This window comes from Arthrobacter sp. Y3225209 (assembly GCF_059090685.1).
In genome coordinates this window covers 56925-114595 of sequence record NZ_JBNHFW010000007.1, presented here as the reverse complement: position 1 = coordinate 114595, position 57671 = coordinate 56925, and the positions used below count along the sequence as shown (strand labels likewise).

38 protein-coding genes, 1 tRNA gene and 2 pseudogenes (2 of these 41 cut by a window edge) are annotated in these 57671 nt (G+C 65.7%); 28 read left to right on the top strand and 13 right to left on the bottom strand.

Annotated elements, in window-relative coordinates; genetic code table 11:
* Positions 1-387 carry the start of a dolichyl-phosphate-mannose--protein mannosyltransferase gene (locus AC5RVB_RS06320; RefSeq protein ID WP_227904570.1) on the bottom strand. Its footprint begins 1116 nt before the window's first position, so the window shows 387 of its 1503 coding nt (coding positions 1-387); the start codon lies at positions 385-387; its stop codon lies off the left edge, out of view.
* 271 nt (positions 388-658) lie between these two features.
* Between AC5RVB_RS06320 and rsmI the strand changes: the two genes are divergently transcribed.
* Both rsmI and AC5RVB_RS06310 read left to right on the top strand, forming a co-directional pair.
* The gene (rsmI, locus tag AC5RVB_RS06315) at positions 659-1483 is read left to right on the top strand and encodes a 16S rRNA (cytidine(1402)-2'-O)-methyltransferase (RefSeq protein ID WP_279326976.1); all 825 of its coding nucleotides are present in this window, start codon (positions 659-661) and stop codon (positions 1481-1483) included.
* A gap of 146 nt (positions 1484-1629) precedes the next feature.
* Positions 1630-3111, top strand: coding sequence for an NAD-dependent succinate-semialdehyde dehydrogenase (locus AC5RVB_RS06310; RefSeq protein WP_494142244.1), 1482 nt, complete (start codon positions 1630-1632; stop codon positions 3109-3111).
* A 15-nt stretch (positions 3112-3126) separates the two neighbouring features.
* Here the strand turns inward: AC5RVB_RS06310 and AC5RVB_RS06305 are convergent, their stop codons facing one another.
* Genes AC5RVB_RS06305 through AC5RVB_RS06295 form a run of 3 tightly spaced genes read right to left on the bottom strand, consistent with a single transcriptional unit; the run spans position 3127 to position 8044 of the window.
* Positions 3127-5529: a transglutaminase TgpA family protein gene (locus AC5RVB_RS06305; protein ID WP_494142243.1), complete on the bottom strand. Its 2403-nt coding sequence runs from the start codon at positions 5527-5529 to the stop codon at positions 3127-3129.
* The gene (locus tag AC5RVB_RS06300) at positions 5526-6941 is read right to left on the bottom strand and encodes a DUF58 domain-containing protein (protein ID WP_494142242.1); all 1416 of its coding nucleotides are present in this window, start codon (positions 6939-6941) and stop codon (positions 5526-5528) included. Before AC5RVB_RS06300 ends, AC5RVB_RS06305 begins: the two co-directional genes overlap by 4 nt.
* 38 nt (positions 6942-6979) lie before the next feature.
* A complete protein-coding gene (locus AC5RVB_RS06295) occupies positions 6980-8044 on the bottom strand; it encodes an AAA family ATPase (RefSeq protein ID WP_227904245.1) in 1065 nt (354 codons plus the stop codon).
* A gap of 149 nt (positions 8045-8193) precedes the next feature.
* On the opposite strand from AC5RVB_RS06295, the gene AC5RVB_RS06290 reads away from it, so the two are divergent.
* Complete coding sequence (locus AC5RVB_RS06290; protein ID WP_290245426.1) at positions 8194-9180, top strand: TatD family hydrolase; 987 nt, start codon at positions 8194-8196, stop codon at positions 9178-9180.
* Between the two features lie 355 nt (positions 9181-9535).
* Positions 9536-10675 carry a resuscitation-promoting factor gene (locus AC5RVB_RS06285; protein WP_290245425.1) on the top strand — a complete coding sequence of 380 codons (1140 nt, stop codon included), beginning with the start codon at positions 9536-9538 and terminating at the stop codon, positions 10673-10675.
* A gap of 3 nt (positions 10676-10678) precedes the next feature.
* On the opposite strand, the gene AC5RVB_RS06280 is transcribed toward AC5RVB_RS06285, so the two are convergent.
* Positions 10679-11929 carry a helix-turn-helix domain-containing protein gene (locus AC5RVB_RS06280; protein WP_290245424.1) on the bottom strand — a complete coding sequence of 417 codons (1251 nt, stop codon included), beginning with the start codon at positions 11927-11929 and terminating at the stop codon, positions 10679-10681.
* 248 nt (positions 11930-12177) lie between these two features.
* On the opposite strand from AC5RVB_RS06280, the gene rsmA reads away from it, so the two are divergent.
* Genes rsmA through AC5RVB_RS06265 form a run of 3 tightly spaced genes read left to right on the top strand, consistent with a single transcriptional unit; the run spans position 12178 to position 15913 of the window.
* The gene (gene rsmA / locus AC5RVB_RS06275) at positions 12178-13062 is read left to right on the top strand and encodes a 16S rRNA (adenine(1518)-N(6)/adenine(1519)-N(6))-dimethyltransferase RsmA (protein WP_227904248.1); all 885 of its coding nucleotides are present in this window, start codon (positions 12178-12180) and stop codon (positions 13060-13062) included.
* A gap of 10 nt (positions 13063-13072) precedes the next feature.
* Entirely contained in the window at positions 13073-14035 is a 963-nt protein-coding gene (locus AC5RVB_RS06270; RefSeq protein WP_227904249.1) for a 4-(cytidine 5'-diphospho)-2-C-methyl-D-erythritol kinase, read from the top strand.
* 6 nt (positions 14036-14041) lie between these two features.
* The gene (locus AC5RVB_RS06265) at positions 14042-15913 is read left to right on the top strand and encodes an ABC-F family ATP-binding cassette domain-containing protein (protein WP_494142241.1); all 1872 of its coding nucleotides are present in this window, start codon (positions 14042-14044) and stop codon (positions 15911-15913) included.
* Between the two features lie 3 nt (positions 15914-15916).
* Here the strand turns inward: AC5RVB_RS06265 and AC5RVB_RS06260 are convergent.
* Together AC5RVB_RS06260 and AC5RVB_RS06255 are read right to left on the bottom strand one after the other, a co-directional pair.
* Positions 15917-16288, bottom strand: a pseudogene (locus AC5RVB_RS06260) (NUDIX hydrolase); the annotation flags it as partial.
* 81 nt (positions 16289-16369) lie between these two features.
* A pseudogene (locus AC5RVB_RS06255) lies at positions 16370-16954 on the bottom strand (TetR/AcrR family transcriptional regulator); the annotation flags it as partial.
* A gap of 142 nt (positions 16955-17096) precedes the next feature.
* Between AC5RVB_RS06255 and AC5RVB_RS06250 the strand changes: the two are divergent.
* The 13 genes from AC5RVB_RS06250 to AC5RVB_RS06190 all read left to right on the top strand — a co-directional run bounded on the left by AC5RVB_RS06250 (position 17097) and on the right by AC5RVB_RS06190 (position 39454).
* A tRNA-Gln gene (locus tag AC5RVB_RS06250) sits at positions 17097-17168 on the top strand.
* Between the two features lie 79 nt (positions 17169-17247).
* A complete protein-coding gene (gene glmU / locus AC5RVB_RS06245; RefSeq protein WP_423724616.1) occupies positions 17248-18756 on the top strand; it encodes a bifunctional UDP-N-acetylglucosamine diphosphorylase/glucosamine-1-phosphate N-acetyltransferase GlmU in 1509 nt (502 codons plus the stop codon).
* Positions 18753-19736, top strand: coding sequence for a ribose-phosphate diphosphokinase (locus tag AC5RVB_RS06240; RefSeq protein ID WP_227904251.1), 984 nt, complete (start codon positions 18753-18755; stop codon positions 19734-19736). Before glmU ends, AC5RVB_RS06240 begins: the two co-directional genes overlap by 4 nt.
* A gap of 270 nt (positions 19737-20006) precedes the next feature.
* A complete protein-coding gene (locus tag AC5RVB_RS06235) occupies positions 20007-20615 on the top strand; it encodes a 50S ribosomal protein L25/general stress protein Ctc (RefSeq protein WP_227904252.1) in 609 nt (202 codons plus the stop codon).
* A 6-nt stretch (positions 20616-20621) separates the two neighbouring features.
* Entirely contained in the window at positions 20622-21206 is a 585-nt protein-coding gene (pth, locus tag AC5RVB_RS06230; RefSeq protein WP_227904253.1) for an aminoacyl-tRNA hydrolase, read from the top strand.
* 431 nt (positions 21207-21637) lie between these two features.
* Entirely contained in the window at positions 21638-24250 is a 2613-nt protein-coding gene (locus AC5RVB_RS06225) for a LuxR C-terminal-related transcriptional regulator (RefSeq protein ID WP_494142240.1), read from the top strand.
* A gap of 27 nt (positions 24251-24277) precedes the next feature.
* Positions 24278-26977 carry a LuxR C-terminal-related transcriptional regulator gene (locus AC5RVB_RS06220; protein WP_494142239.1) on the top strand — a complete coding sequence of 900 codons (2700 nt, stop codon included), beginning with the start codon at positions 24278-24280 and terminating at the stop codon, positions 26975-26977.
* Positions 26978-27396: 419 nt separating this feature from the next.
* Complete coding sequence (locus tag AC5RVB_RS06215) at positions 27397-29727, top strand: helix-turn-helix transcriptional regulator (RefSeq protein WP_494142238.1); 2331 nt, start codon at positions 27397-27399, stop codon at positions 29725-29727.
* A 285-nt stretch (positions 29728-30012) separates the two neighbouring features.
* Positions 30013-32823, top strand: coding sequence for a helix-turn-helix transcriptional regulator (locus AC5RVB_RS06210; protein WP_494142237.1), 2811 nt, complete (start codon positions 30013-30015; stop codon positions 32821-32823).
* On the top strand, positions 32820-35552 hold the full coding sequence (locus AC5RVB_RS06205) for a helix-turn-helix transcriptional regulator (RefSeq protein WP_494142236.1): 2733 nt from the start codon (positions 32820-32822) through the stop codon (positions 35550-35552). The genes AC5RVB_RS06210 and AC5RVB_RS06205 overlap by 4 nt, the downstream gene beginning before the upstream one ends.
* Before the next feature lie 192 nt (positions 35553-35744).
* Positions 35745-37445, top strand: coding sequence for a sugar transferase (locus AC5RVB_RS06200; protein WP_494142235.1), 1701 nt, complete (start codon positions 35745-35747; stop codon positions 37443-37445).
* A gap of 51 nt (positions 37446-37496) precedes the next feature.
* Complete coding sequence (locus tag AC5RVB_RS06195) at positions 37497-38804, top strand: glycosyltransferase family 4 protein (protein ID WP_494142234.1); 1308 nt, start codon at positions 37497-37499, stop codon at positions 38802-38804.
* A 164-nt stretch (positions 38805-38968) separates the two neighbouring features.
* Entirely contained in the window at positions 38969-39454 is a 486-nt protein-coding gene (locus tag AC5RVB_RS06190) for an LbetaH domain-containing protein (RefSeq protein ID WP_494142233.1), read from the top strand.
* 23 nt (positions 39455-39477) lie between these two features.
* On the opposite strand, the gene AC5RVB_RS06185 is transcribed toward AC5RVB_RS06190, so the two are convergent.
* Positions 39478-40281 carry an SGNH/GDSL hydrolase family protein gene (locus tag AC5RVB_RS06185; RefSeq protein WP_494142232.1) on the bottom strand — a complete coding sequence of 268 codons (804 nt, stop codon included), beginning with the start codon at positions 40279-40281 and terminating at the stop codon, positions 39478-39480.
* A gap of 548 nt (positions 40282-40829) precedes the next feature.
* On the opposite strand from AC5RVB_RS06185, the gene AC5RVB_RS06180 reads away from it, so the two are divergent.
* The 4 genes from AC5RVB_RS06180 to AC5RVB_RS06165 are packed head-to-tail and all read left to right on the top strand — an operon-like array spanning position 40830 to position 45659.
* Positions 40830-42209 carry a glycosyltransferase gene (locus AC5RVB_RS06180; protein WP_494142231.1) on the top strand — a complete coding sequence of 460 codons (1380 nt, stop codon included), beginning with the start codon at positions 40830-40832 and terminating at the stop codon, positions 42207-42209.
* Positions 42206-43642 carry an O-antigen polymerase gene (locus AC5RVB_RS06175; RefSeq protein WP_494142230.1) on the top strand — a complete coding sequence of 479 codons (1437 nt, stop codon included), beginning with the start codon at positions 42206-42208 and terminating at the stop codon, positions 43640-43642. Before AC5RVB_RS06180 ends, AC5RVB_RS06175 begins: the two co-directional genes overlap by 4 nt.
* Positions 43639-44424, top strand: a complete 786-nt coding sequence (locus AC5RVB_RS06170) for a CDP-alcohol phosphatidyltransferase family protein (RefSeq protein WP_494142229.1) — start codon at positions 43639-43641, stop codon at positions 44422-44424. The genes AC5RVB_RS06175 and AC5RVB_RS06170 overlap by 4 nt, the downstream gene beginning before the upstream one ends.
* Positions 44424-45659, top strand: a complete 1236-nt coding sequence (locus AC5RVB_RS06165; RefSeq protein ID WP_494142228.1) for an MATE family efflux transporter — start codon at positions 44424-44426, stop codon at positions 45657-45659. Before AC5RVB_RS06170 ends, AC5RVB_RS06165 begins: the two co-directional genes overlap by 1 nt.
* Before the next feature lie 45 nt (positions 45660-45704).
* Here AC5RVB_RS06165 and AC5RVB_RS06160 read toward each other — a convergent pair whose 3' ends face one another.
* The 3 genes from AC5RVB_RS06160 to AC5RVB_RS06150 form a co-directional block, all read right to left on the bottom strand.
* Positions 45705-47177 carry a tyrosine-protein kinase domain-containing protein gene (locus AC5RVB_RS06160; RefSeq protein WP_227904267.1) on the bottom strand — a complete coding sequence of 491 codons (1473 nt, stop codon included), beginning with the start codon at positions 47175-47177 and terminating at the stop codon, positions 45705-45707.
* 62 nt (positions 47178-47239) lie between these two features.
* Positions 47240-47650: a hypothetical protein gene (locus AC5RVB_RS06155; protein WP_227904268.1), complete on the bottom strand. Its 411-nt coding sequence runs from the start codon at positions 47648-47650 to the stop codon at positions 47240-47242.
* A gap of 370 nt (positions 47651-48020) precedes the next feature.
* Complete coding sequence (locus AC5RVB_RS06150; RefSeq protein WP_494142227.1) at positions 48021-51095, bottom strand: CBM96 family carbohydrate-binding protein; 3075 nt, start codon at positions 51093-51095, stop codon at positions 48021-48023.
* A gap of 247 nt (positions 51096-51342) precedes the next feature.
* On the opposite strand from AC5RVB_RS06150, the gene AC5RVB_RS06145 reads away from it, so the two are divergent.
* Positions 51343-51792 carry an FAD synthase family protein gene (locus tag AC5RVB_RS06145; protein WP_227904270.1) on the top strand — a complete coding sequence of 150 codons (450 nt, stop codon included), beginning with the start codon at positions 51343-51345 and terminating at the stop codon, positions 51790-51792.
* A gap of 158 nt (positions 51793-51950) precedes the next feature.
* On the top strand, positions 51951-53264 hold the full coding sequence (locus tag AC5RVB_RS06140; RefSeq protein ID WP_227904271.1) for a glycerophosphodiester phosphodiesterase: 1314 nt from the start codon (positions 51951-51953) through the stop codon (positions 53262-53264).
* On the opposite strand, the gene AC5RVB_RS06135 is transcribed toward AC5RVB_RS06140, so the two are convergent.
* Together AC5RVB_RS06135 and AC5RVB_RS06130 are read right to left on the bottom strand one after the other, a co-directional pair.
* Positions 53257-53745 (bottom strand): VanZ family protein, encoded by a 489-nt coding sequence (locus tag AC5RVB_RS06135; RefSeq protein WP_494142226.1) that lies wholly within the window; start codon positions 53743-53745, stop codon positions 53257-53259. The two genes, AC5RVB_RS06140 and AC5RVB_RS06135, sit on opposite strands and share 8 nt — an antisense overlap.
* An 8-nt stretch (positions 53746-53753) precedes the next feature.
* Entirely contained in the window at positions 53754-55997 is a 2244-nt protein-coding gene (locus tag AC5RVB_RS06130) for a LamG domain-containing protein (RefSeq protein WP_494142225.1), read from the bottom strand.
* Between the two features lie 345 nt (positions 55998-56342).
* On the opposite strand from AC5RVB_RS06130, the gene AC5RVB_RS06125 reads away from it, so the two are divergent.
* Together AC5RVB_RS06125 and sufU are read left to right on the top strand one after the other, a co-directional pair.
* On the top strand, positions 56343-57659 hold the full coding sequence (locus AC5RVB_RS06125) for a cysteine desulfurase (protein ID WP_494142224.1): 1317 nt from the start codon (positions 56343-56345) through the stop codon (positions 57657-57659).
* Positions 57660-57671: the beginning of a Fe-S cluster assembly sulfur transfer protein SufU gene (gene sufU / locus AC5RVB_RS06120; protein ID WP_494142223.1), read on the top strand. Its footprint extends 447 nt past the window's final position; 12 of the gene's 459 nt are visible here — the first part of the coding sequence; the start codon lies at positions 57660-57662; the stop codon falls past the right edge of the window.

The following is a 57671-nucleotide window of genomic DNA, read 5'->3' as shown; positions in this document are numbered from 1 at the left end:
GTCAACGGCCAGCAGGAGCCCAGCGACGGCACCGAGCGCGGCGGAGGAAAACAGCCGGGCGGCAATCAGGCCTACGAGCAGGACGGTCAGGGTGCCCGCCAGCGCGGCGCCGAAACGCCAGCCAAAGGCATTGTCCGAGCCGAAGAGCGCCATGCCGAAGGCGATCATCCATTTACCCGCGGGCGGGTGGACTACGTATTCGGGACTGTCCAGGAGGATGCCCGGCTGACCCGCGTTGAAGGAATCGTTGGCGTTCTCCGGCCATTCCCGTTCATACCCGGACTGCAGCAGCGAATAGGCGTCCTTGACGTAGTAGGTCTCGTCGAAGACGAGGGAACCCGGTTCGCCGAGGCGCACAAAGCGCAGCACTCCGCCCAGAACGGCCATCACCAGGGGCAGCAGCCATCCGGCGGTTCCCAGCGGCACCAGGGTGCTGCCCAGCAGGCGGCTCCGCAGGGACTCAAAGCTGAACGCCGACTGGGGAGATTCCAGCAGCGGCGCGGCCTCACGGCGGGCTTTCACGGTTCCGGTGAGACTCACGCGCACCACTCTATAGCCTGTCGCGTAGGGTTGGAGGGTGGACTCGAGCAAGAAAACAGGCAACCAAACCGGTACTACGGCAGGTACTGCCGCATCTGAGCGCGCAGGCTCCGGGCAGATTGTCCTGGCCGCGACCCCCATCGGCAATATGGGTGACGCCACCAACCGGCTGATCGGACTGCTTGAAAGCGCCGACATCATCGCCGCCGAGGATACCCGGCGGCTGCACCGGCTGGTGAGTGCCCTGGGCATCACCACCCGCGGCCGGATCATCAGCTACCACGAGCACAACGAGGCTTCCCGGACCGCTGACCTGCTGGAGATGGTGCGTGGCGGCGCCACCCTTCTGATGGTCACTGACGCGGGCATGCCGGCCGTGTCCGATCCGGGTTTCCGTCTGGTCGAAGCCGCGGCTGCGGAAGGACTGACAGTGACCGCAGCGCCGGGTCCCTCGGCGGTGCTTACGGCGCTGGCGCTGTCCGGACTGCCCACGGACAGGTTCTGCTTTGAGGGGTTCCTGCCCAGGAAGCCGGGGGAGCGCAGCACCCGTCTGGCCCAGCTCGCCGGTGAACAGCGCACGATGGTGTTCTTCGAGGCCCCGCACCGGCTGGAACCGATGCTTCGGGCACTCGATGCTGCGTTTGGCAGCGACCGGCGGGCGGCGATTGCCCGGGAACTGACCAAGCTGCACGAACAGGTACTGCGCGGCCCGCTGCGCGAGCTGCTGGAGTGGGCCGAAGCCGGTGACGTCCGCGGAGAGATTGCCGTGGTGGTTGAAGGCGCACCGGACGCGGCTCCTGAACAGGCAGCCGACCACGTGGGGGCTGTCAACACGCTTATCGAGCAGGGACTCCGGTTGAAGGAAGCCGTGGCAGCCGTGGCCGAAGAGGCCCGGATCAGTAAGCGCGAACTGTATTCAGCGGTGCTTGAAGCGCGGAGTTGAACCCGGTCCCGGCTGGGCACCTGCACAGCGGAGCCGCTTTGGTGCAGTGCACCCTCGCATTTACAGGGTGAGTGCCCGAAGCCTACGGTGAAGGGAAGCGCGGGCACCGTCCGCGCCGCACCCTACGAATTTCTGGAGGCGCCCCCATGGGTATTCCCGCACACCGTGAAGCCGAACTGCTGGCACAGGTCCCCACCGGCCTGCTGATTGACGGCGAGTGGCGGGATGCTGCCGGCGGGGCCAGGTTCGACGTCGAGGATCCCTCCACGGGCAAGGTGCTGCTCAGTATTGCCGATGCCTCCACCGAAGACGGTGGCCTGGCCATGGACGCGGCAGCGGCGGCACAGGAATCCTGGGCACGTACGGCACCGCGCGAGCGCGGGGAAATCCTGCGGCGCGCCTTTGAGCTTGTGACCGAACGCGCCGAGGACTTCGCTTTGCTGATGACTCTCGAAATGGGCAAGCCCCTGGCCGAGTCCCGGGGCGAGGTGACCTATGGTGCAGAGTTCCTCCGCTGGTTCTCCGAGGAAGCGGTTCGAGTCTCCGGCAGGTACAGCACCTCCCCGGACGGCAAATCCCGGCTGCTGGTGACCAAAAAGCCGGTAGGCCCGTGCCTGCTGATTACGCCCTGGAACTTCCCGCTGGCCATGGCAACCCGCAAGATCGCCCCGGCCGTGGCGGCCGGCTGCACCATGGTGCTCAAGCCGGCGAAGCTCACGCCGCTGACGTCCCAGCTGTTCGCGGCCGTGATGATGGAGGCCGGGCTGCCGGCCGGCGTGTTGAACGTTGTGTCCACAACGTCGGCCGGGGACGTGACCGGCCCGATCCTGAAGGACCCCCGGCTGCGCAAGGTGTCCTTCACCGGGTCCACCGCCGTGGGCCAGGGCCTGATCCGGGATGCGGCGCACAACGTGCTGCGCACCTCCATGGAACTTGGCGGGAACGCGCCCTTCCTGGTGTTCGAGGATGCGGACCTGGACAAGGCGGTGGACGGCGCCATGGCCGCGAAACTGCGGAACATGGGTGAAGCCTGCACCGCCGCAAACCGGTTTGTTGTCCAGGACACGGTGGCCGATGAGTTTGCGGAGAGGTTCGCCGCCCGGGTGGGCGCCATGGCCACCGGGCGCGGCACCGAGGACGAAACCAAGGTAGGGCCGCTGATCGATGCAAAATCACGGGACAAGGTGCACTCACTCGTTACGGACGCGCTCGACGGCGGTGCCCGGGCCCTGGTGGGCGGCGCCCCTGAAGAAGGCCCGGGCTATTTCTATCAGCCGACCGTCCTGAAGGACGTTGCACCCGACGCCCGGATCCTCAAGGAGGAAATCTTCGGACCCGTAGCGCCCATCGTGACGTTCTCGACCGAGGACGAGGCGGTGGCACTGGCCAACAACACGGAGTTCGGCCTGGTGTCCTACGTCTTTACCAGCGACCTGAACCGTGGTCTCCGGATCGGCGAGAAACTTGAATCCGGGATGCTGGGGCTCAATGCCGGCGTGGTGTCGAACGCCGCAGCTCCGTTCGGCGGCGTGAAGCAGTCGGGGCTGGGCCGTGAGGGCGGGGCCGAGGGGATTGAAGAGTACCTGTACACGCAATACACCGGTATTGCCGATCCCTACGCCGGGTAGGTGCCGCCGCCGTCGTCAGTCATGGCGGAAGCGCACCGCGAGCGACGGCGGCAGGAATCTGGCCCGCAGCCGGTCCGGCAGCCGGGCTGTCCGGCCAAGGGCAGATTCCACGGTCCTGATATCGGACCAGTCGGCGGCGGGTGACCGCACAGCCGTACCGGATTGGCCGGGTGGGGGCTGCCCGTGCTGTGTCCCCTGCGCCTGCCGGGCAGCTCGTGAATAAAGCTCCTCCTCGTAGGCGCGGCGGATTCGGTCCAGGGCTTCCTGCGCTCCGGCATTGAACCCGGCCTGCCGGGCCAGCCTGTCGGCGTAGCTGCGCGGCGTATCGGAGACCTGCCCCGGGTAGCCGTAGTCCTGTCCCAGATCAGCCAGCTCGTCCCAGACGGGGGCCGAGCGGGCAGCGTTGCTCACGGTGGAGGCGTTGCGGCGGCGGAGCGTCCGGAGCCGGCGCAGGCTCCACGGCGTACAGGCGGCAGCCGCGGCTGCCAGTACCGCAGCGGCTGTCCATAGCCAGGCCGTGCTGCCGGTCTCAGCAGGTTCCAGTACGGCTTCGGGTGCCAGCGGCGTTTCCCTCGGTGTTGGCCGGGGTGCGGGTACTGCTTCGCCGATCCTCGGATCTTCATCAGCGCGCGGATTGGTGCTGGGCTGTGTCTGCGCCTGCTGCTGGGCATAGTCGGGCACGGACCCGCGCGAGGGGGTGGGCTCAAAGCGCACCCAGCCGGCGTCCTCGAAGTAGAGTTCCGGCCAGGCGTGGGCATCCGTGGAATCCACTTCGAACAGGCGCATGGACTCTCCGCCGGGTCCGGGCACCTCGGAGTCCTTGCCGGTGGAACGCCCCGGTGCGTAGCCCAGCGCCATGCGGCTGGGGATCCCCTCCTGCCGTGCCATAACCGCCATCGCCGCTGCGAAATGCACGCAGTACCCGGCCTTGCGGTCCATGAATTTGGACAGGACGTCCAGCCCGTTTCCGTCATAGCCGCCGTCAACCGGTGCATCAAGGGAGTAGCTGAACTCAGCGCTGCGCAGGTAGTCCTGGATCGCCATGGCTTTGGCATAGGGTGTGCCCGCGGACCCGACGGCTTCCCGGGTGGCTTCGGCAATGTTGCCGGGCAGGCTTTCAGGCAGTTCGGTGAAGACCGGATCCACCGTCCCCTCCGGCACCGGAGGGGCCACGGCAAGCTGCTGCGGGGTCGGTGCCGCTAACACGCTGACCACTTGGTAAGCCTGCGGCGCGGGCCCGTCATCGTCGTCGTTCAGCACGGTCATGGTCTTCGGATCCCAGGACCATGAGCCCTCCGCGCCGGTGACGCCCACCGGATAGTAGGGGGCCAGCAGCCAGGGACTGGAATAAGTATCCGAACTGATCCGGGTTACCACCCGTTTGTCGGAGAGACTGGAACCGCCGTCGCTGCCCATCCCCGAGACACCGTTACGGCGTTCCCCGGTGCGCAGATCAGGTGCCCAACGGCTCCCGGAGAAATCCTCCAACGTGGTGGAGCGAAGGTAGACCGGTTCATCGGAGGATGTCGCATAGGTTATCCGCCCGGCCGACTGCGGCTGGCGCAGGTCATTTCCCAGTGTGACAACAGGGTTCAGCCCCGTGGTTCCTGACCAGAAATTGAAGCGGGTCCCCTGCGGGAAGGCACCCGCGGTGAACCCCGGCAGTACCAGTGGCAGCATCAGGGCCAGAATAAGAGCGGCTCCCGAAACGGCGGCGCACCGGCCCAGCCAGCCACGGGGAGGGCCGGCACCCGGAACGGCCGGCTGGTGTTCCCGCCGGGCCCCGGCGCCCAGCACAAGCAGGTAGCCAACAGCAGCAAGTGTGAAGTACCCGGCGCCGAGGCTTTCCGGCAGCAGCACCGCCGGGATCATCACCACCGCGACCAGGCCCAGTCCCGCAGTTGCAGGCATGCGCAGCGTCGCTGCCAGGGTGTCCGAAAGGACCGCCACGAGTCCTATCCCGGCGCAGCAAAGGAAAACGATGCCGGGGAGCGCCTGGACCGGGGTGACTTCGGTGATGATGATGGTCCTTGCCTCGAGCAGCAGGGCATCGGCCCGCGCCAGGGTACCGGGCCCGGGAAGGAAGCCGAGCGGTGATACGGATGAGGCAAACAGTCCGGTCAGCGTCATGATGAGGGCGGCGACGCCGGCAACCGGGATTAGCGGAAGCGGGAGGCCCAGCCGCCGCGCTCCCGCCGTGGCCGCCAGGGGCAGCAGGACCGCCAGGACCAGCGGCGCCAGCCAGGACCAGCCCTCAATCACCCCGTGCAGGCTCAGGGAACACAACAGCACGGCGGCAGCCGTTGCCGCGCCCACTCCGAGGTTCGCCGAACCGCGGCCCGGGGCTGTGCGCCGCCCGGGACCGGCAGGGCGGTGCGGCTGCGGGTCAGGCGCCGGGCGGTTAAGCACTGCTGTCATGAGAACGTGCTTTCAACAACGGGCCCGGGCTTCCGCCGGGGTCCGGCACCCGCGTGCGCGGCCGGAGTTGCCGCGCCGGTACCGTCGCGGTCGCGGTCCAGAAGGGCCCAGGCCGATGCTATGGGTGTTGCCGGGGCCACGGCCGCGGCTACCCAGCCTGACTCACGGAGGATTCTCAGCACCGGACGGAGGTCCGCCGGCCGGTCGGTGACCAGCAGGGCCAGGGGCTGGGGCGAGTACCGTGCTGCTCCGGCAAGCGCGGTGGCCTCCGATGTAGTGAGCCGTCCGCCGATCATCAGCAACGGACCGGGCGTCCGTCCGCCGGCAAGACCGTCGAGCAGGGTGTCGCCGAACGGCTCTGCGGGAAGGGGATCCGCCGTCTGGGCCGGTGCGGGGGCCGCGGGCTGCAGACCCAGACCGGCCAGGCCCTCCGCCAGGTTGTGTACGCCGTCTGATCCGCCGAACCCGGATTCATCAGCGTCAACCGCGGAAGGGGAGTGCAGCAGGCCGGGGGACGAGGACTCATCCACGAAACGGACGCTGTAGCCCCCGTCGGAGAAGTGGACGGCGCCGGAGATGACGGCGGAAACCGCCCACTCGAAGGACTCGGTGGTCAGCAGTTCCCGGGAATCATCGGAGCCAGGCAGGGCTCCCGCACCGTAGGCTGCCGCCCTCTGGTCCAGCAGGATGGATGCGGTAGGTGCCGTGACGGGTTCTTCCTGCCGCACCATCAGCTCGCCGTGCCGGGCTGTCGCGGGCCAATGCACGCGGCGCATAGGGTCGCCGTACCGGTACTCGCGGGTGGTGGCGTCGTCTTCGCTGGGGGTGCCGCGGCGTCTGCTCGGCGAGGTGCCCTCGGTTCCCCTTGCCCCGGACAGGGCGAGCACCGGCAGGTCCTGGGGTGCGGGGGCAACAGCCAGCTGGTCGGTCCCGCCCAGGGTGTGGACCGTTTTCGCAAGGCCGAAGGGGTCCAGGAACTCCGCCGTGACCGGGCCGATGGCGTACAGCCCGCGCCGGCTTGAGCGCAGCCGGTATTCGTAGGTGCTGGCTCTGCCGTCAGCGGCCAGACCGGACGGGAAATGGAATTCCGGACTCCGGCCGAAACGCAGCGGAAGTCCCTCACGCATGGTCGCTGAGGGTATCTGGCTCCCACGGCAGCGGATGCTGAGTTGCACTGTGGCTGCCGTGCCGGTTTCCGTCAGCGGCGGCGTGAAGGTCCTTTCGACGTCGAAGCCCGGCTTGGCCAGCCGCAGCAGGACCGCGGCGGCAAGCGGCAGCCCCATCAACAGGACGGCAACAGCAAGCAGATCCCTGCGCCCGAGCACCCCTGCCGCCAGAAGGAACGCAGCCCCGGCGCTTAGCAGGCCCCATCCGCGAGGCGTGAATAAGCCCGTGAGGGAGGGAATCTGCATGGCTGCCTTTCACTTGGCGGGGAGCGGGGCGCAGGCTGTTACCGGCGTGAGCGCTCCGGTGCCGTTCGGGGAACCGGAACGGAGTCGATAACGGCAGCGATGCAGCTGGAGGCGCTTTCACCGGCACCGGCCGCTCTGCGGTGCAGCAGGAGGCGGTGCGCAAGCACGGAATCCGCCAGCCCGGCGACGTCGTCGGGCAGGACGAAATCCCTGCCGTCCAGCGCCGCCATGGCCTTGGCCGCCCGCAGCAGCTGCAGCAGTGCCCGCGGGCTGGCCCCCAGACGCAGGTCCGGATGCTCGCGGGTAGCCCGGCCCAGCGCCACCGTGTAATCCTTGACGGCTGCCGACACGTAGATATCACGCACGCGGGCAATCATCGCCTGTGTCTCGTGCAGATCCACCACTGGGGCTATGCCTTCCAGGGGCGAACCCGCCTGGTGGTTTTCCAGCATGTCCGCTTCGGACCGGGCATCCGGGTAACCAAGTGAAATCCGGGCCATAAACCTGTCACGCTGGGCTTCGGGCAGCGGATAGGTGCCCTCCATGTCAATGGGATTCTGTGTGGCCACCACCATAAACGGGGCGGCCAGCCGGTGAGTGCCGCCGTCCACTGTTACCTGTTGCTCCTCCATGCACTCCAACAACGCGGACTGGGTCTTGGCGGAGGCCCGGTTGATTTCGTCCGCTATCACGACGTTGGCGAACACCGGGCCCTGCCGGAACTCGAAGCGGTGGCTGTCCTGGTTGTAGATGGACACGCCGGTGACGTCGGAGGGCAGCAGATCCGGGGTGAACTGGATACGGCTGACCGTGCAGTCGATGGTCCGGGCCAGGGCTTTGGCCAGCATGGTCTTCCCGACTCCGGGCACATCCTCCAGCAGCACATGCCCCTGCGCCAGCAGCACGGTGAGGACAAGGCGGGCGGCCTCCTCCTTCCCGTCAATCACTGTCCCGATTGCTGACAGGATGCCGGCCGCCTGGTGCTGGAAGGATTCGGGATCCGCGGCATAGGTCGGGGAGTGGAGCGCAGTGCCTGCTGATGAGCCGGTGGAAGGAAGACCGTGGAGGGACGCCGCGGCGGCAGAGGGGATTGGAGCGTCCATGGACACCTTCCGTGCTGGGCATTAGGCGGCAAGAGCCGTGAGCGGCTGCAAGGTCCTGAATACTGGCGCATTATCCGAACCCCGGACAGGCCAGCAGCCGCCGGCGGGACTTGTCCGTCCAGAGTACAAGCTCCCTTAGGCTTAAGAACATGAGTAAATGCAGCGGATATGTTCCGGGCAGCACACCGGCAGCCTACCTTCCGGAAGGAACCGGCGCGGATGCGGTGCGGCATAAGGGGAAGGGCTACCCGCCCGCTCCGGAACCGCTGCCGGTTCCGGTCATGGACAATCACACCCACTTCGACTTCCCGGCGGGTGATTTCCGGGTCGCCCTCGGGGCAGCACTCGACGCGGCCGAGGCCGCGGGGGTGAAGGGCGCCATCCAGGTAGGAACGGATCTGGAATCCTCCCGGTTTACCGCGAAGGCAGTCGACGCCGATCGCAGGCTCCTCGGCGCAGTGGCCATCCACCCGAATGACGCCCCGCAGCTGGCGGCGGAGGGAACCCTGGACGCGGCGCTCGCCGAAATTGAAGCTCTCGCAGCCCATCCGAGGATCCGGGCCATCGGGGAAACCGGGCTGGATTATTTCCGGACAGGCGAGGACGGACTCGAACGCCAACAGTATTCGTTCCGCCGGCATATGGACATCGCCAAGCGGCTCGGCCTCGCACTGCAGATCCACGACCGTGATGCCCACGCCGACGTCGTGCGGCTGCTGAAGGAGGAGGGCGCCCCGGACACGGTGGTGTTCCACTGTTTCTCAGGCGACGCGGAACTGGCTCGGATCTGCAACGAGAACGGCTGGTACATGTCCTTCTCCGGGACAGTGACATTCAAGAACTCGCACGGCCTGCACCAGGCGCTCGCCGAGGCTGACAGGAACCTGCTCCTGGTTGAAACCGACGCCCCGTTCCTTACGCCCCATCCGCACCGGGGCCGCCCGAATGCCAGCTACATGGTTCCTTACACGGTGCGTTTCATGGCTGACCGGCTGGACCTGACTGCGGCCGAACTGGGGGAGTCCCTGGCGGCCAATACCGAGCGGGCCTACGGCTCCTGGACGGATACCCGGAGTGCGGCCGCGACCGCGGAAGCTGCTCCCGGCGGCACCCGCGGAGCCCATCCGGAGCGGTAGGCGCGGGCAGGTACCGGAAGACGGGAGCCCGGACACCTCGTTTGCCCTTACATCACGGTTCGGTTACGGTAGGGAGCTATTAGCCGGGGTCGGGGAAGGCATCCGGACTAGTTTGGTGTCAAGACCGCGAACGGAACCTGGTTCCGACGCGGGAATTGCAGGTTCCCTGTCTGCGTCAGCAGGCGTGGGGTTGTTGCGGCTGAGTGCCGTAACTGCCGCGCCGTGACGGGTTGGGGACCTTTTGCCGCTACGCCTGTGTCAGGCGCGGGTTCCTTCCTGCCTTTGGCAGGAAACGGGCAGCCGCGTCCGCGCACTTAAATCCCCGTGCCCGGATGCTGTGACAGTTTGGGAACCCGTGGCAAATTCACTCGCAAAGCGTGGGGTAAAGATTATTGCGCAGGCCGCCGTTATGGTCTGTCTGGTGCTGGGGCTGGTCGCGTTTGTCGGCGCCTCCAAATCAGTAGTGCTGACAGTTGACGGCGAAAGCCAGGAAGTGCAGACCTTCGGGGGCACAGTGGCCGACGTCCTGCAAAAAGCCGATATCTCCCTAACCTCCGCTGACCGGGTAAGCCCCGAGCCCGCCCAGGCGCTCGAAGACGGCACCACGGTAGAGGTCCAGCGCGCCCGCGCCGTGGATGTCACCCTCGACGGCAACGGGACCACCGTGCACACCACGGGCGAGACCGTCGCGGACCTGGTGAGTGAGCTCCGGGTCTCCTCCAATTCCGCGGTTTCGGCATCATTGGATACGTCGCTGGCACGACTCACCGGCGGAGTGTCGATCTCCACACCCAAAACGGTCTTCGTGACCGTGGACGGCAAGAGCCACGAGCGGAACACCACCGCCACCAGCGTCCGGGACCTGCTGAACGAGTCCGGTGTCGTTCTGGGTGCCGCCGACCAGGTATCCGCACCCGCAGATGCGGCCCTGGTGGATGGTATGGGCATTAAGGTCACCCGGATCTCCGCCGGCGTGGAGGAAACCGAGAAGGAAGCCCTTCCGCATTCCACAGCAGAGGTTCCCGACGCCGAGATGTTCGAAGGCGAAAAGAAGGTCACTACGGCAGGCGTGGACGGAGAACGCACGCGCGTTTTCGCCGTGACGGTAGTCGACGGACGTGAAGTCAGCCGCACGCTGGTCAGCGAAACGGTTACCCGTGAGCCGGTAGCCGAGGCTGTTGCCACCGGCACGAAGAAACGTCCTGCCCCTGAAGCCAAGCCGGCGGCCGGGTCCGGTGCCGCGCCCTCTTCAGGAACCTGGGCTGCGCTGGCACAGTGCGAATCCGGCGGCAACTGGCACATCAATAACGGCAACGGGTATTACGGCGGCCTGCAGTTCAGCAGCGGCAGCTGGCTCGGCGCCGGCGGCGGAGCATACGCGCCCGTGGCCAGTGCTGCGACACCGGAGCAGCAGATAGCCGTGGCGGAAAAGCTGCGTGCCAACGGGGGCTGGGGCCACTGGCCGTCTTGCGCAGCCAAGCTGGGCCTGCTCTAACACCTACCGCGGCAGGCCCGGCCCGATGCGCCCGGTGCTGACCCGGTGGGCCAGGCCTGCCACATGAGCAGCGCGGTCCGCGGCTCCTACCGACCGGAAGCGCTGCTCACTGTCGGCCAGGTAGGCCGAGCCGTCTTCGGGCCGGCCGGTGCGCGCCAGGGCCAGTCCAAGGTGAAGGGCAACCTCGCCGGAAGTCTGTGGCGGGAGTTCCTCCCGCCGGGCGTAAACGTCGGAGAGCATCCCTACGGCCAGCGTATGGTCACCGTTCAGGTCCAGCCAGATGCCACGGCTGTGCACCAGTTCCAGTTGCGCTGAGACCGGCAGCCCCACCACGGCCGTGGCCGCCTCGGCATGCTCAATGCACGCCAGGGTCTCGCCGTCATGGATCCCGGCAGCCAGTCGCATGGCAGCCGTGCCGCTGTTGAACCGCGCCCACAGTTCGACGTCGGCCCCTGGCTGGAGCAGGCCCGCCGCGGCACGGTGGTGCCGGAGCCCGCCGGCAGGATCTCCGCGCCGGAAGGCCACGTTCCCGACGGCCCAGAACGCCTTCCCCTTGGCCTGACGCCCCATCCCTCCCTCGAGCAGGGGCAGCATAAGGGTGCTGCAGTACTCCCAGGCTTCATCCAGCCGGCCGGCTTCCGCCAGCGCACACACCAGGGCCTCGGAAGCGTCAAGGAACACTTCCGGCCCCAGCCCCTGGCGGTGCGCTGCCCGGACGGCGGCGCGGGCGTGGGTGATGGCCGCGCCGAGGTCCCCGAGCCCGAGCCAGGCCGAGGAGAGCAACGTCTCCGCCTGTGCCTTCAGTCCCTGTTCCTCCCCGGCCAGCGGGTGGTACGCCAGCAGTGCCGTCGCCCGGATGCAGTCCCGAAAAGCATGGACCGTGTGCAGGCAGCGGGCGCCCAGATAGGTCATCGCCCACCAGCCGGCTGAATCACCGATGGTCCGCGACGCACCCGCGGCTGCACCGGAGAGCCGAAGGGCTTCCGGGTAATCGCGTTCATCCAGGCACTGCCTGGCGGAAAGAGCCAGAAACAACGGGCTGTCCTGGAGTCGGCCCGGCCAGGGGCCGGCACGTCCCGGTACAGCAGCGAGCCGCTCGGCGAACAGCTCGACCGCTCGCGGCGCGGGTTCCCGCCTGCCGGTTTCGTAGAGGGATATCTCATGCGGCGCATAGATGCCGTTTCCGAGTTCTGCCTGTGTAAGGCGCCGGTCCAAGCGTTCCGAGCGCAGCTGTTCACCGAATGATTTGCCCATTCCGTTCCCGCCAATCCCCGGGTATGCGGCACGCTGTAGGGGGCCGCAGGTGCGCTCGATGCTACCGGTCGGGGAATGGCTGGGGCAGAGCATGAAGCGCTTATCGGGGGTAAACCAGCCAACTGGTTTTTCCTCGACGGGGACCAGGTCCTGACCCGGGGATCCGGGACCGTCGGGACCGGCCGTGGGCGGCCCCCGGGGATGCCTGCCGGCTCGGGCGGGTACCCCCGCTCCGCTAGTATTACTGGGTGAGTGAATCCGAACCTGCCCCCCGATCATCGGTCCCTGCGCTCCTTGGCGCCTCGGATATCCGGGCGCTGGCAGAGGAACTTGGCGTCCGGCCAACCAAGACGCTCGGACAGAACTTTGTTATTGACGGCAATACCATCCGCCGGATTGTGGCGGCAGCGGATATCCAGCCGGGGGAGACAGTTCTTGAGGTCGGTCCCGGCCTGGGTTCGCTGACCCTCGGCCTGCTGGACGCCGCGGAAACGGTGGTGGCGGTGGAAATTGACCCTGTCCTCGCCGGCAGGCTGCCCGCTACCGTGGCTGAACGCCGCCCGGAAGCCGCGCACCGGCTCCACGTGGTCCTGGGCGACGGCATGCGGATCACCGAACTGCCTGCCCAGCCCACGGCACTGGTTGCCAATCTGCCCTACAACGTGGCGGTTCCGGTGGTGCTGCATCTGTTGGAGCACTTCCCTTCGCTGCAGCATGGCCTCGTAATGGTCCAGGATGAGGTGGCGGACCGGATGGCCGCCAAGCCGGGCTCGAAGACGTACGGTGTTCCCTCGGTCAAGGCAGCCTGGTACGGCACCATGCGCAAGGCCGGTGTGATTGGCATGAACGTTTTCTGGCCGGCTCCGAAGATCGCGTCCGGGCTGGTGGGATTCACCCGCCACGACCCGCCGCAGACCCGCGCCAGCCGGCAGGAAGTGTTCGCCGTAATCGATGCAGCGTTCGCCCAGCGCCGCAAAACGCTGCGCGCCGCTCTCGCAGGGTGGGCAGGCAGCCCGGCCGAGGCGGAGACAGCCCTCCGCACCGCCGGCGTGGATCCGAGCGCCCGCGGCGAGGTCCTGGACATCGCCGCCTTCGCCCGCATCGCCGAGGCACGAAAGGCCCTCCTTGCCTGAGGAAAGCACGATGACCCCGGCCCCATCCGCTTCCGTCCGTGTGCAGGCTCCCGGGAAGATCAATGTTTCCCTCAAGGTCGGTCCGCCGAGGCCGGACGGCTACCACAGCGTCGCCAGCATCTACCTGGCCGTGTCCCTCTTTGAGGAAGTTACGGCAACGGAGTGGGACGGGGACGGGGTCCGGGTCAGCCTCAGTGACCCGGACGGCCGGGTTCCGCTCGAAGGCATCCCGCAGGACGCGGATAATCTGGCCGCCCGTGCGGCGCGTGCCGTGGCGAAGCGTGCCGGCCGCAGCCCCCGCGTCCACCTGCACATCGCCAAACGAGTGCCGGTTGCCGGCGGAATGGGCGGCGGATCGGCCGATGCCGCAGCTGCCCTCGTGGCTTGCAACGAACTGTGGAACGCCGGCCTCAGCCGCCGTGAGCTGGCTGAACTCGCAGCCGGCCTCGGAGCCGACGTACCGTTCTCCCTGATGGGCGGGGTCGCAGCAGGACTGGGCGTGGGGGACAGGCTGACTCCGGTCGCGGCGGCGGCGCCGCTGCACTGGGTCCTGGTCCCGGCCGGCTACGGTCTGTCCACCCCGAAGGTTTATGCCGAGACGGACCGCCTCCGCGCGGATACTGCCGTGGCCGAACCTGTTCAGGCGGATCCGGACGTCCTGGCGGCCATCGCCTCCGGGAACCCCGGGGAGCTGGCCGGCGTTTTAGCCAATGACCTGCAGCCGGCGGCCCTGGAGCTGGCACCGCAGCTGGAACCCGTTCTGGCGGCCGGGACCCGGCTGGGCGCCCTGGCCGGCATGGTGTCCGGCTCCGGACCCACCCTTGCGTTCCTCGCCTCCGATGAAACCGGTGCGGCAGCCCTGGCCGCCGCTCTGCGTGCCGAGGGACATGGCGCACTCGCCGTTCACGGCCCGGCCGCCGGCGCCGTCGTCCTTCCGGAGGCCGCCCCCGAATCACCGACGTACAGAAAGTAGTTCCGATTGGCACACCTGCTTGGTGCTGAGAACCTCAGCATTTCCTTTGGCACCCGCACCATCCTCGACGGCGTCTCCCTCGGCCTGGAGGAGGGCGACCGGATCGGCATGGTCGGACGCAACGGCGACGGCAAGTCCACGCTCATGAGCCTGCTGGCCGAACGCCAGACCCCGGACGAGGGCAGGGTCACCCGGCGCCGCGACGTCACCGTGGGCTACCTGGACCAGACGGACGTGCTGGACGGGGACCTGACCGTCGGGCAGGCGATCGTGGGGGACGCCGCCGACTACGAGTGGGCCTCGAACCCCCGGATCCGTGACGTGATGAGCGGGCTGGTCCAGGAAGTGGACTGGAACTCACGGGTATCCTCCCTTTCCGGCGGCCAGAAGCGCCGGGTGGCGCTGGCCAAGCTGCTTACCGGCGACGACGACGTCATCATGCTTGACGAGCCCACCAACCACCTCGATGTGGAAGGCGTGGCGTGGCTGGCCCGGCACCTGAAGCAGCGCTGGCGCCCCACCGACGGCGGGCTGCTGGTAGTCACCCACGACCGCTGGTTCCTGGACGAAATCTGCACCCGGACCTGGGAAGTCCACGACGCCGTCGTGGATCCGTTCGACGGCGGATACGCCGCCTATGTGCTGGCCCGCGCCGAACGGGACCGGATGGCCTCCGTGGTGGAGAGCAAACGCCAGCAGCTGGTGAAGAAGGAACTGGCCTGGCTGCGCCGGGGCGCGCCGGCACGGACCGCCAAACCCAAGTTCCGCATTGAAGCAGCCAACAACCTCATCGCTGACGTGCCTGAACCGCGTGACACCCTGTCCCTGAATAAAATGGCCACCGCCCGGCTGGGCAAGGACGTGCTGGACCTGGAGAACGTGTCCCTGCGGTTCGGGGACATGGACCTCTTCAGGAACATCACCCTGCGCCTGGCGCCGGGGGAGCGGCTGGGACTGGTGGGCGTGAACGGCGCAGGGAAAACCACGCTGCTGCGGCTGCTGAACGGTGAGATCGAGCCCACTGCAGGCCGGCTGAAGCGCGGCAAGACCGTCCAGACGGCCGTGCTGTCCCAGGAAGTGCGCGAGCTGGATGAGGTCGCCGACCAGCGGGTCATCGAGGTCATTGAAAACGAAAAGCGCGTCTTCAATGTCGGCGGGCGCGAGCTCTCGGCCGGACAGCTGGTGGAACAGCTCGGGTTCTCAGCACAGCGCCAATGGACGCCCGTGAAGGAGCTCTCCGGCGGTGAGCGCCGCCGGCTGCAGCTGCTGAGGCTGCTGGTGGGCGAACCGAACGTACTGATGCTGGACGAACCCACCAATGACCTGGATACCGACACCCTCGCCGCGGTTGAGGACGTGCTGGACGGCTGGCCCGGCACCCTCGTAGTCGTCTCGCATGACCGCTATCTGCTCGAACGCGTGACGGACCACCAGATGGCCCTGCTCGGCGACGGGAAGCTGCGCGGACTGCCAGGCGGCGTGGATCAGTATTTGGAACTGCGGGAGCAGGCGCTGGCAGGGAATTCATCCTCTTCGACGGCGGCCCGCGGCTCTTCCCAGGCCGCCCGGGCAGCAGCCGCCGGTTCATCCCGCCCCGGCGCTGCAGGCGGCACCGCGACGGCTGTGGCAGCCGGCCCGGAGATCTCCGAAGCCGAGAAGCGCGCAGCGAAAAAGGACCTCACCCGGATTGAGCGTCAGCTCAGCAAGCTGACGGCCCAGGCAGAGAAAATCAATGCGCAGATGAGCGAGGTGACCCAGCGTTCGGCCGGAGCCGATTTTGAACTGCTTGCCGAACTCAACACCAAGCTCCAGGCCGTGGCTGCGGAGCAGGAGGATCTGGAAATGCAGTGGCTGGAGGCTTCCGAGCTGCTGGAATAGGAGCTAATCCAGCAGCCGCGGCAGGATATGTTCGCTGAGCAGCGGCGATAAATCGGTGCGCTCCGCCGCGGCTGCAGGCGAAATCCACAGGAGTTCCTCTATCTCCGCCGCAGCGGCCGGCTGCGGGCTCCCGGCGGGCAGGGTCCAGCCGAAAAGGCCGGCATCAATGAAGGTGTCCTCTTCATTGGCGGCGGGGCCGTACCAGTGCCCCAGATCCTCGAGGCCGGCGGCAGGGACAGCCAGTCCGAGCTCTTCGCCTACCTCGCGGGCCGCGGCAGCGGCAAACGATTCTCCGGGCTCAAGCTTGCCGCCGGGCTGCATGAACCGGCTGGTCCCGCGCTTGCGGACCAGCAGGATGCGGCCGGCGTCATCGCTCACCAGCACAGCCGAGATGCGCAGGACCGCCGGAGCGGTGTCCGGGAGGCCCCCGGCGGCCACGGCGGTGTCCATGTGGGAGAGCCGGGGATCTTTCTGCAGGCCAGTCAGGCCGTTCCAGGACAGGTTCACCAAATGGGCAGCCACGGTTGCCTTGTCCGGAGTCCGGGAGTCCAGCCACCACTGTCCGGTCATGGCCACCATGCCCACCAGCATCTGGGCGTACATGCCGCCCACCTCGGCGCTGAGGCCGCGGCTGCCGAACTCCTTGGCCAGAATGTGTTCCACGTCCCGGGCAATCCGCGAGAGCAGCGTGGAGAAAGTGCCGTCGGGCTGGGACGGCGGTGCATCCCGGGTGAGAATCCGGAAACCGTCGGTGTGGTTCTCGATGTAATCCAGCAGCGCATAGGCAGCCCGCTCCAACAGGACGCGGGGACCGAACGGGCCGGTCAGTGACTCGGTGATCACCTGCAGGAGACGGTTGAACTCGGCGTCCACCACCTCGGTGTAAAGCCCCTCCTTGGAGCCGAAATGCTCATACACCACGGGTTTGGACACGCCAGCCGCGGCGGCTATTTCTTCGATTGTTGCGCCGTCGAGACCGCGCAGGGCGAACAGGCTTCGTGCCACTTCGATCAGCTGGGCACGGCGCTGGACGCCGGTCATACGCAGCCGTGCGCCGCCGGCGGGAGTCTTTACCACCGCTCCAGTGTACCCATCGGGCGGCGGGCCCCTCCGGTCAACTCGCGTACGCATCGGCTCCCGTGGCAGACTAAACTCTTGTGTGCGTGGCAAGCCAGGCACATGATCCGCCCTGGTGTAATGGCAGCACCCCGGCCTTTGGAGCCGTGGAGTATAGGTTCGAATCCTATGGGCGGAACGCTGTGCTGCGGCACCCCTGGCGGGGAAGCCCGGCCGGCGACGCAGAGACCGCCCGTACCACCAAGGAGCGCCATTTCGTGACCACCAACGATGTCCTGACCAGCGGTAATTCTGCGGAGGGGCTTGCAGCGGTCATTGTTCTTGCAGCCGGCGCCGGCACCCGGATGAAGTCCCGGACCCCGAAGATCCTGCACCCCGTGGGCGGCATTTCAATGCTCGGACACGCCCTCGCCGCAGCATCGGCACTGCACCCGCGCTTCCTGGCCGTTGTGGTGCGCCACGAACGCGACATCGTGGCCGCGCATGCTGCCGGCCACGCACCGGCGGCCGTGATTGTTGACCAGGACGAGGTGCCGGGAACCGGGCGCGCCGTCCAGGTGGCTGTCTCAGCACTGGATGCCGTGAGCACACTCGAAGGCACCGTAGTGGTCACCTACGGCGACGCACCCCTGCTGGAAGCGGATACCCTGCGCAGCCTGGTCGCCGTGCATGAAACAGACGGCAACGCAGTGACGGTGCTGACCGCCCGGCTGGCCGACCCCACCGGCTACGGACGGGTGCTGCGCGCCGAAGACGGCACGGTGACCGGCATCGTCGAGCACAAGGACGCCACCGATGAACAGCGTGCGGTGGATGAGATCAACTCGGGAATCTACGCTTTCGACGCCGCCGTGCTGCGCGGCGCCCTGGAATCGGTCACCACGCAAAACTCCCAGGGCGAGATGTACCTGACCGATGTCCTGGCCATCGCCCGGAATGCCGGTGGCCGGATCGCTGCCATGGTGACGGAGGATCAGTGGCAGGTGGAAGGGGCCAATGACCGGGTCCAGCTGGCCGCCCTGAACGCAGAACATAACCGGCGAATCCTGGAAAAGTGGATGCGTGCCGGGGTTACCATCACGGACCCCGCCACCACCTGGATCGATTCGACCGTAACCCTGGCCGAAGACGTCACCATCCTTCCCGGCACGCAGCTGCACGGGAGCACCAGTATCGCCCGTGACGCCGTCGTCGGCCCGGATACCACCCTGACGGACGTCCAGGTGGGCGAAGGCGCATCAGTGGTCCGCACGCACGGCAGCGACGCGGTCCTGGGTGCCGGTGCCAGCGTTGGTCCGTTCGCCTACCTGCGTCCCGGCACCGTGCTGGGCGTGAAGGGCAAGATCGGGACCTTCGTGGAAACCAAGAACGCCAACATCGGTGACGGCTCCAAGGTTCCCCACCTTTCCTATGTGGGGGACGCCACCATCGGTGAGCAGTCCAACATCGGTGCCGCCTCCGTTTTCGTCAACTACGACGGCGTCAACAAGCACCACACAACCATCGGATCGCACGTGCGGATGGGCAGCGACAACATGTATGTGGCGCCCGTCACCGTGGGCGACGGGGCGTACAGTGGAGCCGGAACGGTGGTCCGCAAGGACGTCCCGGCCGGTGCCCTGGCCATCAATGTCGCCCCGCAGCGCAACCTGGATGGCTGGGTGCAGGCCAATCGGGCCGGCACCGCCGCCGCAGAGGCCGCCGCAGCGGCCCTTTCAGCTTCTTCCCCCACAGGTAACCCCACGCGAGAAAGCGACCACGAATGAGCAGCGAAATCACCTCCAAGGGTGAAAAGAAGCTCGTCCTAGCCACAGGACGGGCCCATCCAGAGCTGGCAGAGGAAATTGCACGCTGCCTGGATACGGATCTGCTGCCGCTGGCTGCGTATGACTTCGCCAACGGCGAGATCTACGTCCGGCCGAACGAGAGCGTGCGCGGTACCGACGCCTTCGTGATCCAGGCCCACCCGGCACCGCTGAACAACTGGCTGATGGAACAGCTGATCATGATCGACGCGCTCAAGCGGGCCTCGGCCCAGCGCATCACCGTGGTTTCCCCGTTCTACCCGTATGCCCGGCAGGACAAGAAGGGCCGCGGCCGCGAACCCATCTCCGCACGCCTGATCGCCGACCTGTACAAAACGGCCGGCGCGGACCGCATCATGAGCGTGGATCTGCACACCGCGCAGATCCAGGGCTTCTTCGACGGTCCGGTGGATCACCTGATGGCCATCCCGCTGCTGGCTGATTACATCCGCACCCGGGTGGATGCCACCAACGTCACCGTGGTCTCTCCGGATACCGGCCGCGTCCGCGTTGCCGAGCAGTGGGCCGAACGCCTCGGCGGTGCGCCCCTCGCGTTCGTGCACAAGAGCCGCGACCTGACTGTGCCCAACCAGGCCGTGTCCAAGCAGGTAGTGGGACAGATCGAGGGCCGTACCTGCGTGCTCATCGACGACATGATCGACACCGGCGGAACCATTGCAGGTGCCGTACGCGTGCTGAAGGAAGCCGGCGCGAAGGATGTCATCATCGCCGCCACGCACGCCGTGCTCTCCGATCCTGCCGCACGGACGCTGGCTGAGTCCGGTGCGCGGGAAGTGGTGGTTACCAATACGCTGCCCATCCCTGCCGCCAAGCGCTTCGAGCAGCTCACCGTCCTCTCCATTGCGCCGATGATTGCCCGGGCCATCCGGGAAGTCTTCGAAGACGGATCAGTGACCAGCCTCTTCGACGGCAAGGTCTAAGCGGTACCGCTGCGCAGACAGGGCGCCCGTCCGGACTTCGGTTCGGGCGGGCGCCTGTGTGCTGGTAGCATTAAGCCCGATGCCTAGGCGAGGGAGCGGCCCGGAAGAATCCGGGCGGACTCCGTTATCGACGGTGGCTGGCAACTTCTGACCGTACAGGGACCGGATTCCCCCGTTCCGCATGCTGTACGGTGCACTGTTCCGAAACCGGCGCCTACGCCCATGGACAGCCGACACGGCACCCACGGAACACCACATACAGGAGTAGCAATGTCTGAGCAGAAGCTCGCAGGAACCACCCGCACCGACTTCGGCAAGGGAGCGGCCCGCAAGGCCCGCGTCGCCGGCCAGATCCCCGCTGTCATCTACGGCCACGGTGCCGACGTTATGCACATCCTGCTGCCCGCCAAGGCCACCACCCTGGCAGTCCGCACCTCCAACGCCCTGCTGGAGATCGACGTCGACGGCGAGTCCCACCTGGCCCTGGCCAAGGACATCCAGCGCGATCCGATCAAGCAGATCATCGAGCACATCGACCTCCTGACCGTCCGCAAGGGCGAAAAGGTCGAGGTTGAGGTCAATGTCCACGTAGAAGGCGAACTCGCCCCGGGCTCGGCCGTCTTCAACCAGGAAGCCAACACCGTCCTGGTTGCCGCAGACGCCACCAACCTGCCGGAGACCATCGTCGTCAGCATCGAAGGCCGCACCGCCGGCGAGCACATCTACGCCAAGGACCTGCAGCTGCCCTCCGGCGTCGAGCTGCTGCTTGATCCCGAGACCATGGTCATCAACATCTCCGAGTCCACTGTTCAGGATCTGGGCGAGTCCGCTGACGCCCCGGCCGAGGGCGACGTGGCCCCGGAAGTTGTCGAGAACTAATACCGCGTGAGCAGCAACACCTGGCTTGTAGCCGGGCTCGGGAACCCCGGGCCCGGCTACAGCCGTAACCGGCACAATGTCGGTCAGATGGTTCTGGATGAACTGGCCGCACGCATGGGTGGCAGGTTCAAATCCCACAAGTCACGTGCCCAGATTCTTGAAGGCAGGCTGGGGATCGGCGGCCCGCGGGTGGTCCTGGCCAAGCCGCTGACGTATATGAATCTCTCCGGCGGACCGGTCTCCGCCCTGTCAAAGTTCTTCGACATTGATCCGGAGCAGATTGTCGCAGTCCATGACGAGATAGACATTCCGTTCAACACCATCAAGCTCAAGCGCGGCGGCGGCGAGGGCGGACACAACGGACTGCGCGACATGAGCAAAGCCCTGGGTACCAAGGATTACCTGCGGGTCCGTGTGGGCGTCGGCCGCCCTCCGGGACGTATGGACACTGCCGACTATGTCCTCAAGGATTTCTCCGGCACGGAGGCAAAGGAACTTCCCTTCCTGGTAGGCGACGCTGCGGACGCAGTTGAGCTGCTCCTTTCCGAAGGGCTGACCGCCGCCCAGCAGAAGTTTCACACCAGCGCCTGACGCCGTCGCGGCGTAGGTAGCCGGCAGCAGAGAATGGGGTAGTTTTCCAGCGCCCGGAAGTCCGCCCGGCCATTGTTTCGCTTCTGTAACGGGGCCTAAAATGGAACCAGCCGTTAGGGCTCCCAAAGCGGGGCCGGCGTCGGGAGGCCTCCGAGACTGGGCCACCCCCATCCCGGCGCCGGTCCCTTTAACACCGTCTCCTAGTGCGCCGCCTTTAGTCCATCCCTTAACGCACCGCCTTGGCGGGATTATTGCGGGTGTGCTTTGCAGGACGTCGGTTTCCTCCCCCGGAACATGCGTTTGTATCTAGACGTGGCACGGGCGCAGGCGTATGCTCCAAGCCACTGAGCATACTGACCGGTAGCTACCGATAGCTGTTGAATCCGTGATCCGGATGTCTCGCTAGCGTTTTTGGGGGCTGGGGCTGACCCATGAAGAATGCGTCTAATGTCGCTGACCTGGTGGGACGCGCCGCCACGTTGGACAAGCTGTGCGAAAGCCTGACTGCAGGCGGCGCAGGGGCCATCATTCTGGGCCGTGCAGGCGTCGGCAAGACCGCCTTCCTCCGGGCTGCAGCGGATCGCTTGCAGGCCGATTTCCACATCGTGTATCTGCGGGGGAGCGCGATTTCGGCGCAGACACCCTACGGCGCTCTTTCCGTCCTGATCAGTGAGCTTCCCGAATCGGTGGCAGACAACCCCCTCCGGCTCCTGCAGGAGCTGAGCCGGAGTCTTGCTGCGAAGGCCCGGGGCCTGAGGGTCCTGCTTGCTGTAGACAACGCCGATCGTTTGGACCGGTCAACCTGCATGGTGTTGTCCCAGCTGCTGCGGCGGGGAAGCATTGCGGTACTGGCAGCGGCCTCCCTCAGATGGGAGGCCGGGGATGAGCTGCTGGATCTTTGGAGCGAGGGGCTGCTGGAGCGCCTGGAGCTGGAGGCGCTTTCGGAGCGGCAGACCAGGGACCTGATGCAGCAGATGCTCGGTGGCACGGTCTCCTCGCTTGCAGCAGGGACAATGTGGCGCGAGGGGGAGGGAAGCCCCAGGTACATCCGGCTCATGACCGGGCAGCAGGTGCTGTCCGGCACCCTGATGAACCGGGGCGGTGTCTGGGTTCGGACCGCCCCGTTTATCCCCACGGGAGATATCAGTGAAGTAGTGGACACGGTCCTGGACCGGCTCGATGCCCGGGAGCGGAGGTTCGTGGAAATCCTTGCGCTGTGCGCCGGCATGCCGATGGCCACGGCCCTGGGCCTGGTTCCGTCGAGCGTCATCGACCTGCTTGAAGAGCAGCAGGTTATAGAGGTTGGCGGCCGGGGTCCGCGGGTAGCGCTTGCTGCCGGAACCGGCGCGAGCATCATTGCCGAGAGTATGGCTCCGGGCCGGAAGCGGCACCTGTGGGAGGAGGTTTCCTCCCTGATGGATCCCGCGGCAATGGAGCCGGCGGAGCTGGTGTCCTACGTTTCATGGACCATGGCCTGCGGGGAACTGCCGGCACCGGATGATGCCCGTCGGGCCGCATATGAAGCCAACAACAACGCCGACGGGCGGTCCGCCCTCAGGTTTGCACGGGCGGTGCCGTCTGATGTGCGCGGCCAGGAACTGGTGCTCGAAGAGCTCCGTGCCCTTTATGCCCTCGGCGATCTGGAGGAAGCGGTACGCGTTTTCCAGGGGATCGAACAGCGGCTCGATCCCGCCAGGAGGAGCAGCTACGTTCCGCTCCTGCTGCTGCATGCCCGGGCGCTGTCCCGGCTGCCCGGCGCAGGTGACCCCGCACCGGTACTGGCAGCGATCGAGGCAACTCGTCCGGAAGCAGGAGATACCGCGGATCATGAGGCAGCGGCAGTGCTGGTGAAAGCCTCGCTCGCAGCTGACCGCGGAAACCCCGGCGGGGTCCATACAGAACTGGCACAACTGGCCGCAGACCGCCGGCTAAGTCCATCGACCCGGATTCAGGTGCGCGTCCTCCAAGCGAACACCCTGGCGTTGTCCGGTCAACTTCATGAGGCCTTGGAAATAGTCGAAGGACTTGGCGCCCCGTTGGAGTATCCGGTGACCGCGAGGAGTTCAGAAGAGGTCTGTACACGCATTTTCGACACCTATCTGCTTGCAGGCGAGCTCGAGCGGGCCGCCGAATTTGTCCGGGCCTTCGATGAGGCCGGCATCCGGCCCTCCTATCATGGCAGCGCCGGTGAACTGGCGCAGGCACTGCTGGCGGTCTGGAAAGGCCAGCGTGCCGCTGCAGCCGAGGCACTTGCGGGCGGTGTCGGTCAGCTTGCCGTCCACGATCCCCGGGACATGATGCCGCTGGCAAGAACATTGACCGCGTGGATCCACCGGCAACAGGGGCAGAACTCCGCTGAGGCCGGGGAACCCGCCGAGTCACACCGGCCAAAATTTTTGCCCGATAGTTTCCGGCGCTTTCAGATCTCGTATTTCTCCATCCTTGCCGGGGACCTCGACCGTGAAACCTGCTGCAGGTTGCTGCGGACGGAGGCGATCCAATCCGAGGGAGAGGGAAACACCGCATATGCCCTGCATTTCCTGGCTGCGGCCTTGCGGTTTGGCGACCGGGAGGCAGCAGCCGCGATCCTCCGGCTGCATCGGGATACCCACGGGCGCTTCGGCACGCTGCTGCGGGAATATGCGGCGGGCCTGCTTCAGGCCGATCCGGACCGTTTGACCGCGGCGGCCCGGGGTTTTGGCGGCCTGGGGCAGCATCAGCTGTGTCTGGCAGCTGCCCGGACGGCAGCGGAACTATTGTCCGCGGGCACCGCGGAGGAGGACCGCAGGCTGGCAAGGACAGCAAGAGACCTGGCGAATTCAAGCCTTCGCCGGATGGAACATGCCGGGGGACAGAGGGAAACGCTGGCAGAATTGAGCGAATTTGAAGCTGATCTTGCGCATCGTGCGGTTACGATGGCGACCACTTCGCAAATAGCCCGGGAGCTTAACCTGTCTCCTCGAACCATCGAGTGGCATCTGGGCAAGATCTTTGCCAAGCTCCACGTCTCCGGGCGTGCCGAGCTTGCCGAAGTTCTGGCCTGAAGCCGACGTTGGGGGGGGGGAATGGGAATGCACGGGTCGAACCTGCGGTCACTGGCAGGCAGGGATGATGTTCTTGCCGCCGTGCTTCAGAGTCTCCGGCGTCCGGGTGGGTACGGCGCCGTTGTCGCGGCCGAAACGGGTCTGGGTAAGACCGCTGTCGGGGCTGCTGCGGCTCGTGCGCTGAACACCGAAACCCCGGTGTACTGGGTTTACTCCAGCCCGGCCCTGACGGCCGTGCCATACGGTGCGCTTGCTGCCCTGCTGCCTGACCTTGCACCGGAGGAGACAGGATCGCCGCTGGCGGTTATGCGTGCCCTGACCGCGCGGCTTGATCTCCATGCCCGTCCGGGCCGGACTCCGGAAAAAACAGTACCCGTGGTGATCGTGGATGATGCCCATGACATTGACCCACCGAGCCTGGACCTCCTGGCACAGCTGCTGGATGCCGGACGTATCCGCCTGCTGATCCTCACACGCGCATTCTCCGACGTATCCGCTGTACTTCCGCATATGTGGGACGGACAGCTTAGCCGCCACCGGCTGACGGCACTGACAGAAGCCGAAACCCAGCAGCTGTGCGAAGAGGAACTTCAGGGGCAGATCAGTGCCACCGCCGCCATAGAACTGGCCCGCCTGACCGGTGGGAATCCCATGTATCTGCTGGCACTGATCGAGGAATCCGTGCGAAGCGGCGTACTCCTCCAGCGGCACGGAATCTGGGTCCTTTCGGACGCCGGGCCACCATTGGGTGGAAGGGTGGGAGACCTGGTCAAAGCCCAGCTGAGAGGCTTGGCGGCTGAGGACCGCGCCACCCTGGAATCCATCTGCCTCGCTGAACCGCTTCCGTTGTCCGTTGCGTTTGAATTGAAAATGCACAGTTCCGTAGACACACTTGTGGAGTTGCTTCTCATTCAAGTGGTAACGGAAGAGGACGGCCGCACCGCGCTCCGGCCGCTGCATCCGCTTTACGGCGAGGTTATCCGCCGCATGGTTCCGGCGGCCCGCAGCTCCAGGTTGCATAAACAGCTGCAGGAAGTACTGCCCGGTGTGTGCGTGGGAGCTGAAGGGCTGGTGCGCTGGGTCGCATGGTCCCTGGACCTGGGCGCCCCGGTCCAGGCGGATGCATTGTTGAAGGCTGCAGATGCCGCCAATAACCGGTCAAACCCCCGCCTGGCACTGCGAATGGCCGATGCCGCCGCCGGGGGACCGCAGCAGGTCCAGGCTCGGATACAGAAGGCACGTGCCCTGCTGCAGCTGGGAGACGCGGATGCTGCCGCAACAGCGGCAGCGGGAACGCTGGAAGAAGCACCGGATCTGGAAAGCCTGAAACAGGCGGTGATGGTGGAAGTGCGCCTTTCCATGGGATCTGCGGCAGGAAACGGTTGGGCAGTGGGTCTGGCCGAACGGTGGACGCGGGCCGTTGAACACCTGCCCGGAGTTTCCGCCGCCGAGGTGGTCCGCAAGGCACACGGGGGAGCGCAAATGCTTCTGCTGCTGGGCAGAGTCAGGGACGGGGATTATGCAGAGGCCGAACTTGAAATGGCCCCGGCACTGCAGCAGGCGCGCGAAAGCGGAGCCCAGGAGCGCATTCTCTTCCTTGAGGCGCTGACTGCGGAGGTCCTTCTGGCCACCGGGCGGTCCAGGTCCGCACTGGATCACAGCCGGGCAGCGATGGCCATGCTGCAGATGGAGGCGCCGGGTGCGCTGCTCTACCGCCCCTTTGTCCTACACCGTCATCTCGCCGCCCTGCTCTGGCTCGGTGAATGGGAGGAAGTCCGGGAGTGCGTGGCCTCGGCAGATTCCCCGGTGCAGCAGACACTGCTTCATCTGGCCGGAATTGCAGACTTCGCGCTCGGGCTGTCCCGTCTGCGTACCAATTCGCTGGACGCGGCCATCAGGCACTTTACCGCTGCAGCGGAGGCGGCGCAGGACAACGATACCGAGGGACTGCTTCGCCTCTCCCAGGCACTGGGATCATTCGCCGCCGGGGTGCTGGGGCAGCGTGAGCTTGCAGGGCGGCTGCTTCGTAGCGCCGAAAGCACACCGCCGCGGGGACCGCTGCAATACCAGCTGCTGGCCGAAGGCATGATTGCCGGTGCCCTGGCAGCACGGGATTCAGACGATGCTTCGCTGCAGCGGCTGCGCGATGCTGCGGATGCGGCGCAGGAGCGCTCCTGCAGCGCGGTTGAGTTTACCCTGCGGCATCTTGCCTTTCGGATCGGTGATTTCTCGGAAGCCGCCCGGTTGCTGAAAGTCTCCGAAGGCCTGGAAGGCCCCCAGGCCCCTGTCCTGAACAAAGTGGCGCGCGCCGTCGTCGACCAGGATGTGGCTGCCCTCGTGGAGTTGGCGGCGGGTCCCGACTCTGATCCTGAAATGGATCTGCTGCTTATCCGGCAGTGTCTGTATGAGGCGTTGCGGTTGGCGCGAAAGGGCAATGACAGGGCGTTGCTGAACCGCATTCAGCGCCTCGTTGGCAGGCAGGGCAGCGGACGCACGCCATTGCCGGAACTGACCCGGCGGGAACGCGATGTTGCTGCCCTGGTTGCGGCCGGCCACCGCAACGCGGAGATTGCCCGGCAGCTGAATCTCTCAGTCAGGACTGTGGAAGGGCACATTTACCGGACGTACGAGAAGCTGGGCATCAGCCGGCGTGAGGAACTCAGGGCACGTTTCCCTTCCCTGGAGGACGCAGCGGCAGACTGGAAGCCCCTGTCGCAGCCCGAGTAGTCTGCCGGGAAAACACCAGTAGGTTTTACTCGGGCGCAGCCATTGGGCACTTCGTAGGGTTGGCAATGTTACTCGGGGTTCAGCCGGCGCGGTCCTACCGGTTCTGCCTGCAGCGTTTTGAAGAACATCCGCGGTTCGGGGGGTAACAGCGGATGTCACGGCTCCGTGAATGTCACGGCAAGACACTGCCAGGCCGTACCGCTAGGCTGCTTCGGCGTCCCGAGTCCCACATACGGAGCCGGCGGCGTCGATGCCCTCTGAGACCGGGGCGTCCCCCCAGCCGCCGCCGGCTCCTTCTGTCTCTTCTTCCGACGCTTATTTTCCGTATTGGTGTGTCATAGATCGCCACCCGAGCGCTTTACTACCGGACACACGTACTCCGGCGCTATCCAGGCCCGGCGGACAGATGGAGCCCATCGATGGATCTTGCCGGCCGCCCCATGGCCCGCACCGCGACCCGTGAGGATCGGACCGCGTCGGTTCCGCCCTTATCTGCACAGCTGCTGCCGCAGGTCCAAAGTGCTGCTGCGGCAGCCGGGGATGCCCTGGCCGCCGGTAAAAGCGTGGTGGTTTCCGGTGCGGCCGGAACCGGAAAGTCAGCGGTCCTGGCCCGTGTCCTGGGACAACTCAGCGGGGAATACTCCGTGCTGCGCCTGCGTGGGGCCGCGTCCCTGTCGGAAAAACCCTTCGGCGGTCTCTTCTGGCTGCTTAGCGAGCTGCCGCCGGAGACACTGTCCAACCCGGTCTACGTGCTCCAGTTTGTCCGGCGGGTACTGGAGGAAAAGGCGGCAGGCGGCCGGCTTGTCCTGGCGATAGAGCATGCAGAGGACCTGGACTCGGTCAGCATAGCCATCCTGCTGCAGCTCTGCCGCGGGGGGTGTGCACAAATGCTCGCAACGGTCCGGAACGTGGCCGCCTGCCCGGAAGATTTTGTGCACTGGTGGGCCGGAGACCCCGTCCACCGCGAAGACCTCATTCCCCTGCGGCCAAGCGGCACCCGGCTGCTGCTCGAGGGCATGGCCGGCGCGCCTGTGTCCAGCCGCCTGCTAATGGAAGTGCAGGCACGAAGCCTGGGTAATCCGCGGCTGGCCGCCCTGTTCTTTGAAGAACAGCTCCTGGCACGGACGGTCCTCAAACGAAGGGGTATCTGGGTATGGACAGGCTCCGTCTCTTATGCCGGAACGCTGGCTGAGCGGGTCGATTCAGAAACCGGCACCCTTGGCTCCGCTGAAAGGCTGGCGGTCGAGACTCTTGCACTGACTGGCGGGCTCCCTCTGGAGGTGTTGCTGCGTCTGGCTGACCCGGCAGCGGTTGAGCGGCTTGAGGAGAGCGCACTCGTTGAAGCCAGCGGGCAGCCGCGTGCGCTGCGGCTCAAGGATCCGTTGCTGGCCGAAGCAGCGGCCGCGCTTGTGCCGCACGGCCGTGCAGCGGAAATCCGGGCCCGGATTGCCGGCCGTTCCGCTTCCCGAGAGGACATCGCGGCACCGTCCGGGGCATTCGGGGCTGCGCCGGGAACCGGTGGCCGTGAAGGACAATTACTCGGGCTTCTCCCCGGTGAACCGCGTTTTATGGCGGTATTGCGCGCGGCACGCGAGCTGGCGGCCTGCGGGCAATGGTCTGAGGCAATACGGTCAGCGTCCATGTGCCTGGACACGGTCCTGATCAACCCTGCTGCACCCGGTCTGCAGCGGAGCGTGCTCTCAGAGCTCTTCCACATCTTCCTCAGCTGTGGTGAGCTGCGCCGGGCCGCCAGCCTGCTGGAACATACCGATTCGTTCCTCTCAGGCATGGAAATTCTCGGCAGCAATGATCTGTGCGAGGGAATGGTTCAAGTGCTGGGCGGCCGCGCAGACCGCGCCCTGGATTACCTGCAGCGGGCGCTCGTCCAGCTTGACCAGGAGGAAACGCCCGAGCTGGCACAGTTGGCAGCAACTGCTGCGGCATACGCGTGTGTCCTCCTGAAAGACCGGCGGGCAGGACTGGATTACCTCGATGTCGCCGCAGTTGCAGGGAAAATCCGGGCCGCTGAGGACAGCACCGGCGCCGCAGCGAATCTCATTCGTTGCTTCTCCGGGCTTTGCGCGGCCCGGGGTATGGCCGGAGACCCGGACACGGTAACCGTACCGTCCGGCGGATGCGCGTCGTTGCCCGCTGAATCAGCGGGATTACAGGATCAGCGCAGCGGGCGGAGCTGTACATCGGCCGGTGCGAAGCAGACGGTGGCCAGGCTGCCGGTATTGGCAGCGGCTGCGCTGCAGGGCTGCAGCGGCGCAGCAGAGATGCTCCGCGAGGAAGTGCGCGGGTGCAGCGGCACGGCCGCAGACATGTACCTGGATCTGGCCCGCGGCCTGCTCGAATCCGATGTCCCATGCATGCTGAGTGCAGCCGAAACGGCGACAGTGCTGGGCCACTTCCTCATTGCCTACGAGGCAGCCGGCGGGGCAGCCCGGCGTGCCCGGGAACAATCCGACCGCCAGGGGCTGCGGGCTGCACGGCGGATAGAGAATGCTAGCTACCGGATGCTGCTGGCTGCCAACTCGGTAACGGACCGCCTGCTGGAGCTTTCCGAGTTCGAGCGGGAACTCGCACTCGGTGCGGCCGCAGGCCGGAGCAGTTCGCACCTGGGTACCGCACTGCACCTGTCGCCGCGGACCATTGACTGGCATCTGGGCCGAATCTTCCAAAAGCTACGTGTATCCGGACGCGCGGAACTGCGTGAGTGCCTGAAAACTGAGCGGCAGCAGACCTGAACCGATCCCGGGAATGCGCGGAAGAGCCGTTTACCGGGTGATCCACACTCCCAAACTACGTAATCATGCACGGTCCCTGAACGCCATTCCCAAGTAACCGAGTAGCGCAACTAGGGACGGCTACTCATGTACTGCAGCGGAGGCCTTAATACGCTGGTGCCAGACAGCATCGCCGGTTCCGTCCGCAGGACGGAACCGGAACACAGCGGCCACCCGGTAACGAACCGGCAGAACTGATTTGACGAAACCGGATATCACCGACATTCGATAGAAACAGGTCTCACAGTGCAGCTACATAACGATCACCAGTCCCATCACCGCCGCACGGGCGGGGCCCCGCTCCACAGCGGAGCACCGGATGCCTCCGGACCCGCTGTTCCCTCCGGTCCCGCTGTTCATGAGACGCCCACCGCGGGTGCGGGCGCCGCCGTCGTCGGCCGGGAACGGGTGCTCGAAGAGGTGCTGCAGTCCCTCGCCGGCACGGCACAGGGTGCCGGATGCGTGCTCGTAGGGGAAAGCGGCATCGGCAAGACGGCCGTAATGCAGCACGCTCTGCGGCACCTGGGCGATGAGACGTTCGTGGTGCAGGTCCGGGGCTCCGAGTTCGCCGGGCGCACGCCTTTTGGCGCATTAACGTTTCTTCTCTCGGACCTGGACCCCGAACTTTCCAACCACCCGGTGATGATCCTCCGCGGCCTCACGGAACTGATCAAGGAACGCGCCAACGGCCGTCCCGTGCTTTTGGCGGTAGACAACGCCGAGGAACTGGACGAGTTTTCCGCCATGGTGCTCACGCAGATGGTGCTTAACCGCAGTGCCGGAATGCTGGTGGCTTTCCGTGACTTCAGTTCGGCCCCCGGCGAATTCACGGGCCTCTGGCGGGATGGCATTCTCACCAGGGTAGACCTGGAGCCGCTGACGGTCCTTGAGGCAGCCGCCTATCTGGGTTCGCTGCTGGGCGGAAAAGTGTCCCGGGCCGCCGCTGCGGCTATACACGGCTATGCCGGCGGAAACCCCCAGCTGCTCTCCCTGGCCAGTTCCGACTTCCAGGACTCCGGGCGGTTGCGTATGCACAACGGCAGCTGGGTGCTGGCGCCGGGGGAGGATATCCGCGGCGGACGTGTCGCCTCGGCCGTGCTCAACAGCCTCAACGGGTTGTCGGCAGCGCAGACCCAGCTGCTGCAGCTGCTCTCCATGGCCGGTTCGCTGCCGCTGCCCGTGGTCCTGGCGCAGCTGGACAGCGCCGAACTGGACGAGCTGCAGGAACACGGCATGGTTGCCCTGGACATCCGCCCGGTCCCTGACGTCAGAATCAGCAGCCCGGTGCTGGTTCGCTCCTTACGGTCCGGACTGGGGCCGGCCCGGCAGCGCCGGCTTTTTGAAGAGTTGGCTCCCTTCCTCAATACCGTCGAGGGATTCGTCCTGGATGATGTGCTCCTGGCCCGCTGGCTGGAGGCCATTGGCGAGGTGCCGCCGGCCCAGCTCGCCGTGCGCGCAGCCCGGCGGGCCACAGCTGCGGGAAATCCCGACAGCGCGGTTGCCGTGCTATCAGCCGCTTTCAATACGCAGGAAGAGAACGCGGGCGCCGTCGTGGAACTCGCACGGGCACGAACAGAGCAGGGCGAGTACGGTGCTGCGCTGGGTATCCTTTCCCGTTACCGGGGGAGCGAGGCAGCTCCCGACGCCGGTGACCGGATTCGGCTGTTGCTGGCAGAATGCCGTGTCCTCTGTATCGAGGCCACCGGGCTCCGGGATCCCCGCTCCGCAGCAGCACCGGCAGAGCCCGCCCGGATGCGCCACACGGACCTGTTTTCTCAAGCGGAGGACGAGATTACCGCCCTGGGGAAGACGCCTGGCATCGACATCGTGGAGCTGAGGCGCGAGCTGATTCTGACCCGGGCAGAATGCCACTCCGCCCACGGGCGTTTCCTGGATAACGCGACCTATCTGGCCTCCGAGGAGGTGGAGACGGCGGCCGCGGATCTTGAATTCCGTATTCTCCGGTCTGCCTGGCTGTGCGAGGCATGGGGCATGACCAGCCGCCAGGATGACGCGGTGGAACTTGCTGCCCAGATGGAGCGGTTGTTGCCCGGTGCCGGCCTCAGCGCCGGGACCTATGCCCGGGTGGCCGGCAAACTCCTGCACACCTATCTGATCACCGGGGAGCTGCACGCGTGCGAACGGTTGCTGGATTCCGCGGCGGCAGCGGGGATGGAGGGTACGTATACCGAACTGGGGCAGGGACTGCTTCATGCCTTCGCCGGACGGCCCGAGCCGGCCCTCGCCGCCCTGCTTCCGGCGGTAGACCAGCTGGCGGTGGGCGGTCCGGCAGCGTTCCTGCCCCTGGCGGCGGCTGCAGCCGCCTACTGCCACGCCATGGACGGGCGGTTGGACGAGGCACTCCAGTACCTGCAGATACAACGCGGCGCAGCCGACGGCGGGCCTTGGACCGTACGGCGCGGTGCCAGGCACTTCGCTGCTCTGGCTGAGGCAGCGCTGGGGACGGAAACAGGGAGCCGCCGCTTCGCTTCCCTTGCAGCGCAGGACCATAAACGCAGCGCCTATGCGTATGAACTGCTGGCCCGCCTGACGGCCATGCGGCTGGGGGATGAGGACAGCCTGGACGAGGTACTGTCCGTGGCGGCAAGCCTGCAGGGGGACTTCGCCGCGCTCTGTGAAAGCTATGCAAAGGGACTGGGCAATGCGGACGCCCAGCTGCTTCTCCGGGCCTCCGAAATGGCAGGAAACTCCGGGCATCAGCTGCTGGCCAGGGAAATCTCCGAACATGCCCTGGGGATCGCCTCGGGTGCGGGGGACCGGGCAACCGTCCGCTTCATCCACCGCAGCCGCAGGGCCACGGGCCCCGAAACGGCCGCGGAAGCTGCTGATGAAATCCTCGGGGCACTGACTGCCAGGGAGCGCTCCATCGCCCGCAAGGCGGCAGCCGGCACAAGCAACAAGAAAATCGCGGAAGAACTGGGGATCTCGGTCAGGACGGTCGAGGGGCACCTTTACCAGGTCTATTCCAAACTCCATGTTGGCAGCAGGCGGGAACTTGCCCGCACCATTGCGGAACAGGCAGGAGCAAAGAAATGACAATCTGGGGTCAGAGCCGTCAGCTGTTCGGACGTGAACGCGAACTCGCGGAGGTCGCCGGACGGTTGCTGGACCCCGGGCTGCGCGGCGTCGTACTCCTTGGCGACGAAGGCATTGGCAAGTCCTCCCTCGCGGAGCAGGCGGCCGAGAGCCTTTCCTCGATCATGGTCCCTTATTACGTCTGCGGCAGTCCCGTGCTCTCCAGGATGCCCTACGGCATCCTGTCCACCTACCTCGGCCGGGCCACCGCGGCGGAGATGGAATCCCCGCTCACTGTCCTGCGGACTGTTCGGACACACTTCCAGCGGCTGACGGAAACCAACGGCCTGCAGACACTGCTGGTGGTGGACAACGCACAATACCTGGATGAGGCCAGCGCGCATCTGCTCACCCAGCTTGCCATGTCCGGCGAACTCCGGCTGATGGTCATTTCCCGGGCACGGGCACCCCGGATCCACGAACTGCTCTCCCTGGCCAGGGACGGGCTGCTCGCGCGGATCGACCTGGGCCCGCTGTCGCACGAGGCAGTTCACGAGTTCTGCGTCAGCGTGCTTGGCGGTCCGGTACTGCAGGCATCCACCACGCTCTTAAACCGCATCTCCGGAGGCAATCCGCTGTACGTCAAGGAGCTGCTGGGACGTGCCCAGCGGCAACAGCGGCTGGTTGAAGCAAACGGAGCCTGGTTCCTGCGGGGCAGGCCGGACTGTCTGGATACCTCCCTGGTAGACCTGGTGAAGAGCATGCTCGGGTCCCGCACCCCGGCTGAACGGAACGTCCTTGAAACCCTGGCACTGGCCGAACGGCTGCCACGGTCCGTCCTGTCGGCGGTGGCCGACGACGAAGCCGTCCGTTCGCTGGTGATCGACGGCATTGTGGAAATCCTGCCGGACCGGGATGAATCCGCCCATTTGGTTCAGCTCCTGCACGAAGAGATCATCCGCAGCCTGGTCCCGGCCGCCCGCAGTGCGGAAATCCGCGCGCGGGTCCTGGGCTGCTACGCCCCGGGTTCCCCGGGCAGCTCCATGAACCCGGGTGACATCAGTACGCTGCTTCGTCAGACTGAATGGGCGTTGGACTGCGGAGACCGGCTGCCCGGGGAGCATTTGCTTGCGGCCTCCCGGGCGGCGAACGGGATAGGAGACGCTGCCAGGGCACAGCGTTTCGCAGCCGCCATAACCGCCGTGCCTTTCCGTGCCGCAGCCGAAGTGGAGCTCGCCGTCGCGCACGCCAAGCAGGGCAGCTACGGGCAGGCCCGGGACCGGCTCGATGCGTTGGGGAAGCGGATGAGTGCGGACAAAGCAGCCGTGTGGGACCGGCTGACCCTTCACCGGGCGATGTTCGTCAGCGCGCTGAGCCGGACCAGCGGGCCCGGCGAGGGACTAACTGCCCTGACAGATAAGTGGAAGACCGCTTCGGCTCCGGCCGAAGACGACCCGGGCGTAGCGGAGCAGGTACGGGTGTCCATGGAGGTCCTCAACGCGTCCGCACTGATTCTCGACGGCGAGTACGAACAGGCATACACCCTCCTTGCAGCCCTTGACACCGGTGGCCTCCTGCCGGATGCGGCGGAACTGGCGGTATTGATTCACGGCCTCTACGCCGAGGTCCTGACCGCGTGCGGGGACGTGGAGCCTGCCCTGCAACAGGCCGCGGCCGCCGCGACCATGCTGGATACCGGAGGCGGAGAGCTGCAGGGGTATGCCGGGTTTGTTTTCGTCCGCCAGGCCCAGGCCATGCTGCATGGCGGCCGGTTTGGCCAGCTGGAACAGCTGCTTGCCCGGATGCATTCCGTTCCCCAGCACCAATTGACCCTTCTCGGGGGCAGCCTGGGTGTATTCGAAGCGGCCCTTGAGATTCACCGCGGCAGGCTCCACGACGGGTTGCGGAAGCTGCGCCCGGCGGTGGAAGCGTTGCGGGAAAACGATCCGGAACTGCTGCTCCCGTATGCCCTTGGCCTGGCCGGTTACGCTGCGACCGTGGTGGCTGACGGAACGCCCGCGGCAGGTTTCGTGGCCCAGGTTCCGACAGTCGGATACACCGGTCCGCGGCATCTGTGGCTCACGGCCCGGGCTTACGCCGCCGCAGCCGAAGCCTCACAATCCACCGAGGGTCCGCCCTCCGGCCGGCTTGCTGCGCTTGCCGCAGAGGCCAGGGCAGGCGGACTGCACAGCACCGAGAAGGACATCCTGGAACTATGCCTGGCCGTTGGCGACCTTACCCAGGTGGGGCGTCTGGCCGAGCTGACTGCCGATTTTGACGGTGCCGAAGCGCAGGCGCTGCATGCCTATGCCGTTGCCGTTGCCTCAGGCAACCCGGACCGGATGGTCGCGGCCGCCGAGGACGCAATCCGGGCACAGAAATACCTCGTGGCGGTAGAAAGCATCGGGCATGCCATCCGTTTCTATGGCAACCACGGAAACCTGCGCCGCCAGCGCGCCCTGATCCAGCAGCTGCGGCGGCGCAGAGAGGAACTGGCGGGCGTTACTGTCTCATATCTCAGCCCGTCCCTGCATCTGGTCCGGCTCACCCGCCGTGAGCACGAAATCGTGGACCTGCTGCTGTCCGGTGCCACCACCAAGGACATTGCCGCCCACTTCACACTCTCCCAGCGGACGGTCGAGGGGCATGTCTACCGGATCTACGTAAAACTGGGGATCAGCCGCCGAGCGGACCTTGAATCTGCCTACCGTGCCCTGGAACCCGGACATCGGACGGCGTCCCTGCTGTAGCCATTACTGCCGCGACGGGGTAGCCCGGTGAGGATGCCGCTACGTGGGTAGGAATACAGGTAGACCGCCCGCAGCGCAGGCCGCGGCGCCCCAACCAACCGAGTACCGGGTACTCGTGCCCGTCCCCAGTGCTCCTCCTAGATTGATGCCCGTTGGATAACTGTTGGCATATACAGGAATGACGGTCTCGTTATGGGTGCTGATATGCAGCCCCGGCTGCTGCCGGGTGCCCCGGCGTTGGAAGCGCTGGCTTCCTCAGGCGGTACAGACTCCGCCGGCACACAGCTGGTTACTGATCCGCCCCTCCGCATGGGCACCCCGGTCGCCGGGCAGTTCCGCCCACACGCCCTGGCACCTGCGGCAGCCGATGTACGCGGCGTCGGTCCGGTTGCTCTGCCGGGGGAAGCTTTCGTTTTTCCCAGTTTCACTACAAGGCGGCCATTTCGCGGCGCCGCGCATCCCCGGAGTGCCGCCGTTGCGTGGAACCGCAAGTACTCCCGGATCATCGCCGTGACGGATGCCGTAGTGGTGTTTGGGGCTGCCCTGGCCGGACACCTCGCCTGGTTCGGGCTGTCAGCCGCTCCGCTGTACATAGGCTCCCTCGTGACCACATACCTCGTGGTTTCCCTGGTGGTCGGCTGCGCCTGGATGCTCGCCCTGCACGTCTACAGAAGCCGTGATCCGCGGATAACCGGCATTGGCACCGATGAATACAAACGCGTCGTCAATGCCAGCATCCTTCTGCTGGGTGCCCTGGCCCTGGTCTCGGTGGTTTTCCAATTTGACCTGTCCAGAGGTTACATCGGGCTGGTTTTCCCGGCGGGACTCAGCGGCCTTGTCTGTTCCCGCTGGCTGCTGCGCCAGTGGCTGCAGGGCCAGCGGCAGCGGGGACGTTACCTGTTTAAGGTGGTGGTGCTGGGAAGGGCCCGGGATGTGAGGTACGTCGTCCACCAGATCAACGCCAAGTCCCGTGCCGCCTACCAGGTGGTGGGCGTGGCACTGACAGGGAAACAACGGGCGTGGCTGGAGGTAGACGGAACTCGACTGCCGGTGGTCTCTGATGAACGGACTGTGGTCGACGCCGTGTCCAGGCTCCGGGCGGATGCAGTGATTGTGGCCGGGCCGACCAAGGGCGGAAGCCGTTATGTCCAGGAACTCGGCTGGGAGCTGGAAGAATCGTCAACCCAGCTCATCCTGACCACCGGCCTCACCAACGTGGCCGGCCCGCGGATCCATTCCCGGCCGGTTGAAGGCCTGCCGCTAATGCACGTTGAGCTGCCGCAGTATTCCGGGGCCAGACACGCGCTCAAACGCGGGCTGGATGTGGTGCTTTCCGGCGCCGCCCTGCTCGCTCTTGTGCCGGTATTCATCACTCTTGCCGTGCTGGTCCGCCGGGACAGCCCGGGGCCGGTGATCTTCCGGCAGAAGCGCGTGGGACGCGGCGGGGAAGTCTTCGAGATGCTCAAATTCCGTTCCATGGTGGAAACCGCGGAAGACGACCTGGCCGGGCTGTTGGACCGCAATGAAAGCTCGGGCGTGCTGTTCAAGATGCAGCACGATCCGCGGGTGACCCGCGTCGGCCGATGGATGCGCAAATACTCCCTGGATGAGCTTCCGCAGCTGTGGAATGTGTTTCTGGGACATATGTCCCTGGTTGGCCCCAGACCTCCGCTGCCCCGCGAGGTGGCCCAATACGGCAACCGTGTCCACCGGCGCCTGTACATCAAGCCAGGGCTCACCGGCATGTGGCAGATCAACGGCCGGTCGGAACTCAACTGGAAGGACGGGGTGCGGCTGGACCTGTACTACGTCGAAAACTGGTCGCTCGCCGGCGACCTCATCATCCTCTGGCGAACGGTTCAGATGCTGCGCAAGCCAGTTGGTGCGTATTAGTCCCTTCCCCGCCGGCTTCGGCTGGTCTCGCCAAAAAAGAAAGCATGAAACATGCATATTCAGTTGCACGACTTCTCAGGCCACCTGTTTCCGGCGGAGCTGTCCCGCCACTTGGCGGATCGCGGACACACCATTGACCACGTGTACTCGGCCCAGTACGCCAGCGGAAAGGGAAACCTGGAGCGCACCCCGGATGATCCGCAGCAGTTGCGGTTTTCACCCCTGACCGCTGACCGTCCCTTCCAGAAATACAGCGCTGTTGGCCGCATCCGGTTTGAACGCTCCTACGCCGCCGCCTGGCTGTCGCACACCGAACGAACAACTCCGGACTGTGTCGTGGCATGCAATGTTCCCTTGTTCGCACTTGCTGCCTTCCGCAGGGCTGCTGCACGCCGGAACCAGCCCTGGGTGCTCTGGCACCAGGACCTTTTCAGCAACGCAATTTCCGATGAAATAACCCGCCGGCTGCCCGGGTCCGCGGCAGCGGCAGGCAGTGCGCTGGTCCGTCGCGCAGAAGCGGGCGTGGTGCGCAGTGCCACCCAGGTGGTAGCCATTGGAGAAGAGTTCCGGCAGGCCTACCGTCAGTGGGGAGTGCGGACCGGCCACGTAACCGTTATCCCTAACTGGGCACCGATCGGCGAAATTGTGCCCAGGCCGAGGCAGAATGCCTGGGCGCAACAGCATCTCCCGGACAAGCCGGAATTCCGGCTGCTGTATGCCGGCACGCTGGGACGAAAACACAATCCGCTGTTACTGACCGGCCTGCTCCGGTCAGCACTGGGTGCCGGAGTGCCGGCGCGGCTGATTGTTGCATCGGAGGGGGATGGCATCGACATGCTGCGCAAGGACCTTGAGCAGGACCCGGACCTGCCCGTGACACTGCTTCCTTTCCAACCTGCTGCCGAACTGCCGGATATGCTCGGGTCCGCCGATGTCCTGCTCACCATCCTGGAACCGGAAGCGTCAAGGTTCTCCATCCCGAGCAAGGTGCTTTCCTCTCTTGCGGCGGGGCGTCCGGTCCTTGGGCTCATGCCGGCCGGGAACCCGGCTGCCGCAGACATCAGAGCCGCGGACGGCTTCGTCGGGCCGCCCAGCGACTTCGGAATTGCGGCGGCTGTCGCATGGCTTCGGACGCTGGCACAGGACCCCGCCGCCGCAGCGGCCACCGGACGAAAGGGACGGAAACTGGCGGAGGACCGTTTTGGCATCGGCCCCATCGCCGACCGGTTTGAAGAGGTACTCAGGCGTGCAGCCGGGCCGGAATTCATGCCGGCAGCAGCCGAAGCAGGGCCGGCCTCCAGGACCCGCCCGGCCCACGCGGCAGCTCCACCCCGCGGCTTCGTGCGGAAGGCCTCCTGATGCTTCGGGACCGGCGGCCTGCGGATAGCCCGGCAGGCGACGCAGCGCCGCCGACCGGCCGCCCCGCCGTCATCGACCTCTCCCGGGCTCCCGGGGCGGGAGAGGCCTGGGACCGGCCCCGGTGGGTGGTCTACATCTGGGCTGCCTGTGAACTGATATTCCTCGTGAACCCATGGCAAATCAGCTCACGCCTGCGGGTGGCGGTACTGCGCGCCTTCGGTGCCGAGATAGGTGACGGCGTGGTGTTCCGGCCGCGGACCAGGGTGAAGTCACCGTGGAAACTGCACATTGGCGCACGCAGCTGGATCGGCGAGGGTGTCTGGTTCCACAACCAGGACCATATTTACGTGGGCGCTGATGCGGTGATCTCCCAGGAAACCTTCCTGACCACGGGCAGCCACCGCGTCCGGACAGACATGGGACTGGTGACCAGCCCCATCAGGATCGGGGACGGTGCGTGGATTACGTCCCGGTGCATGGTGCTGGGTGGCTCCCGGATTGGTGAGTCCGCCCTTATCCAGCCAATGACTGTAGTTAAGGGAACGGTGCCGTCGGGGCGGATTTTTGGCACCGCTGCCGGTCCAACCGTGCTTGGCGAGCGGTTTCCCTCCGCAGCAGGGGCCACCGGTCCGGACCGGAGACGCCCGTGAGGTCCTATACCGCCCGGTGCCGGTTAGACAGGCTGAATCTCACGCAGTGTCCCCTCCAGGAGGGGAAAGATCCTTTCTGCCAGATATTCGTGGCCGGCGTCCGTGGGATGGATACCGTCTTCGCTGAAAAACGCCGTACCGCCGTCGGAGAACCAGCCGTCCGCGAGGGCATCGACGTAACGTACGCCTTCTTCATCGGCAGCCTGCGCCATGGCGTCATTATTGGCCTGGACGAAATCCGGAACGGGATCCACCGCCGGACCGACGGCGATCACACGGGCTCCCGGCGCGCGGGTCCGGATATCCGCGTACAGCGATTTGGCCGCCGTATACATGGCGTCCCAGGTCTGGACACCGTCATTTCTGCTCCCTTGAACCAGGACGATGTCAGCATCCTCCCTCAGCCTCAGGGTGGCGATCTCCCGGAAGTGCAGACCGGCATTGCCCCGGGTCGTGTAGCCGGCCCCGGGTTGGGCCATCACGTTCAGCTCGACGGTATCGCCGCCGTCGGTAAGGCGGGTACCGACCAGCCGGGTCCAGTTTGCCGCCCCGCGTCCGCCGTCAGTGGAACCGGCTGTATAGGAATCCCCCAAAACATCGATTTTCACCACTGTGTCTTCGAAAGCCGGGCCTGCGTCGGGTCCATCCGTGCGTGTCGAGGACGGGCCCGGGTCATCCGCCCGGCTGGTCCCCGTGGCCTGGGAGAGCGCATATGCCGAGAGAAGCCCGGCGGCCAGAGTAAGGATCAGAAACCAAACGATCTTCCCGCCCTGCCGCTTCCGCCGTGAACGGCGCTTGGATGTGTGGCGTCCATGTCGTGTAGGCATTCCTGAATTGTAAATCCTGTGGTCTCGTAAATAAACGCGAACAGGTCCGCTGAATACCTAATCTGGGGGAAGTACGTGAGTAAAATACCTGTTTCACTTTTGACTGAAGTACGCGATTTCAAGAAGTTTGCGGAAATGCAGTCTCCGCCTCTTGTGTTATGTGTCAACGCATTTACCGGGCGGGGCGGGAGGGAGGGGCACGCTGTTGGGATTACACCTATGCGGAGTACAGATCTCCACTGTTGGAGCTCGCCGAAGCCTAAACAAAAGACAGGGGACCAGAACCCTGGTATTCGGAATGGCAAGATAGCCTTCGCCGGAATTCCTGGCAGGAGCAGGCTTATGCTGGGCGCGTTGCCTTGTTTACCTGTTTTATATAATTTTAAGGGTCAAGGGTTGAAATCCGGAGGAGAACCAGTAAGGGATGCATTCCCGCATTACCGGTTTGCTTTGTTCCGGGGCGTTGGCGGATTAGGGGAGCTGCGCTGCCGGACGGCACGTCATCGCCCTGCCGGGGCCGAACCGGCTGACGGCCGGGGGAACCGGGCATGAAGGCCCGGGAGCAGGCTGCCGTCAACGCACCGTCTGTCAGCCCAGCCAGGACCGCCATCTTCGCGGCGGGGTCCGTGGCTGCTCCGGCCGGCGGCGCCGACGGGAGTGAGGGGAATCCGGAGCAGATTCCTGACATCCTGCAGGTAGGCGGGCTCGCCGGCCCCGGTGCGGCGGCAGGAGGCGTATGGGTGGTGGCGCAAATGCAAAGTGAGGCCCTGGCCGCGTATGGAGCGAAGGTTGAACTTCTTGGTGGCTGGTTGGGCGTCCCGCCCGGCAGCGGGTCCCCGCGGACGCGGGCGCACACGGCCAGTGCCAAGGCACAGCCCCATGCCCGGGGATCCGGACCGGAGCATCGGGCCGGGCGGCCCGTCTCCAAGCCCGAAGCCGCACCGGAGAAGCGGTCTGCGGTGGCCGTCCGCTTTTTCCGGATGCGACGGCCAGTGCCGGGCGCCGGGCTGCGGGCTCCGGTCAGCCTGGCACTGCCACGGCATGTCCGGCGGGTTGCAACCGCGACCGGTATAGCGCACGTCCACCTATGCCGGGACTTCGTGACCTGCGTCTCGACGTTCCTGCTCGGCCGGGCCGGGGTCCCGGTGGTCGTTCAAACCCACGGCATGCTTCAGCCTTCACGCCGCTTGGCATTGCGGGCTTTTGACCTGCTGATAACCCGCCGCATTCTTCGAATACCTGCCCTTTGGCTGACTCTCACCGAAGATGAAGAACGGGGACTCGCAGCTCTCGGTGTGGACCCCTGCCGCTTCCGGCGCGTCGTGAATGCGACCGCCGATCCCGTTCGGCAGTGGTCTGATCCCGAGAAGCCGGTGTTCCTATTCGCCGCCCGGCTTGCCGCGCGCAAACAGCCCGGTGTCTTCGTCCAGGCCGCAGTCCAAGCCCTGGATGCGGGGCTGGATGCGCGGTTCGTCGTCGTTGGACCCGACCAGGGCGAGGGCGCGACTGTGCGGGCACTGATTGCCGCATCCCGGTACGCGGACCGGTTCAAGTTCGTTGGCGAGCTGCCTGCGGCCGGTGTCCAGGAGGCGATGTCCACCTGCACGGCCTATGTTCTGCCCGCGCTGTCGGAACCGTATCCCATGACGGTGCTCGAGGCGGCCGCGCTGGGCACACCGGTGATCCTTACCGCCCAGTGCGGACTGGCTCCGCTTATGGACCGGAACGAGGCCGCCGTCGTTGTGGAACCAAGCGTCCCGGCCGTTCGGGATGCGATGCTTCAACTGGCCCGGGACCCCGCCGCCCGCAAGCGGATCGGGGAAAATGCCCGGCAGGTCCACCGCAGGAACTGGTCAACCCGGGCCCTCGGCGGAGACCTGCTCGAAGCCTATCGCGGTGTATCCGGTGCGGATGGAACCCCGGCATGAGCACGCTGCTGCCGGCCGGTACCGAAACGGGAAGACGCTCAGGCGTCCGTACCGCCGCCGCCATAGTGGCGTTCCTGATCCTGGCAGTGGTGCTGCCGCTGCTGATTCATGGAGCCAGTGCCGTTTTTTTCACTGACACGGATTTCCTGATCCGTTACGCAGTGGTGCTCTACGCCGCCGTGAAGCTTGCCCTCGTCCTCGCCCAACCGGCAATCCGTCCTGTCTCCGGCGTGTTCTGGATCTTTGTCTATACCTGCATGGGAGTGGCACCGCTGGCACAGCTGACTACCGGGCGGTCCACCCCCCTGGCGATCCAGGTGGATGATCGCATGCTGACTGAGGCCAGCCTGCTCACCCTGGTGGGGCTGGTCTGCTTCGACGTTGCGTACCACTTACGCCTGCGCCGGGCAGCTGACCCCCATCCCCGGAGACGGGTCCTGAGACTGCGCGGGATGAAGGTCCTGCGTCTGTTTTCCCTTGGTGCGCTGGCCGCGGGGCTGGTGTATATCGTGCAGGTGGGGGGAATGAGTGTCTTTTTCCTGAGCCGGCAGGAGGCCGGGGAAGCGCTCGATGCAATCAACCCGGACAGCGGCCAGGCATTGCGGGCGATTATTTCCGGAGCGGGGTCGGTGGCCAACCTCTGCGCCCTCATCTTTTATATCCATGTTGTCCGTACCCGGGAACACGCAGTGGCCATGCCTGACATCCTGCTGATGGCGGCGCTGACGGTGATGAACATCGTCGTTAACAACCCGATTTCAAACTCACGGTACTGGACGCTCGCGGTGCTCTTCGGCCTGATTCTGCCGCTGATTCGTGGGCGCAAGGGATTGTTCAACCTGGCCATTCTTGGCGGAACATTTGCCTCAATCTTCGTTTTCCCGCTCTCGGACATCACCCGCCGGGCCGCCGGTACGCAGGCACCGCTCCAAGTGGATTCGGTGTGGACCATGATTGCGACAAAGGACTACGACCAGTTCACCATGCTGGCCAACACTCTGGGCTACACCGCAGACCACGGACTGTCCTGGGGGATGCAGGCTCTCGGACCCCTTCTTTTCTGGGTTCCACGGGTCGGCTGGCCGGATAAGCCCTATGACACAGGCGTAGAGGTGGGGATCTGGATGAACAACTCGAACCTTAATCTTTCAGCACCGCTGTGGGCAGAAGCTTGGATCAATTTCGGACTTCCGGGTGTGGTCCTGGCCTTCGCCGGTCTCGGGGTGCTGGCCCGCCGCCTGGACGCAGGCTACCGCGCCGATGTCCTGGGCATGGGATCCGTCGGATACCTGGGCATCTCGATCTTTGCCGGGTACCTGTTCATCCTGATGCGCGGATCGCTGCTTCAGTCCATGGGCCGCCTGATGATCCTGGCAATTTCCATCCTCATCCTGACAACAGCGGCGAACGCCCGCAAAGGGAGAACACCATGAGCAGGCCCCTGCCTTCGGCCCCGGACCGACCGGGGTTCCGTGCTTCCTTTGACCAGCTCAGGCGGGCCCAGAAAACCCGCAAGGGAGTTCCGCTGTATCTGCTGTACGTGAACCGGCCTGCCGGGCGGGCCGTGGCAGCAGCCCTTCGGCGCACCCCGGTTACACCCAACCAGCTGACGTGGGCCGGAGCTGTCCTGACCTACGGGACGCTGATCTGGCTGGCGGTCTGGGCCCAGCCTCAGCCGGGGACCGCGCTCGCAGGGGTACTGCTCGCAGCCGGATACGTATTGGATTCCGCGGACGGCCAGCTGGCCCGGCTGCAGGGCAGCAGCTCGGCCTACGGCGAGTGGCTGGACCACCTGCTGGACAACGGCAGGATGACCGTGATGCACGTAGCAGCATTCTGTTTCCTCGCCCGGACCACTGATTACGACGTCGTGCTCTTGGCTCTGGGCTGCGGTATCTTCCTGCTGGCGAGCTCACTCATCTTCTTTGGCGGGGTGCTGTTTGACCAGCTGGCCCGGAACATCCGGCCCCGCCCCGGGACACGGGATGGCCAGACATCCGTGGAAGGGGCAGTGGGCGGATCAGGGGACCGGCGCCTGCTCGTCCGTTCAGTAGTGATGCTGCCGGTGGACTACGGGATGACGTGTCTGGCGTTCCTCCTGACGCCCATCCCTCCGGTCTTCCTTGCCGTTTACCTCGTACTGGCGGCCGCGCATGTCCTGATCGGTGCCGCGTTTCTGCGGCATTGGCGGGCCAAGCTCCTGGGGCTGGGCTAGTGGGTGCAGGACGCCGCCTGGCCACCTTCGCAGATCAGGGCGTTTCCAGCCTGTCGAACTTCGCGGCTGTTGCCATTGCGGCAAACGTGGCAGGGACCGGGGAGTTCGGCCAGTTTTCGCTCGCATATGCGGGGCTTTTGTTGTTCCTCGGCGCGCAACGGGCCTTCGTGGGCGAAACGTTGCTGGTGCGGTACTCCCGCACGGGGACACTCACCGCCCGGATTGTCGCCGCCAGTCTGGGCGGATCGGTGCTGTGCGGTGTGCCCGCGGCCTTGTTCCTGTTGGGAGGAGGTGTCCTGGCCGGAGGACAGGACGCACTGCTGTGGCAGCTAATGGCGCTGGCAGCACCGTTTATCCTGCTGCAGGACAGCCTCCGGTACCTTTTTATCTGTCAGGGATTGCCCGGACGGGCCCTGGCCGTAGACGGGCTGTGGGCGGGTGTATCCATTCCCGGAATGCTCCTGGCAGCCGGCAGCGGCTGGTCCCTGGTGCCGGTGCTCTCGTGGTGGATTGCGGGTGCGCTGGCAGCGATGGTGCTGGGCCTGGTAGTTGCCCGGAGCCTGCCGGCTGTTCCGGCGGGAGCGCGCTGGCTGTGGCTGAACCGGGATTGCGCCGTCCGCTACCTGGCGGAGTTCGCTGCGCTGAATGCTTCCAGCTTTGCGGTGCTGTACCTTCTGGTGTTTCCGTTGGGGGCAGCCGGCGTTGGTGCCCTGCGCGCCGCACAGCTGTTGTTCTCACCGTTGAACACCGTTTTCGGTGCACTGAAAACAGCCATCATCCCGGAGTTGGTGCGCGCCCGGGGGACGGTAATGTTCCGGCGGCGGCTGCTGGAAGCCCTGGCAGTGGTGGGGGTGCTCGCTGTGGGCTGGGGCGCCGCAGTGCTTTTCCTGCCCGCCGCGGCCGGGGAATTGGTGCTGGGGGAGACCTGGGCCAACGCAACGGAGCTGCGCTGGCCGTACGCCGTCCAATACCTGGCGATGGTTCCCTACACAATCATGCTGGCCTGCTTCCGGGCAGCGGAAGCGAACAGGCTGTCCACCTTTATGCGCGGAGTCCTTGCCGCAGCGACCCTCATCCTCCCGCTCTGTTTAGCCCTGAACGGATCCGTAGCGGCTGCGGCCTGGGGCTTCGCTGCCGCAACGGGACTGGCCGCGGCGTGTGGCCTGGCCCGGATGGCCATCCAACGCCGCGGCGGTGTTCCTGCATCGGCGCAGCATCAGGTGTCCGCGCGATAGACACCGGCTCCGGTCCCTTAGCTCCGGTCCCGGTGGACGGGAGCATCAACTCTTCACGGGCTGCTTCCCCTGCGGGCCGCGGCCGTTGCCCCGGGGTGCGATAACCGCTTTGGCTTCGGCGACGGGAGAGGACGGCCGGCCCTGCTGCTCTTCATCCAGCGGCGACGCAGGAGCGGCACCATAACCGGTGAGGTAGGCCGAATTAGCATCAGGCCCCTTACGCGGAATGCGGTTCAGGACCACACCGATGACGTTGGCCTTCACCAGATTGAGTTGCTCAATAGCCTTGGCAAGATTGTGCTGGCTGACTTTCGTCGCTCCGACCACGAGCAGCAGGCCATCCGTGTGACGGGTGAGGATGGTGGCGTCTGCGACCGGCAGGACCGGCGGGGCATCCAGGATCACTACGTCATACGTCTGCTCCATTTCCCCGATCAGTTTCTGCATGGTGGAGGAACCGAGCAATTCCGTGGGATTCGGCGGCAACGGGCCCGAGGTCAGGACAGACAGACCGGCCGTTCCCCAATGCTGGGCGGCATCCGAGAGGTTGGTGCGTCCTATTAGTACCGTGGTCAACCCCACTGACTGTTCCAGACCAGTGGCGTCGGCGACCGACGGGAGCCGCAGATCGGCGTCGACCAGAAGGACGCTGCGGCCGCTCTGCGCGATGCTCAGCGCCAGGTTCAGGGCCACAGTGCTTTTGCCTTCCCCGGATTGGGAGGAGGTGATGACCAATGACTTAAGGTCGTGCCCGACGGCGGCGAACTCCAGGTTGGTTCGCAGCTGACGGAACGCATCGCTGCCCGATCCGGCCAGCACGAATGGTGCGGCGGAGACCCGCGGTGCCGAAGATTCAGTGATTCCGCCCAGCAACGCCAGGGAAGTGGACCTTCGAAGGTCGGCTTCGGTGCGGACGTGCCGGTCCAGGACGTTTCTGAGAACGGCCACCACCAGCCCGGCAGCGAGGCCATAGAGCAGACCCAGCAGCAGATTCAGGGAGGTCTTTGGACTGGACGGGCTGGGGGGTGGCTGTGCCGTATCAAGTGAGGACAGCCGCACCGGCGAGGGCAGCCCGTTGGTGGGACGCTCGAGGTCCGCCACGGACAGAATCAGACTTGAAACAACTCCGTTGGCAATGTCGGCAGCACGCTCGGGTGAGGAATCCACGGCTTCAATCTGGATCAGGACCGTGTTCCGTGAGGTGGAGGCTTTGACGTTCTTCGCCAGTTCGGCCGCAGTGGTGTCCAGATCCAGCTGTTCGATCACAGGGTCCAGAACCTGGGGTTTCCTGACCAGGCTGACGTAGGACTGCACCCGGGCAAGTGCAAAAACGCTGCCCTGCTGCAGTTCAGCCGAGGATTCAACGTTTTGGGTTGAGACAAAGATGCTGCTGTTCGCGGTGTAAGACTTCGGCATGAGGACCGACACCACGCTGGCCGTGATCAGGCCGATGAGTGCGAATGAAACAATGAACATCCAATTTCTTCGCAGGACGAGTATCTGTTCGTGCATATCCATTGGTTACCCCTTCCCTTGGATAAGACGGTTGGTTGGGCACGCCGGGTGGTGGGCACGGTGTTTCATGAACGGAACCAGGAGTAGCACTGGCTCGAATCCACTCGCCCGGCATCCGTTGCGATAACAACGGGCGCAGATGCGTCGTACTCTCCGATCAGCGCGCCGGAGCCCGCATAGACCGAAATGCTGCATCCCTCGGTACCCGGATAGGCACGGTAGGTGCCGGGTCCAATCGACGGTTCTTCTGCGCGCGGGTCGTGTACCCCGACGCCGAAAACCCCGTCCGGGAATCCAAGGGCAGCGCCCTCAAGATCCGGAAGCAGGTCGGTGCACAGATTCCTGATTGCGTCCGCGGACTCCTGCGAGGGATTCGTGATCAGTTCACTGAGTACGGCTTCGGGATCGGATGCCTTGGCGTTGACCAGGACATCGCAGCGTTCCTGACCGACCTGGAGTACGGCGTTGGGATCCATGCCTTCCGGAACTTTGCCCTCGAGGAAGACTTCCTCGGCGGCGTTGAAGGTGGGCTCCGGCGCGGGTTGTGGGGACTGGCCGGCTTCGGACGGTTGACCACTGTCCGGGGCAGCCGTAGGAGATGCGTCGGCGCTACGGCTGCCTGTGGGACCGGGCGTGAAAGGAACGGAAGCGGAAGGGGTTGAACTGGACGAAACCGCCGGAGTTTCTTCCGAAACGGGATCGGCGGAGCGGCAGCCCGTGGCCGTTCCCAGCACCGAAACCAACAACCCGGCAGCCAGCAGTCGCGGAGCCGTTGATGAACTGAGACCTGTCTTCATAGGGTGTGCTCTTTCTTCGGGGTGGAACCTGCCCACTGCGCTATCGATGTCAGGGGGCGAATACCAAGGTCAGGACCGGACGGCGGGTGGATGACGCCTCCCTGGCGTAGAACCAGGCGTTGTCGGTACCGGCGCTGGTGATCCCAAGGTCAACGGAACCGGTCAGCATGGCCGCCACCGCTTCCGGGTCGAGATTGACGGTTTGCGGTGTGTTCACTGCGACGGGCGAGACGGTGCCGAGCAGCGCCGAAGCAAGCGACGGACGGTTGTTCCAGGTAACTGTCCCCTCAGACCAGTTGCCTGCGACGGCATGGATGGTGTGCTGGTCCAGCGATCCCGCGAAGGACTCGGTCGTGGTGTAGAGCCGGAGCGTCGCAGATTGCAGGCGCATTCCATCCGGTACCCCGGCGCCCAGCCGGAACCGCAGGTACGAGGTGTAACCGGGGCTGCCCCGCGAGGCCAGGCTCGTGGACGTCCCGTTCACCGCGTTCGGTGCGCCCTGGTTGGCATAGCTGTCCTCTGCCGGTGTCAATGTCAGCGTGACGGGGTCCGGGACTGCTGCGGGGACGGTAGCGGAGGCCTGTGCAGACGCCGGTCCAACGTTGCCTGCGGCATCAACCGCAATGATCCGGTAGTAGTAGGTTCCGGCAGCCACTTCCTTGTCCTCGTGGGCTAGTTCAGTTCCTGGGACCGTGGTTAGCAGGGTCTCGGTGGACGGAGTAAAACCGTCCGCGGCGGACCGGTGGATCTGGTAGCCGGTGACTGCCACATTGTCAGTGCCAGCAGCCCAGCCCAGCTTCACCCCGGACCCGGAGAATGCTGCAGCTGTCCCTTCCACCTGCGATGGCGGTGTGGTGTCCGGAACCGGCTCGGGCGTGGGTAGGATGCCGCCTCCGGCCACGTAATGTGCCTGCGTCCTCGCTTCGCTGAGGGCAGTGGGGTAAACGGCGAATTCATCAATGCTGCCCTTGAAGTACCGGCTGCCGGGCATCTGCGGCCAGGTCGAACCCAGTTGATCTCCGCCGATCCGCCACGATCCGGTGATCGCCTCGTTCCCGGTGACGCTGTTCGCACCGACCGGGAGGCCGTCGACGTAGAGAACCATGCCGTCGGCACCCTGAGTGGCGACTACATGGTGCCAGACGTTGTCGTTGTACGTGCCGGGAGAGACCACGGTCTGTGCGCTGCCGGTCCAGACCCCGAAGACCAGGTTGCCCCCGTTGGTCATGTAGACATGGCGGTCGTAACTGCTGCTGAGGCCGGCGTTATTGTTCCTGCGCGGCTGGCCGTTGCCGAAGCCGAAGATTTTCCCGCCCGTGGTGGTGTCGGTACGGAACCACGCCTCGGCGCTGAAGGTCTTTGGCGCAGCTATCCGCTGTTGGGCATAGACCACATCATCAGTGCCGTCGAAGGTGGCTGCCCTGTTGGTGTCGCCGGAAAGGGCACCCGTCGCAGCGCCGATACCGGGTGTGCCGAAGGGCAGTCCCATCCGGTTAGTGGCGGAAGAGTCTGCCGCGGCTGCGAAGGAGTCGCCGAGCCGCCAGTAGGTTTCGGCACCGTCGGCGCGGACGGCGGCAGGGTAGGCCTGTGCAGCGGTGGGAGTGGTGATCTGCACCTGGGCCGAGAGGGCTCCTACGTGCCCGTCCGGATCATTTGCGCGGACCTGATAGGAGTATCTGGTCCCCGGCGCGGCTGTGGTGTCCGTGAACGAGGCCTGCGGCAGGTACCACCACAGCGAGGAAGCCTGCACGGTGCCCAGCGGCGTGGAGGAACCGTTTCGGTAGATGCTGTAATTCAGCTCGGAATCGTCGGCGTCCGTGGCGGTCTGCCACCGGATGGTGTTCTGCCCCGCGGCACGGGACTCGGCGCTGACAAACCGGGGGGCTCCGGGGCCTGCGGACCCCGGGCCGGACCCGAACCGGGTCAGGCTCTGTTGGGCCTTGCCGTTGGTGGTGGTGAATTCGCCCCCCACCCAGAGCACATCATTTGACCCGACGGTTGTATGCGCCAGGGCACGCGGTCCGATGCCTTCGCCCTGCCCGTCATTGGTCAGGGGGTTCCACTGCATCATGGGAGAGGGAGCGTCCACATTCTGGGCGCTGAGGTGGATCCGGCTGCCATCGGTGAAACTGCCCATGCTGCCGCAGTCGTGGGCGTGGTGGGCCGCATAGAGACTGTGTTGGTATATGTCCAAAGCCTGGGTGGCACCGAGACACGTATCCCGCCAGACCTGGTCATACGTGCCCAGATCAAGGCGGGCCCGGCCGTCGAAAACACCCCCGCCGGTGCCCTCGTTGCCGATGTAAAAGCTCGTCTCGTCCGACGTGATGGTCTTCACCACTGAAGTCCTCGGAATGAAGAATCGCGGGTAGGTTCTGATGCTGCTGCCCGAGACCGGGTCCACTACCGCCAGGGCCTTGGAATCGGCTCCGTTCATGGTCGTGAAGTCACCGCCGGTGATGACCACGTTCTTGGCGGGCGGAACATGCAGGGCCCGGACCGGCAAATCCGCTGCCGGCGCCCAGGGGAGCAGGGCACCTGTCGGGGTGACGGCGGCGAGGCGCTCGCGGGGAGTATTCCTGACGCTCCTGAAGTCACCGCCGAAATATATGGCCTCGTTGGTGGCGTCGATGGCGCGGACGGTGGCCGAGACGCCGCCCGGCCGGAAATTGGTGTTGACGGTGCAGCCGGGCAGGTTGATGGCAGCGATGCTGGAGGCGCTGACTCCGTTGACCGAACTGAAGCTGCCGCCGATATAGAGGGTCCGCCCGTCGGGGGAGACATCCAGTGCCCTGACGGTGGCACTGGTACCGGTGACGGAGAGGTTGCAGCTGGTGGGGTTGCCCGTATAGGCATCAAAGGCAGCGAAGTTCACCGCGCTGCGCGTTCCTGCTCCGCCGGCAACAGCGCCGGGCGGGCGGATAGCGGTAAAGGTGCCGCCGGCGTAGACAGTGCCGTTGGCCTGGGCCAGTCCCCAGACAATGCCGTTGGTCTGCCACGTAGGCAGGTCCGAGGCGGAAAACGCGACCCCGGGACTGATGGCCGAAGCCGGTGGGGCGGTTGCTGCCAAGGCGGTTGCGGTAAGGGCCGTAACCGTCAATAAGGCTGCGATTGACTTACGCATGGTACCGCCTCTACTGCCATGGGGAGGGGGGCTGGATGGCCCGAAACTGAGAGCATCGTAGCTGTGGGGTCAGGCCACTAAGCAGGTGCTCCCCTACCCGACTTATGGCCTGTGTTACCCGGCCTTTCCGGGCCGGTACTCGAGTTCGCAGGAGGGCTACTGTAATCCGGAGAATTCCCTTTACCCCGGGTCCCGGGGGTTAGAGGATCATCCGGACAGTCACCGTCTCACTGGGGGTCCGCACGCCATGCCCGTAAAAATCGGTTACGCCTCGGGCGTCTATGATCTCTTCCATATCGGCCACCTGAACCTGCTGCGCCAGGCCAGGGAACGGTGCGACTTCCTGATAGCAGGCGTGGCTTCTGCAGACATGTCCCGACGGCTCAAGGGCATCACCCCCGTGGTTCCGCTGACGGAGCGCCTGGAAATCGTGCGCGGGATCCGGTTCGTGGACGAAGCAGTGGTGGACGAGCACGTGAACAAGGCCGAAACGTGGCGCGAGGTCGGGTTCAACGTTTTCTTCAAAGGCGATGACTGGCGCGGCACACCGAAGGGTGACCGGCTGGAACGGGACATGGACCTGATCGGCGTCGAGGTTGTCTACCTTCCGTACACGCCAACAACGTCCTCCACAATGCTGCGCCGCGCACTGAGCGTCATGACCGGTTCACCCGGAGACTCAGCCCTGAACGCATGAAAACCGGAAACACTTCCGGGCTGCCCCCCGCTCCCGGGCCGAGCCGCCGCAGCATATTGGCGCTGGGCGCCGTAACCGTAGCCCTGACCGGGTGCAGGCCGGAGGAGGTAAGCCCGCAGCCTAGCGCGCAAAGCCCGTCGGCGGCGCCGGTCCACACCGTGCGTTCCCTCTTTGATGCCAGTCCTTTCCAGGTAGCCCACCGCGGTTCATGGGACAACTGGCCCGAGCACACCATGACGGCGTATCGCCAGGCCGCGCTGGCCGGAGTTCCGGCGTTGGAGGTATCGGTGTGTTCGACGGCGGACGGAACCCTGGTCTGTCACCACGACACCGATACCGGACGAACAACCGGGACGCCCCTGACCATTAGCGATACGACGTGGGAAGACCTCTCGAAGCTGCGCGTTGACGCCCGGCAATGGCTGGGGCCGCATACACCGCTGGAACCCATTCCACTCCTGGCGGACGTCCTGGACGCCTACGCCGCCACGCACGTGATCTTCCTTGAGGATAAACAGGGGACCAACACCAAAGCGCTGCTGGATTTGATGGACAGCTACCCGGACTCGCGCCGGCACATCATCTGGAAACAGTCCGCTGTCGCGGCACAGATCCGGGCGGTAAGCGAACGCGGCTATGAGAGCTGGGGCTATTTCACCGGAGAGCAGATGTCCCTGCTGCCTGAGCGGTACGAGCGGTTTACCTTCCTCGGCATAAACACCCTCGCCACGGACGAGGAAATCACTGCTGCCGTGGCAACGGGTAAGCCGGTGATCTGCTGGGAGGTCCATTCCCGGGCAGAACGGGACCGGCTGATCGGGCTCGGTGTCGCGGGCCTAATGAGCGCCAACGTTCCCTATCTCTCGGACCAGGCGTCTCCGGAAACCGGCGACCGTTTCGGCGACGGGATCCGCGCCGCCGGGGACCTGCCGTGGACGGTGAAGCAGGGGTGGTCCGTCCAACCCCAAATGGATGCGGCCCACGGAGTACTCCGGCTGCACGCGCCCGTGAACAGCAGCTACCGGATGGGGTCCATGGGGCCGGTGGAACAGGACGTCCACAGCATCGAGTTTGAGATGAGGTGGCCGGAAAAACTGCCCGGTGTGGAAGGGCACGCAGGCCTGGCATTCGGGCAGGCCAGCGACCTGCCCTACCGGGTGCTGATACCCAGTGATGTGGGAGGCTACCACCTTGTTTTTCGGCCGGACGGGGAAATGACGCTGCTGCTGCGCCATCCAGGCGAAGCAGACGGGCTGCGGCTTTCCGTTGTGGAGACACAGCCGCCGGAACCTGGCGCATGGCTGTCCTTCAGGGTCGACATATCGCCGGACAGTCTGCGCTTTTCCCGCCTTGACGGTGCAGGATGGGCAGGTATGGCGGTTGAACGCAGCTACCGCGGAGGTTACTTCAGCCTCACCCGCAACTATGCTGAGGGCTTTCCAGTTGAGTTCCGCCGCGTAGCCGTTATTTGAGCGCCACCGGACGGTGTCTGCCCCGGTGCCGCCTGGCCCGCCGCCGCCTGCCGCGTCGAGGCAGCGACCCCATCATGACCCCTGCCAGCGCGCCGGCAGCGTTGAGCAGCACGTCCTCTACGTTGCCTACCCGCTCCGGCAGAAACCGATCCTGGGCCAGCTCTCCGGCCCCGGACAGGACGATGCACAGCAGCAGCGCAAGCCACCAGTACCGGCGGGACATAACACGGGCCGCCAGGAAGCCCAGCGGGACGAATAGTGCAACGTTTGCCGAGGCCTCCAGAGAGGCGTAGCTCAGGGCAGGCAGCCCCATTTCCTCCATCCGGTTTAGTCCCTTGATCAGCCTCACGTACAGCGGCCGGTCCACCGGCGTTGGCCAGAGGACGACCACAAAAATGCCGCTTGCGAAGAGCAGGGCGCACACCAGGCTGATGACCTTGCCGATGCGGCTTCTCCGGGATCCCGGCACACGTTTGAGCACCTGGACGTTCACCTGCGACCGAGTTGGTTGTGATTGGCTATCTGTGTGGGCGAGAGGACCGACGGGTAGACGGCGAACTCGTCAATGCTGCCCCGGAAGTATCGGCTGGACGGCGTTTCGGGCCAGAGAGAGCCCAACTGGTCTCCGCCGATCCGCCACCCTCCTGCTGCAGTCTGCACCGCGCTCACCGTATTCGATGCCACCCGCACGCCGTCGACGTAGAGGGCCATGCCGGCGGGACCCTGGGTGGCGACTACATGGTGCCAGGCGTTGTCGTTATAGGTGCGGGGGGATTTGATGGTCCTGGCCGAGCCGCTCCATTCCCCGAAGATCAGGTTGCCGGTATTGGTCATGTAAACGTGACGGCCATAGTTACTGCTCAACCCCGGATTGGTGCCGCTGCGGCGGGGGAGTCCGTTGCCAAAACCGAAGATCTTTCCGCCGGCGGTGGTGTTGGTGCGGAACCAGGCTTCTGCACTGTAGACCGTTGGCGGGGCGAACCGCTGTGCGGCGTAAACGAAGTCATCCACGCCGTCGAACGTGGTGGCCCGGTTGCTGTCCCCGGCAAGGGCACCCGTGGTGTTTCCCAGGGACGGCCTGCCGTAGGGCAGTCCCATCCGGTTACCGGGGGAGGAATCCCCTGCAGCGGCAAAGGTTTCCCCGAGACGCCAGTAGGTGTTGGCTCCGTCGGCACGGACCGCGGCGGGGTAGGACGGCGGCGTGGCCGCGGTGACTACGCCGGCCTGTGCGGACAGCGGTCCCATGTGTCCGTTCGGATCGGTGGCCCGGACCTGATAGGTGTATCTGACGCCGGGAGCGGCCGTGGTGTCGGTGAAGGAGGCCTGCGGCAAACTCCACCAGAGCGAGGAAGCCCGAACCGTGCCCAATGGTGTGGGGGAGCCGTTGCGGTAGACGCTGTAGGTCAGCGCTGAATCATCGGGGTCCGACGTCGACTGCCACCGGATGGTGTTCCGGCCGGCCGTTAGCGATTCGGCTGCCACGAACTGCGGAGCCGCGGGGCCTGCGGACCCCGGGCCGGGCCCGAACCGGGTCAGGCTCTGCTGTGCTCTGCCGTTGACGGTGGTGAATTCCCCGCCTGCCCACAGTATGTCGTTCGTTCCGGCGGTTGTGTGCGTCAGGGCACGAGGCCCGAGCCCTTCCCCAAGCCCGTCATTGGTCAGCGGGTTCCATTGCAGCATGGGCGATGGGGAGTCTACATTCTGGGCGCTGAGGTGGATCCGGCTCCCATCGGTGAAGCCGCCCATGCTGCCGCAGTCATGGGCGTGGTGGGCGGCGTACAGTGTGCTGCCGTAAACGGAGACTGCCTGGGTTGCGCCAAGGCACGTATCCCGCCAGACCTGGTTGTAGGTGCCCAGATCCAACCGCATACGGCCATCGAAGACGCCCCCGCCGGTGCCCTCGTTGCCGACGTAGAAGCCGGTGCTGTCAGAGTCGATGGTTTTGACCACGGATGTTCTGGGAATAAAGAAGTTGGGGTATGTGCGAAGATTTCTTCCGGCGCCGCTGTCCACTACCGCCAGGGCCTTGGAATCGGCTCCGTTCATGGTCGTGAAGTCACCGCCGGTGATGACCACGTTCTTGGCGGGCGGAACGTGCAGGGCCCGGATGGGCAGGTCCGCTGCCGGCGCCCAGGGGAGCAGGGCACCTGTCGGGGTGACGGCGGCGAGCCGCTCGCGGGCAGTGTTCCTGACGCTCCTGAAGTCACCGCCGAAATATATGGCGTTACTGGTGGCGTCGATGGCGCGGACGGTGGCGGATACACCACCGGGCTGGAAGCCGGTCTTAACGGTGCAGCCGGGCAGGTTGATGGCCGCGATGCTGGAGGCACTGACTCCGTTGACCGAACTGAAGCTGCCGCCGATATAGAGGGTCCGCCCGTCGGGGGAGACATCCAGCGCCCTGACCGTGGCCCGGGTACCGGTGACGGAGAGGTTGCAGCTGGTGGGGTTGCCCGTATAGGCATCAAAGGCAGCGAAGTTCACCGCGCTGCGCGTTCCTGCTCCGCCCGCGGCCGTTCCGGGCGGGCGGATAGCGGTAAAGGTGCCGCCGGCGTAGACAATGCCGTTGGCCTGGGCCAGTCCCCAGACAATGCCGTTGGTCTGCCACGTGGGCAGGTTGGTGGCGGAAAAGGCGACTCCGGGTGAGAGAGCCGCGGTGGGCGGACCGAATCCGGCCACTGAGACGAGCGCGAGTAACAATCCGGCGAGGAGGGCAGTGAATTTTTGGCGCATGCGAATCGACCTCTGGCCTTGTTTTCCGGGACACCCGAACGGGGCTTTCCCCGGGTACATTCCGGAAGGACGTACCCGGTATGGAACGTAATGCCCTGCATCGCGGCCGATAACGCGTACCGCTACCCGTTTCGGCCGGCAGGGGTACCTGCCATGCATAGGCCGAATCCGACCGGCGGACCAGAGCACAGGAGGTATTCGGTGCCTCTGATGCGGAGACTGAACTAAGGCCCGGCTCAGATGCGCTCCGTGCCCGGCAGTGGGATGATTAGCACAGACTTACGTTGCGTAATGGTGGACATCACCTGGACGCGCAATCCAACGGCCAGCCAAGGAGATTCTTCCGTGCCTGTGATTTCCACCCCCGACACCCTTAAACCGGCCACCGGCCCCATCGATAATGCCGAAGCTATGCGCATCCGCAACGACTTCCCCATCCTGGACCAGGAGGTTAACGGCCACCGGCTGGTGTACCTGGATTCGGGTGCCACCTCGCAGAATCCGCTCAGCGTGATTGAGGCGGAGCAGGAGTTCTATGAACAGCGCAACTCAGCCGTCCACCGCGGCGCCCACAGCCTGGCCGTCGCCGCCACCGATGTCTACGAGGCAGCACGCGAAACCGTAGCAGGGTTCATTAATGCCCGCCCCGAGGAACTGGTGTGGACGTCCAACGCCACCGAGGCGCTGAACCTGCTCGCGTACTCCTTCTCCAACGCCACGCTCGGCCGCGGCGGGGAGGCTGCCCGCCGCTTTGCCCTCGGCGCGGGAGACGAAATCGTGGTGACGGAAATGGAACACCATGCGAACCTCATTCCGTGGCAGGAACTCGCTGCCCGCACCGGCGCGGTGCTGCGGTACATCCCGGTAGACGAAGACGGCGCCCTGCGGCTTGAGGACGCCGAGTCCGTCATCGGTCCGCGCACCCGCATCCTGGCCTTTTCCCATGCCTCCAATGTGCTGGGCACCATCAACCCGGTTGAGGTGCTTGTGGCCATGGCCCGGCGGAACGGCGCGCTGGTGGTGCTGGATGCCTGCCAGTCGGTGCCGCACCTTCCCGTGGATGTAAAAGCCCTCGACGTCGACTTCATGGCATTTTCCGGGCACAAGATGCTGGGCCCCACCGGCATCGGCGCGCTGTACGGCAAGGCGGAGCTGCTCAACGCCATGCCGCCCTTCCTGACCGGCGGATCCATGATCACCACCGTGACCATGGAACGGGCCGAATACCTGCCCGCGCCGCAGCGGTTCGAAGCCGGAACCCAGCGTATCTCCCAGGCCATGGCGCTGGGGGCCGCGGCCAACTACCTCACCGAAACCGGCATGGACCGCATCCATGCCTGGGAATCGGCGCTTGGCCAGCGTCTGGTCTCCGGCCTGGAGCAGATTGACGGTATCCGGGTCCTGGGACCGAAGGCAGGCGGGGAGCGGATCGGTCTGGCAGCATTCGACGTCGACGGCGTCCATTCCCACGACGTCGGACAGTTCCTGGATGACCAGGGCATCGCCGTCCGCGTGGGCCACCACTGCGCACAGCCGCTGCACCGCCGGCTTGGCCTGGTCTCCACCACCCGCGCCAGTACCTACCTCTACAACACCACCGACGACGTCGATGCGTTCCTGGCCGCAGTTGCCGGCGTCCGTCCCTTCTTTGGAGTGAAATAAATGAGTTCGGAC

Coding starts and splice junctions, on each gene's coding strand:
- AC5RVB_RS06145 (WP_227904270.1), top strand. CDS start 51,343: ATGCCCGTAAAAATCGGTTACGCCTCGGGCGTCTATGATCTCTTCCAT.
- AC5RVB_RS06240 (WP_227904251.1), top strand. CDS start 18,753: ATGAGCAGCGAAATCACCTCCAAGGGTGAAAAGAAGCTCGTCCTAGCC.
- AC5RVB_RS06200 (WP_494142235.1), top strand. CDS start 35,745: ATGGGTGCTGATATGCAGCCCCGGCTGCTGCCGGGTGCCCCGGCGTTG.
- AC5RVB_RS06235 (WP_227904252.1), top strand. CDS start 20,007: ATGTCTGAGCAGAAGCTCGCAGGAACCACCCGCACCGACTTCGGCAAG.
- AC5RVB_RS06310 (WP_494142244.1), top strand. CDS start 1,630: ATGGGTATTCCCGCACACCGTGAAGCCGAACTGCTGGCACAGGTCCCC.
- AC5RVB_RS06175 (WP_494142230.1), top strand. CDS start 42,206: ATGAGCACGCTGCTGCCGGCCGGTACCGAAACGGGAAGACGCTCAGGC.
- AC5RVB_RS06220 (WP_494142239.1), top strand. CDS start 24,278: ATGCACGGGTCGAACCTGCGGTCACTGGCAGGCAGGGATGATGTTCTT.
- AC5RVB_RS06205 (WP_494142236.1), top strand. CDS start 32,820: ATGACAATCTGGGGTCAGAGCCGTCAGCTGTTCGGACGTGAACGCGAA.
- AC5RVB_RS06155 (WP_227904268.1), bottom strand. CDS start 47,650: ATGGATCCCAACGCCGTACTCCAGGTCGGTCAGGAACGCTGCGATGTC.
- AC5RVB_RS06225 (WP_494142240.1), top strand. CDS start 21,638: ATGAAGAATGCGTCTAATGTCGCTGACCTGGTGGGACGCGCCGCCACG.
- AC5RVB_RS06305 (WP_494142243.1), bottom strand. CDS start 5,529: ATGACAGCAGTGCTTAACCGCCCGGCGCCTGACCCGCAGCCGCACCGC.
- AC5RVB_RS06215 (WP_494142238.1), top strand. CDS start 27,397: ATGGATCTTGCCGGCCGCCCCATGGCCCGCACCGCGACCCGTGAGGAT.
- AC5RVB_RS06295 (WP_227904245.1), bottom strand. CDS start 8,044: ATGGACGCTCCAATCCCCTCTGCCGCCGCGGCGTCCCTCCACGGTCTT.
- AC5RVB_RS06290 (WP_290245426.1), top strand. CDS start 8,194: ATGAGTAAATGCAGCGGATATGTTCCGGGCAGCACACCGGCAGCCTAC.
- AC5RVB_RS06180 (WP_494142231.1), top strand. CDS start 40,830: ATGAAGGCCCGGGAGCAGGCTGCCGTCAACGCACCGTCTGTCAGCCCA.
- AC5RVB_RS06130 (WP_494142225.1), bottom strand. CDS start 55,997: ATGCGCCAAAAATTCACTGCCCTCCTCGCCGGATTGTTACTCGCGCTC.
- AC5RVB_RS06300 (WP_494142242.1), bottom strand. CDS start 6,941: ATGCAGATTCCCTCCCTCACGGGCTTATTCACGCCTCGCGGATGGGGC.
- AC5RVB_RS06280 (WP_290245424.1), bottom strand. CDS start 11,929: ATGGGCAAATCATTCGGTGAACAGCTGCGCTCGGAACGCTTGGACCGG.
- AC5RVB_RS06185 (WP_494142232.1), bottom strand. CDS start 40,281: ATGCCTACACGACATGGACGCCACACATCCAAGCGCCGTTCACGGCGG.
- AC5RVB_RS06160 (WP_227904267.1), bottom strand. CDS start 47,177: ATGGATATGCACGAACAGATACTCGTCCTGCGAAGAAATTGGATGTTC.
- AC5RVB_RS06150 (WP_494142227.1), bottom strand. CDS start 51,095: ATGCGTAAGTCAATCGCAGCCTTATTGACGGTTACGGCCCTTACCGCA.
- AC5RVB_RS06270 (WP_227904249.1), top strand. CDS start 13,073: ATGACCCCGGCCCCATCCGCTTCCGTCCGTGTGCAGGCTCCCGGGAAG.
- AC5RVB_RS06195 (WP_494142234.1), top strand. CDS start 37,497: ATGCATATTCAGTTGCACGACTTCTCAGGCCACCTGTTTCCGGCGGAG.
- AC5RVB_RS06170 (WP_494142229.1), top strand. CDS start 43,639: ATGAGCAGGCCCCTGCCTTCGGCCCCGGACCGACCGGGGTTCCGTGCT.